Origin of the sequence: Parvularcula sp. IMCC14364 (genome assembly GCF_030758415.1) — a bacterium.
Taxonomy (GTDB): domain Bacteria; phylum Pseudomonadota; class Alphaproteobacteria; order Caulobacterales; family Parvularculaceae; genus Aquisalinus.
This window is the reverse complement of the sequence record NZ_CP132334.1, coordinates 2,730,565-2,786,161: the sequence shown is the minus strand read 5'-3', so window position 1 is coordinate 2,786,161 and position 55,597 is coordinate 2,730,565. Positions and strand designations below refer to the sequence as shown.

The 55,597-nt window shown below is 53.6% G+C and carries 58 protein-coding genes (2 of these 58 running past the window's edge); 28 read left to right on the top strand and 30 right to left on the bottom strand.

Translation table 11 applies throughout. From position 1 onward, the window contains the following. Positions 1–223 carry the 3' end of a TIGR02281 family clan AA aspartic protease gene (locus RAL90_RS12985; protein WP_306251302.1) on the top strand. Its footprint begins 311 nt before the window's first position, so only the last 223 of its 534 coding nucleotides appear in the window; its start codon lies beyond the left edge, outside the window; the stop codon is at positions 221–223. Between the two features lie 23 nt (positions 224–246). Here RAL90_RS12985 and RAL90_RS12980 read toward each other — a convergent pair whose 3' ends face one another. Together RAL90_RS12980 and RAL90_RS12975 are read right to left on the bottom strand one after the other, a co-directional pair. Then, positions 247–1,491: a UbiH/UbiF/VisC/COQ6 family ubiquinone biosynthesis hydroxylase gene (locus RAL90_RS12980; protein ID WP_306251301.1), complete on the bottom strand. Its 1,245-nt coding sequence runs from the start codon at positions 1,489–1,491 to the stop codon at positions 247–249. Between the two features lie 98 nt (positions 1,492–1,589). After that, complete coding sequence (locus RAL90_RS12975; RefSeq protein ID WP_306251299.1) at positions 1,590–2,309, bottom strand: TorF family putative porin; 720 nt, start codon at positions 2,307–2,309, stop codon at positions 1,590–1,592. Between the two features lie 338 nt (positions 2,310–2,647). On the opposite strand from RAL90_RS12975, the gene amt reads away from it, so the two are divergent. From amt to RAL90_RS12940, 7 genes are all read left to right on the top strand, one after another. Further along, positions 2,648–4,000, top strand: coding sequence for an ammonium transporter (gene amt / locus RAL90_RS12970; protein ID WP_306251297.1), 1,353 nt, complete (start codon positions 2,648–2,650; stop codon positions 3,998–4,000). A gap of 105 nt (positions 4,001–4,105) precedes the next feature. Beyond that, positions 4,106–4,396, top strand: a complete 291-nt coding sequence (locus tag RAL90_RS12965) for a 4a-hydroxytetrahydrobiopterin dehydratase (RefSeq protein WP_306251295.1) — start codon at positions 4,106–4,108, stop codon at positions 4,394–4,396. Between the two features lie 103 nt (positions 4,397–4,499). Continuing rightward, positions 4,500–5,198, top strand: a complete 699-nt coding sequence (locus RAL90_RS12960) for a response regulator transcription factor (protein WP_306251292.1) — start codon at positions 4,500–4,502, stop codon at positions 5,196–5,198. A 42-nt stretch (positions 5,199–5,240) separates the two neighbouring features. After that, positions 5,241–7,004: an ATP-binding protein gene (locus RAL90_RS12955; protein WP_306251291.1), complete on the top strand. Its 1,764-nt coding sequence runs from the start codon at positions 5,241–5,243 to the stop codon at positions 7,002–7,004. Next, complete coding sequence (locus RAL90_RS12950; protein WP_306251289.1) at positions 7,004–7,537, top strand: HPr kinase/phosphorylase; 534 nt, start codon at positions 7,004–7,006, stop codon at positions 7,535–7,537. The genes RAL90_RS12955 and RAL90_RS12950 overlap by 1 nt, the downstream gene beginning before the upstream one ends. Continuing rightward, positions 7,534–7,953: a PTS sugar transporter subunit IIA gene (locus RAL90_RS12945; protein ID WP_306251287.1), complete on the top strand. Its 420-nt coding sequence runs from the start codon at positions 7,534–7,536 to the stop codon at positions 7,951–7,953. The genes RAL90_RS12950 and RAL90_RS12945 overlap by 4 nt, the downstream gene beginning before the upstream one ends. Before the next feature lie 10 nt (positions 7,954–7,963). Continuing rightward, complete coding sequence (locus RAL90_RS12940) at positions 7,964–8,242, top strand: HPr family phosphocarrier protein (RefSeq protein WP_306251285.1); 279 nt, start codon at positions 7,964–7,966, stop codon at positions 8,240–8,242. Here the strand turns inward: RAL90_RS12940 and RAL90_RS12935 are convergent. Then, entirely contained in the window at positions 8,160–9,953 is a 1,794-nt protein-coding gene (locus RAL90_RS12935) for a hypothetical protein (protein ID WP_306251283.1), read from the bottom strand. The genes RAL90_RS12940 and RAL90_RS12935 overlap by 83 nt on opposite strands. A 143-nt stretch (positions 9,954–10,096) precedes the next feature. Here RAL90_RS12935 and RAL90_RS12930 point away from each other — a divergent pair, with 143 nt between their 5' ends. The 3 genes from RAL90_RS12930 to lepB all read left to right on the top strand — a co-directional run bounded on the left by RAL90_RS12930 (position 10,097) and on the right by lepB (position 12,798). Next, positions 10,097–10,978 carry a uracil-DNA glycosylase gene (locus tag RAL90_RS12930; RefSeq protein WP_306251281.1) on the top strand — a complete coding sequence of 294 codons (882 nt, stop codon included), beginning with the start codon at positions 10,097–10,099 and terminating at the stop codon, positions 10,976–10,978. A 76-nt stretch (positions 10,979–11,054) separates the two neighbouring features. Next, positions 11,055–11,711: a hypothetical protein gene (locus RAL90_RS12925; RefSeq protein ID WP_306251279.1), complete on the top strand. Its 657-nt coding sequence runs from the start codon at positions 11,055–11,057 to the stop codon at positions 11,709–11,711. Between the two features lie 355 nt (positions 11,712–12,066). Beyond that, positions 12,067–12,798, top strand: a complete 732-nt coding sequence (lepB, locus tag RAL90_RS12920) for a signal peptidase I (RefSeq protein ID WP_306251277.1) — start codon at positions 12,067–12,069, stop codon at positions 12,796–12,798. Between the two features lie 318 nt (positions 12,799–13,116). Here lepB and RAL90_RS12915 read toward each other — a convergent pair whose 3' ends face one another. The 6 genes from RAL90_RS12915 to RAL90_RS12890 form a co-directional block, all read right to left on the bottom strand. Next, positions 13,117–13,473, bottom strand: coding sequence for a heavy-metal-associated domain-containing protein (locus tag RAL90_RS12915; RefSeq protein WP_306251274.1), 357 nt, complete (start codon positions 13,471–13,473; stop codon positions 13,117–13,119). 19 nt (positions 13,474–13,492) lie between these two features. Then, positions 13,493–14,158 (bottom strand): hypothetical protein, encoded by a 666-nt coding sequence (locus RAL90_RS12910; RefSeq protein ID WP_306251272.1) that lies wholly within the window; start codon positions 14,156–14,158, stop codon positions 13,493–13,495. 43 nt (positions 14,159–14,201) lie between these two features. After that, positions 14,202–14,540, bottom strand: coding sequence for a hypothetical protein (locus tag RAL90_RS12905; protein ID WP_306251270.1), 339 nt, complete (start codon positions 14,538–14,540; stop codon positions 14,202–14,204). 75 nt (positions 14,541–14,615) lie between these two features. Further along, positions 14,616–14,963, bottom strand: coding sequence for a heavy-metal-associated domain-containing protein (locus RAL90_RS12900; protein ID WP_306251268.1), 348 nt, complete (start codon positions 14,961–14,963; stop codon positions 14,616–14,618). Between the two features lie 74 nt (positions 14,964–15,037). Continuing rightward, positions 15,038–15,256: a helix-turn-helix transcriptional regulator gene (locus RAL90_RS12895; RefSeq protein WP_372340383.1), complete on the bottom strand. Its 219-nt coding sequence runs from the start codon at positions 15,254–15,256 to the stop codon at positions 15,038–15,040. A gap of 10 nt (positions 15,257–15,266) precedes the next feature. Further along, positions 15,267–15,665, bottom strand: coding sequence for a hypothetical protein (locus RAL90_RS12890; RefSeq protein ID WP_306251267.1), 399 nt, complete (start codon positions 15,663–15,665; stop codon positions 15,267–15,269). Positions 15,666–15,921: 256 nt separating this feature from the next. Between RAL90_RS12890 and RAL90_RS12885 the strand changes: the two genes are divergently transcribed. The 6 genes from RAL90_RS12885 (at position 15,922) to queD (ending at position 21,907) form a co-directional block, all read left to right on the top strand. Next, positions 15,922–16,947, top strand: a complete 1,026-nt coding sequence (locus tag RAL90_RS12885; protein ID WP_306251265.1) for a ribonucleotide-diphosphate reductase subunit beta — start codon at positions 15,922–15,924, stop codon at positions 16,945–16,947. A gap of 254 nt (positions 16,948–17,201) precedes the next feature. Further along, a complete protein-coding gene (locus RAL90_RS12880; RefSeq protein ID WP_306251263.1) occupies positions 17,202–19,070 on the top strand; it encodes an ABC transporter ATP-binding protein in 1,869 nt (622 codons plus the stop codon). Between the two features lie 184 nt (positions 19,071–19,254). Continuing rightward, the gene (locus RAL90_RS12875; RefSeq protein ID WP_306251261.1) at positions 19,255–20,049 is read left to right on the top strand and encodes a ZIP family metal transporter; all 795 of its coding nucleotides are present in this window, start codon (positions 19,255–19,257) and stop codon (positions 20,047–20,049) included. A gap of 67 nt (positions 20,050–20,116) precedes the next feature. After that, the gene (gene queC, locus RAL90_RS12870; RefSeq protein ID WP_306251259.1) at positions 20,117–20,821 is read left to right on the top strand and encodes a 7-cyano-7-deazaguanine synthase QueC; all 705 of its coding nucleotides are present in this window, start codon (positions 20,117–20,119) and stop codon (positions 20,819–20,821) included. Next, positions 20,818–21,471 carry a 7-carboxy-7-deazaguanine synthase gene (gene queE, locus RAL90_RS12865; RefSeq protein WP_306251257.1) on the top strand — a complete coding sequence of 218 codons (654 nt, stop codon included), beginning with the start codon at positions 20,818–20,820 and terminating at the stop codon, positions 21,469–21,471. The genes queC and queE overlap by 4 nt, the downstream gene beginning before the upstream one ends. A 64-nt stretch (positions 21,472–21,535) precedes the next feature. Further along, complete coding sequence (gene queD / locus RAL90_RS12860) at positions 21,536–21,907, top strand: 6-carboxytetrahydropterin synthase QueD (protein ID WP_306251255.1); 372 nt, start codon at positions 21,536–21,538, stop codon at positions 21,905–21,907. Positions 21,908–22,230: 323 nt separating this feature from the next. Here queD and atpF read toward each other — a convergent pair whose 3' ends face one another. The 5 genes from atpF to RAL90_RS12835 all read right to left on the bottom strand — a co-directional run bounded on the left by atpF (position 22,231) and on the right by RAL90_RS12835 (position 24,853). Beyond that, positions 22,231–22,773, bottom strand: a complete 543-nt coding sequence (gene atpF, locus RAL90_RS12855) for a F0F1 ATP synthase subunit B (RefSeq protein ID WP_306251253.1) — start codon at positions 22,771–22,773, stop codon at positions 22,231–22,233. 8 nt (positions 22,774–22,781) lie between these two features. Continuing rightward, entirely contained in the window at positions 22,782–23,324 is a 543-nt protein-coding gene (locus RAL90_RS12850; protein ID WP_306251251.1) for a hypothetical protein, read from the bottom strand. Between the two features lie 22 nt (positions 23,325–23,346). Next, entirely contained in the window at positions 23,347–23,571 is a 225-nt protein-coding gene (locus RAL90_RS12845) for a F0F1 ATP synthase subunit C (RefSeq protein ID WP_306251249.1), read from the bottom strand. 89 nt (positions 23,572–23,660) lie between these two features. Further along, entirely contained in the window at positions 23,661–24,470 is an 810-nt protein-coding gene (locus RAL90_RS12840) for a F0F1 ATP synthase subunit A (RefSeq protein ID WP_306251247.1), read from the bottom strand. Positions 24,471–24,511: 41 nt separating this feature from the next. Continuing rightward, the gene (locus tag RAL90_RS12835; protein WP_306251245.1) at positions 24,512–24,853 is read right to left on the bottom strand and encodes an AtpZ/AtpI family protein; all 342 of its coding nucleotides are present in this window, start codon (positions 24,851–24,853) and stop codon (positions 24,512–24,514) included. A 371-nt stretch (positions 24,854–25,224) separates the two neighbouring features. On the opposite strand from RAL90_RS12835, the gene RAL90_RS12830 reads away from it, so the two are divergent. Then, positions 25,225–26,289: an aldo/keto reductase gene (locus tag RAL90_RS12830; protein WP_306251243.1), complete on the top strand. Its 1,065-nt coding sequence runs from the start codon at positions 25,225–25,227 to the stop codon at positions 26,287–26,289. A gap of 37 nt (positions 26,290–26,326) precedes the next feature. On the opposite strand, the gene smc is transcribed toward RAL90_RS12830, so the two are convergent. The 3 genes from smc to RAL90_RS12815 form a co-directional block, all read right to left on the bottom strand. Further along, the gene (gene smc, locus RAL90_RS12825) at positions 26,327–29,797 is read right to left on the bottom strand and encodes a chromosome segregation protein SMC (protein WP_306251241.1); all 3,471 of its coding nucleotides are present in this window, start codon (positions 29,795–29,797) and stop codon (positions 26,327–26,329) included. A 174-nt stretch (positions 29,798–29,971) separates the two neighbouring features. Further along, positions 29,972–30,691 carry a DsbA family protein gene (locus tag RAL90_RS12820; protein WP_306251239.1) on the bottom strand — a complete coding sequence of 240 codons (720 nt, stop codon included), beginning with the start codon at positions 30,689–30,691 and terminating at the stop codon, positions 29,972–29,974. Between the two features lie 100 nt (positions 30,692–30,791). Then, a complete protein-coding gene (locus RAL90_RS12815; protein WP_306251237.1) occupies positions 30,792–32,390 on the bottom strand; it encodes a tetratricopeptide repeat-containing sulfotransferase family protein in 1,599 nt (532 codons plus the stop codon). Between the two features lie 142 nt (positions 32,391–32,532). On the opposite strand from RAL90_RS12815, the gene RAL90_RS12810 reads away from it, so the two are divergent. Continuing rightward, positions 32,533–35,049, top strand: coding sequence for a TonB-dependent receptor (locus RAL90_RS12810; protein WP_306251236.1), 2,517 nt, complete (start codon positions 32,533–32,535; stop codon positions 35,047–35,049). A gap of 91 nt (positions 35,050–35,140) precedes the next feature. On the opposite strand, the gene RAL90_RS12805 is transcribed toward RAL90_RS12810, so the two are convergent. Then, complete coding sequence (locus tag RAL90_RS12805) at positions 35,141–35,605, bottom strand: DUF721 domain-containing protein (RefSeq protein WP_306251234.1); 465 nt, start codon at positions 35,603–35,605, stop codon at positions 35,141–35,143. Between the two features lie 63 nt (positions 35,606–35,668). Between RAL90_RS12805 and mutY the strand changes: the two genes are divergently transcribed. Further along, a complete protein-coding gene (gene mutY / locus RAL90_RS12800; RefSeq protein WP_306251232.1) occupies positions 35,669–36,748 on the top strand; it encodes an A/G-specific adenine glycosylase in 1,080 nt (359 codons plus the stop codon). 167 nt (positions 36,749–36,915) lie between these two features. On the opposite strand, the gene RAL90_RS12795 is transcribed toward mutY, so the two are convergent. The 6 genes from RAL90_RS12795 to RAL90_RS12770 form a co-directional block, all read right to left on the bottom strand. Further along, the gene (locus tag RAL90_RS12795; protein ID WP_306251230.1) at positions 36,916–37,746 is read right to left on the bottom strand and encodes a hypothetical protein; all 831 of its coding nucleotides are present in this window, start codon (positions 37,744–37,746) and stop codon (positions 36,916–36,918) included. Between the two features lie 84 nt (positions 37,747–37,830). Beyond that, a complete protein-coding gene (locus RAL90_RS12790; protein WP_306251228.1) occupies positions 37,831–38,253 on the bottom strand; it encodes a glyoxalase/bleomycin resistance/extradiol dioxygenase family protein in 423 nt (140 codons plus the stop codon). 123 nt (positions 38,254–38,376) lie between these two features. Then, complete coding sequence (locus RAL90_RS12785) at positions 38,377–39,900, bottom strand: acyl-CoA carboxylase subunit beta (protein WP_306251226.1); 1,524 nt, start codon at positions 39,898–39,900, stop codon at positions 38,377–38,379. A 31-nt stretch (positions 39,901–39,931) separates the two neighbouring features. Next, positions 39,932–41,107 carry a site-specific DNA-methyltransferase gene (locus RAL90_RS12780; RefSeq protein ID WP_306251224.1) on the bottom strand — a complete coding sequence of 392 codons (1,176 nt, stop codon included), beginning with the start codon at positions 41,105–41,107 and terminating at the stop codon, positions 39,932–39,934. Positions 41,108–41,257: 150 nt separating this feature from the next. Beyond that, positions 41,258–41,941, bottom strand: a complete 684-nt coding sequence (locus RAL90_RS12775) for a hypothetical protein (protein ID WP_306251222.1) — start codon at positions 41,939–41,941, stop codon at positions 41,258–41,260. 98 nt (positions 41,942–42,039) lie between these two features. Continuing rightward, the gene (locus tag RAL90_RS12770) at positions 42,040–42,663 is read right to left on the bottom strand and encodes a ribonuclease HII (RefSeq protein ID WP_306251220.1); all 624 of its coding nucleotides are present in this window, start codon (positions 42,661–42,663) and stop codon (positions 42,040–42,042) included. Positions 42,664–42,797: 134 nt separating this feature from the next. On the opposite strand from RAL90_RS12770, the gene RAL90_RS12765 reads away from it, so the two are divergent. Next, positions 42,798–43,166, top strand: coding sequence for a hypothetical protein (locus tag RAL90_RS12765; protein WP_306251218.1), 369 nt, complete (start codon positions 42,798–42,800; stop codon positions 43,164–43,166). A 149-nt stretch (positions 43,167–43,315) separates the two neighbouring features. Then, complete coding sequence (locus tag RAL90_RS12760) at positions 43,316–44,107, top strand: helix-turn-helix domain-containing protein (protein WP_306251216.1); 792 nt, start codon at positions 43,316–43,318, stop codon at positions 44,105–44,107. A gap of 41 nt (positions 44,108–44,148) precedes the next feature. Here RAL90_RS12760 and RAL90_RS12755 read toward each other — a convergent pair whose 3' ends face one another. Both RAL90_RS12755 and RAL90_RS12750 read right to left on the bottom strand, forming a co-directional pair. After that, on the bottom strand, positions 44,149–44,859 hold the full coding sequence (locus RAL90_RS12755; RefSeq protein ID WP_306251214.1) for a radical SAM protein: 711 nt from the start codon (positions 44,857–44,859) through the stop codon (positions 44,149–44,151). A gap of 24 nt (positions 44,860–44,883) precedes the next feature. Further along, positions 44,884–45,255: a hypothetical protein gene (locus RAL90_RS12750; protein ID WP_306251212.1), complete on the bottom strand. Its 372-nt coding sequence runs from the start codon at positions 45,253–45,255 to the stop codon at positions 44,884–44,886. A gap of 190 nt (positions 45,256–45,445) precedes the next feature. Here RAL90_RS12750 and RAL90_RS12745 point away from each other — a divergent pair, with 190 nt between their 5' ends. Next, positions 45,446–46,141 carry a TIGR04283 family arsenosugar biosynthesis glycosyltransferase gene (locus RAL90_RS12745; protein ID WP_306251210.1) on the top strand — a complete coding sequence of 232 codons (696 nt, stop codon included), beginning with the start codon at positions 45,446–45,448 and terminating at the stop codon, positions 46,139–46,141. A 5-nt stretch (positions 46,142–46,146) separates the two neighbouring features. Then, a complete protein-coding gene (locus RAL90_RS12740; protein WP_306251209.1) occupies positions 46,147–46,791 on the top strand; it encodes a TIGR04282 family arsenosugar biosynthesis glycosyltransferase in 645 nt (214 codons plus the stop codon). 28 nt (positions 46,792–46,819) lie between these two features. Here the strand turns inward: RAL90_RS12740 and msrB are convergent, their stop codons facing one another. Both msrB and ubiA read right to left on the bottom strand, forming a co-directional pair. Next, entirely contained in the window at positions 46,820–47,317 is a 498-nt protein-coding gene (gene msrB / locus RAL90_RS12735; protein WP_306251207.1) for a peptide-methionine (R)-S-oxide reductase MsrB, read from the bottom strand. A gap of 171 nt (positions 47,318–47,488) precedes the next feature. Beyond that, entirely contained in the window at positions 47,489–48,430 is a 942-nt protein-coding gene (gene ubiA / locus RAL90_RS12730; RefSeq protein ID WP_306251206.1) for a 4-hydroxybenzoate octaprenyltransferase, read from the bottom strand. 95 nt (positions 48,431–48,525) lie between these two features. Between ubiA and RAL90_RS12725 the strand changes: the two genes are divergently transcribed. From RAL90_RS12725 to RAL90_RS12710, 4 genes are all read left to right on the top strand, one after another. After that, positions 48,526–49,314 carry a 16S rRNA (uracil(1498)-N(3))-methyltransferase gene (locus RAL90_RS12725; RefSeq protein ID WP_306251204.1) on the top strand — a complete coding sequence of 263 codons (789 nt, stop codon included), beginning with the start codon at positions 48,526–48,528 and terminating at the stop codon, positions 49,312–49,314. 74 nt (positions 49,315–49,388) lie between these two features. Then, positions 49,389–50,765, top strand: coding sequence for a glutamate--cysteine ligase (locus tag RAL90_RS12720; protein ID WP_306251202.1), 1,377 nt, complete (start codon positions 49,389–49,391; stop codon positions 50,763–50,765). Between the two features lie 6 nt (positions 50,766–50,771). Further along, positions 50,772–51,398: a DNA-3-methyladenine glycosylase gene (locus RAL90_RS12715; protein ID WP_306251200.1), complete on the top strand. Its 627-nt coding sequence runs from the start codon at positions 50,772–50,774 to the stop codon at positions 51,396–51,398. Between the two features lie 253 nt (positions 51,399–51,651). Continuing rightward, complete coding sequence (locus RAL90_RS12710) at positions 51,652–52,212, top strand: HNH endonuclease (RefSeq protein WP_372340479.1); 561 nt, start codon at positions 51,652–51,654, stop codon at positions 52,210–52,212. On the opposite strand, the gene RAL90_RS12705 is transcribed toward RAL90_RS12710, so the two are convergent. Further along, a complete protein-coding gene (locus tag RAL90_RS12705; protein WP_306251196.1) occupies positions 52,185–54,767 on the bottom strand; it encodes an AMP-binding protein in 2,583 nt (860 codons plus the stop codon). The genes RAL90_RS12710 and RAL90_RS12705 overlap by 28 nt on opposite strands. Beyond that, positions 54,764–55,597, bottom strand: partial view of an acyltransferase gene (locus tag RAL90_RS12700; protein ID WP_306251194.1) — the 3' portion only. The gene runs 162 nt beyond the window's last position; 834 of the gene's 996 nt are visible here — the last part of the coding sequence; its start codon lies off the right edge, out of view — the gene reads right to left on this strand; its stop codon occupies positions 54,764–54,766. The genes RAL90_RS12705 and RAL90_RS12700 overlap by 4 nt, the downstream gene beginning before the upstream one ends.

The window sequence follows — 55,597 nt, the reverse complement described above, 5'->3', positions numbered from 1 at the left end:
TCGGGATTTTGTTCATTCGATCAGTACAGCTAACGGCACGACAAAGGCTGCAAAAATGATGGTTGATGAGGTTGAGATTGGCCCCCTGATTGTTCGGAATACAGAAGTCTTTATCCTCCCGGATGAAAGTCTGTCTATCAGCCTTCTGGGTATGAATGTTCTTTCGGAACTCGGCTCAATCACATTCGACCAGAGCGAACTGGTCATCAAGCGGGCCTTATAAAGGGCTGAGCCTGGGAATTCTAATCAGGGTCGCATCAGGCTCGGCAGATCACCAAGATCGCCACCAGCCTGTCGCATGAATATCTTCCGCAAAGGATCTATTCTGTTTACCAGCCCCATCCCGGCGCTGCGGGCTGAGCGCAGGAGATCATTGTCAATCGACATGATCCGGTTGAGTGCATCCGTGCCAAAGGCAAGAGACGCAGAATCAAAGCGTCGCCAGCGATCATATTTTGCCAATGGTGTACCATGACCAATATCGAGGCCAGCCTGCCGGGTCTCCAACAGCACATCCCGCAAGGCGGCAATATCTTTCACGCCCAGATTATACCCTTGGCCTGCGATCGGGTGAATGCCATGGGCAGCGTCTCCGATCAGCGCGAGGCGATCAGCATGGAAACGGGAGGCGATATGGAAACCAAGCGGATAAGACCAGCGTGGTCCGGCCAGTGAAAGCTCGCCAAGATAGGAGCCAAAGCGTTTGGTAATCTCGGCAAGGAAAGGCGTGTCACTGAGGGCCATATAACTGTCAGCGCTTTTGGCGTTTTCCGTCCAGACAAGCGAGGAGCGGTTGTCCGTCATCGGCAGAATGGCAAACGGACCAGCTGGCAGGAACACTTCCTGGGCAATACCCAAATGGTCCTTTTCATGTGCCACAGTGCAGACAATGCCGCTTTGTGGATAATGCCAGCGGGCAGTTTTGATTTTTGCCTGTTCGCGCAAGGGAGAGCGGCGACCATCAGCGCCGATGACCAGTCTTGTGCGGTGCGTATCACCGTTTGTGAGACTGACTTCCGCATGGCCGGCGGCGGCCTTCATGCTCTTGCACAGGCCAGGGGCGATCAAGGTTATGTTCTCATGTTGAGCGATCGCATCAAAAAAGACACGCCGCATCAATCGGTTTTCTACTATCCAGCCAAGCGGGGTTGCTGCGTCACCTTCGCCAAGTTCGCGACTGTCGAAATGCAGGAAGCCTGGCGCCACCTCGCCTTTGCGGAAGCGTCCGGCAGGGCGACCATCTGTCACCAGAATATCGTTAATAGCGCCTGCCTGCGGCGCCATCCGTTCCCAAAGCCCAAGTTTCTTCAGCAATCTTGCTGACGCATAGGCGATGGCGGTAGTGCGTCCGTCAAAATTGTCGCCAGTCATATTGGCTGGGTCATCAGCATCTATCAACGTAACGGAAAAGCCCGCATCCGCGAGTGCCAGGGCTGCGAGACTTCCGGTCAGGCCGCCGCCAACGATAATCGTATCTGAGTGTAATTCCATAGCCTACACATAAGCCTGCGCCCGCATCAGGTCGAGAGAGTGGCACACAAAAAACCCCGGCTCTTGCGGAGCCGGGGCAGACTGTGGAGGAGAAACCACTAGTTGGAGGCTGAGAATCCAACACCGAACCAGAAGCCTGAAGATTCCAGTTGGGTCAGATCGCCATTATTGAACAGGTCGTTGGAGTCGTCGATGAATGTGTCTTCACTGTTGGCGCCGAAGCTGACGCTGACATATGCATCTGCATTATCTGCAACGCTTGTGCTCAGGGCCGCGGATGCAATGAAATAAGTGAAGTCATCGCCATCGGCATCAATGAACCCGAGTGTGCCACCCAGATCAAGGCTGACATTTTCTGCAACAGGGTAAGAGTGACTGGCAGCCCCTTCCAGGGTCGTCGCTTCGAGATCCAGATCGTAATAAAGATAGAGCGATGGGTCCAGCGGTGCAGCAATCGCCAAGCCTGCATAGAGTTCAGTTGTGTCAGATTCGCCATCAGAATCTGTGTAAATGTATCGGGTGAACCCTACATCGCCTAACAGGGACTCTGAAATATCGAACGAGTAACCAGCATAAATGTCGACTTCGTTGTCAAAAAATTCCCGGCTGTCGAGAGGCGTGGAAAACCAGACGCCGGTATAAAACCCGCCTTTGCCAATTTCCACGTAAGGTTGGATTGCCTCGTCAGCGAGTTGAAAGCCGCGGAAAACATACGCAGAGACAAAGTCCACGCCACCAGAGATGGAAATTTCCTCGGCCGCTGCTGGCAGAGTAGAGGCGGCGAGTGTGGCCAGAACGGCCAGTGATTTTTTAAGCATGATAAAACTCCTCAGAAGGTAATTAAAGTGGCATTAAACGCCATTATGATTCTCCCTATTGAAATAATATATTGCTTATTGTGCGGATGCAGCAAAGTCTAATCTGCAGTTTCCGCATGGGCTTTTCGATTCATGTGTCAGTTTTGCAACAAAATGTCACTGTGGCACAAAATACAGTCATTAAATGGCTGCGAGTACGTATATTTGGCGCGATACCTCTGTTGATATTGCGATGCACAAAATTCTTGCCTGTGATTTTGAATGTAGTTAGGCTCTTCAACTTTCGCGGTGCCTGGGTGCTGCGCAGGATCAGCATAATGGATAAGGGGCGCAAACCCATGAAAACACACAACAAAATCATCAGCCTTGCTGTTGCGGCATTTGTTTTAATGTCGGGGTCAGCTGTTCTGGCGCAAGATGCGGTGGTCGATGTAGCCCCAGCATCCGATACATCTGCCTATGTATTCAACTCACTTTTGTTCCTGATAAGTGGCATGGTGGTGATGTTCATGGCTGCAGGCTTCTGCATGCTGGAGGTGGGGCTGGTTCGCTCAAAAAATGCAGCGACAATCTGCCTGAAAAATATCGCTCTTTATTCCATAGCGGGCATCATGGTCTGGGTAACCGGCTACAACATTATCTATGGCGGGCCAGGCAATCATTTGCTGACGCCATTTACTGAATGGTTCTTCTGGACAGAGGGCAGCCTGGAAGAGCAGGTTGCGGCTGGATACTCCGCGCATTCTGACTGGTATTTCCAGATGGTGTTTGTGGCTACCGCAGCCTCTATCGTCTCCGGCACATTGGCGGAGCGCATCAAGTTGTGGCCGTTTCTGATCTTTGTCATCTTCCTGACCGGTTTCATCTATCCGATCCAGGCATCCTGGGAGTGGGGAGAAGGCTTCCTGGATGCTACTTTCAATTTCTCGGATTTTGCCGGATCCACATTGGTGCATTCAACTGGCGGCTGGGCGGCCCTTGCGGGCGCCATTGTTTTGGGGCCGCGTACCGGCAAGTTCCTTGGTAACAGGATAGATCCGATGCCGGGTTCTTCTCTGCCCCTAGCGACGCTTGGAACGTTCATCCTGTGGCTGGGCTGGTTTGGTTTTAATGGCGGGTCTCAGTTGGCAGCGGGGAGCATTGAAGACATCAATGCAGTCGGCAAAATCTTTGTAAATACGAACACAGCTGCGGCTGCGGGTGTCGTATCGGCCATGTTGTTGTCGAATATCCTGTATAAGAAAGTGGACCTGACAATCGCCCTGAACGGCGCGATCGGTGGTCTCGTTTCCATTACAGCAGAGCCCTTGATGCCAGCGATCTGGCAGGCCCTGATTATCGGGTCTGTCGGCGGGGTTATTGTCACCCTGTCTATTCCGTTGCTGTACCGTTTCAAAATTGATGATGTTGTTGGCGCAATCCCGGCGCACCTGTTCTGCGGCATATGGGGCACACTGGTCGTTGTCTGGTCCAACAACACAGCAACAGCTGGAGACGGCGCTCCCACTTTCCTCGGGCAGCTTGTGGGCGTCCTGCTGGTCGGTGTTTTTGTGTTTTCGATCTCATTCCTGATCTGGTTCATCCTGAAAAACACTGTTGGCATACGTGTTTCACCGGAAGAAGAGCTGAACGGGCTTGATGCAGTTGAACTGGGGCAGGAAGCCTATCCGGAGTTTACTGCCGGGCGGTAGCGCCGCTATTTGTTCTGAACGTGAGGGGTGCGGTTGACATGCCTTCATAGTATATGACGGGCAGGGCCATCATGGCTCTGCCCGTTTCTTATGGAGGATATAAAAATGGCCACAAAATTGACTGACAAGGAAAAGCACGAGTTTCTTGGCGGCCACACCGGCTGGTCCCTGGTCGAAGGGCGTGAGGCCGTTTTTCGCCGCTTTCAGTTTTCTGACTTCAATGAGGCTTTTGGCTTCATGGCCAGAGTTGCCCTTCTGGCCGATAAAATGGATCACCACCCGGAATGGTTCAATGTCTACAACAAGGTCGAGGTCACCTTGACCACGCACGACGTAGACGGACTTTCAGAAAATGATGTGCAGATGGCAGATTTCATGGACAAGATAGCAGAGTAAGTATTGTGGTTTGCCTCAAAACTGCCGCAAGCCTGCCCTCAGGCGGTCTTTTCAGCCTGCTTGAAACAAGGCTAGGATAACAAGAAACCTGAAGGGGAAAGCAATGGCCACAATAGCCCTTGTCGATGACGACCAGAACATTCTCACCTCCGTCTCCATGGCGCTGGAAGCTGATGGCCATGACGTGACAACCTATGAGGACGGCGCGCAGGCGCTGGAAGCGATCAACCTCAAGGCGCCTGATCTTGTTGTGTCAGATATCAAGATGCCGCGCATGGATGGCATGGAGCTGTTGCGTCGGTTACGTCAGGATTCCAGCCTGCCGCTGATTTTTCTGACTTCCAAGGATGAGGAAATTGACGAAGTGCTCGGCCTGACGCTCGGGGCAGATGATTATGTGAAAAAACCGTTTTCCCAGCGTCTGCTGCTGGAGCGCGTCAAGGCGGTTTTACGCCGGGCTGACGCTGGTCCGTCCGGCAGTTCACCTGATGAAGACAAGCAGGTTATAAAGCGCGGCAGCCTCACGCTGGATCCGCTGCGTCATGCCTGTTCCTGGAAAGGGGACAACGTGACCCTGACCGTAACAGAATTTCTGATCCTTCAGTCTCTCGCTTCCCGGCCAGGTTTCGTGAAAAGTCGCGATGCTTTGATGGATGCAGCCTATGACGACCAGATTTATGTAGATGACCGAACCATAGACAGCCATATCAAGCGCATCCGAAAGAAATTCCGTGTGCACGACAAGGAATTTGACCAGATCGAGACGCTTTACGGTGTTGGCTATAAATACAAGGAAGGTTGAGTCGTCAGCAAATGCTGAGGGCTCATATCTTGGGAGAGGCTTTTGCAGGAAAAGCCTGAAGTGGCAGAGCGACGCAAATATGCGACGCAGCGTAACCCCGGCAATCTTGTTGGGGGGCTGACCTTCTCACGCCTGACACTCACGATCGTTGTTGCCAATCTCATTGGGCTGACAATTCTATTGCTCGGCTCTCTGGGCATGACTCAATATCACGACGGGCTGATCGCCGCAAAGCTGGAAGGGGTCCGCGCCCAGGCCCAGGTTATTGCTGATATTATGGCGCAGGTCGCGGCAGATGATAATGTCTGCGATCAACCGGCAGACTTTGCTGCGGAAAGCGTTTCATCCTGCCGTGTTGCCCTGCGAGAAGATTATGTGAATGAGGTGTTTAATCGCCTCTGGGACGGGTTTGAAGGCCGGGTGCGAGTCTTCAATGCGCCGCGCAGCTATGACCGCTTGCCTATTCCCAATGCCCGCGAGTTATTGCTCGAAGATGTTGTTCTGCGCAAGGATGAGTTCGACATCAGTACACTGCCTGATATTGAGGAGGAAGGTTTCAGTTTTGAAAGAATGATGCTCTCAGTCCGGCAGGATATCGTAGACATGTGGCCTACAGCAGGCTTTCGACGGGATGCACTCAACCGTACACTGGAGCAGGAACTGACGGAGGCCTTTCTCGCGTCACCCGATGGAAGTGGCAGTGTTGCTTCTGTGCGGTTCAACGAAGAAGGGGAGCTTGTGGCATCTGTGTCGGTGCCTGTTCGCCGGGTGCAGGCTGTGTATGGTGTGGTAACGGCAGAAATAGGCGGCATTCAGGATCTTGTGGATGAAGCGCGCGGCGCCATTCTGCCATTTTTCGTCCTGGCGCTGGCGGCAGCTTTTCTATCCTCGCTGTTGCTGACAGCGACTATTGCACAGCCGATCAGGCAACTGGCGATTGCTGCAGACAAGGTGCGCGAAGGCATCGCGGTGGCGGGCCGTGTCCGCATCCCTGATTTCCCCAACCGGCGTGATGAGATCGGAGAATTGTCATCCTCCTTGCGCGCCATGACAAGGGCGATCTATGCCCGGATTGAGGCTATTGAAAGCTTTGCGGCCGATGTATCGCACGAGTTGAAAAATCCACTCACATCCATTCGTAGTGCGACAGAAACACTTGGCATTGCGAGAACCCCGGAAGCGCAGGAAAAACTGATTGGCGTTATTCAGAAGGATGTGATCCGAATGGACCGTCTGATTACAGATATTTCCAATGCTTCCCGCCTGGACGCCGAACTCGCCAGAGAAACGCGAGAGGTTGTAGATATCGAAAAGCTGCTGCGTGATATTATTGATATGTATGCGGCGACCCGAAAGGAAGGGCGTGCGGCAGTAACTTTCCAGCCTCCCCATACTGCGGGACAGCTGTTTGTCCTCGGCTCGCCAACTGCACTGGGGCAAGTGTTCCGTAATTTGATCGACAATGCGATTTCGTTCAGTCCCGCTGACGAGCCTGTGACGGTCAGTTTTACCACCATGGGCTCTGAGAAGGACCGCGATCGACAGGTATGTGTTTCAGTTGCTGACAGAGGGCCTGGTATTCCGCCGGAAAATCTGGAGAGTATCTTCAAAAGATTTTATACGGAGCGACCGGCGGGGACGGATTTTGGTAATAATTCAGGTCTTGGCCTTGCCATATCAAGACAGATCGTAGAGTCCCATGGGGGACAGGCATGGGCAGAGAACCGACATGATGAGAACGGTCAGCAATCCGGCGCGTTGTTCCAGGTGACTCTGCCGTTGCAGGCCTTACAGGAGCGGCGTTGATGGCGTCGGGTTTCGAACTGGGCGAGCTGGTTCAAGGTACCGGTGTGGCAGTTGCTGTAGATCCCGATGGTCCTTTAGCAGGGGTTCTGCTGCGCGGACCATCAGGTGCTGGCAAGTCTGATCTGGCTGCAAGACTGATCGAGAGGTGTCCCTGGCGACGCAGCAGTCTGATCGCAGATGATCTGGTCATTATCGGCAGCACGGGCAGCAGTCTTGTGATGCGTCACTCTGGCCGTCTGACGGGAAAAATGGAACTGCGCGGGATTGGTATTGTTGGCGTTCGGTTTGTTGACCAGGCTGCGTTGCGACTTGTTGCCGACATGCGGGACGATATTTCACGGCTGCCTGAGATGGCCAGTGAGCGCCTTATCGCAAGCGCCACCATCGAAACGCCGGTTGCAGCGTTCAACCCTTTCGAGCAATCGGCCTGCCTCAAGGTCAGACATGCGTTACGTGTATTTTTATCTAGACATTTTGAATCACAAAGGCAGGATGGTTGTTCGATTCAGGCAACGGGACAGCGGAAATTATGATCGGCCTAGTGGTTGTGACGCACGGAAATCTGGCAGATGAATTTCTGAAAGCGGCTGTGCATGTGGTTGGTCAACAGCCGAATATGGTAGCCGTTTGTATCGGTGAAGATGATGACATGGAGCGTCGCCGGGAAGATATTCTGCAGGCTGCAACTTCTGTTGGAGAAAGCGGCGATGGAACGATCATCCTGACGGACATGTTTGGCGGGACACCCTCCAACCTTGCGATTTCAGTCATGGACAAGGTTGGCGCCGAAGTTATTGCCGGTGTGAATCTGCCTATGTTGATTAAACTTGCGCCAGAACAGTTCCGCACAGAGAATAATGTAAAAGAAGCTGTGACAGCGGCGCATGAAGCAGGTCGAAAATACATCAATGTAGCCTCATGGGTATTGTCCGGAGATCAAGCCAGCTGAGGCTGACATCATGACAGCCATTCTGGTCAGGGACGTCGAAATTACCAATATACGCGGGCTTCATGCGCGCGCCTCATCCAAATTCTGTGCTATTGCAGGCTCATTTGATGCCCTTGTTCGTGTGCGACGCGATGGTGTTGAGGTCGGAGGGTGTTCAATCATGGGGCTGATGATGCTGGGGGCCGGAAAGGGCACCACTATTCAGATCACAGCTGAGGGACCCCAGGCCGCCGAAGCACTGGATACGCTTGTTCGGCTGGTTGATGAGCGCTTCGGGGAAGGGGAGTAATCTCTGGCCCCTTGCCATTATAATCGGTCATGGCTTCGTTTGCGTTACTGTTGCGGGTTTGTGCAACAGGGCGAATACCAACCCGGCGCAGGGTTTCGTGAATGATGAATTCCTTGCTTTCCGGTACACGGAAATAGGAAGTGTGGATAAGTTCACGCCAGCTCAGTTGTTCGGTCAGTTCGTCAATGAGATTATGATCTGTATGGATGGTATCATCTGCCAGCACATTCTGCACATTGAGGAGGGATTCCTTTGCATGGTCGGCTGCAAACTCACATAAGGCGAGGCTCGCTTTCTCTGACATTGGCACCGCATGGCTGTCATCCCAGCCTTGGGGCACCCTGCCGACTCCGGCCACATCTTCGCCCTTCGTAGTGTTGCCAAGAGCTTGCCGTTTCACCTGATTGCCAAATGCGGCATTGAGGCGTCGAGCCAGGAAATTACCGAAAAACAGACGGTTGATAATGTCAGTCAGTGGGAAGACAGCGATAACTATGAGTAACTTTGAGAGCACGCTGATGACATCTATCAGGAAAGACAGGGCAAATGTTGGTTGTCCGCGATCGTCATAGGCGGTCGCGTTCACGAAGTCGGGGAGGAAAGTGAGGCTGGGGGCAATGTTGATATTGTACCAGAGCATGATTTCAAAGGCGAGTGGTTCTGCTATTGAGGACCACAAGGTCCAGTGCACATCCGCTGCGATACTTTCCTCCGCATACCATTGCAACCACGCCTGAACTTGCGGGTCGCTCATGAAGGTCCAGCCAGGCAAATAGTCGCGCGCGATCTCGAGGGCACCCAGCAATTCATCTGCCACAACAGCGCTACCCAGGAAAAAGACAACGATCAGCACCACAACCAGTCGTAGAAAGCCCCGACTTTGTGTCGGCTGCATCAGGGTGAGGTTAAGGTCATAGACTCGTCTCAGCCCGTTGATCGCTTCATCGCGTTTGTCAAAAAGGGCAGTCCAGACGAGACTGAACTGATCATGAAATTCCTGTGCGACCTGCTTGCTGTGCAGGGCTCTGATGCGTCTTTGCGATCGCAGCAGCATGTACCAGGTAAGCCCGATAAAGAGCATAGAGGACGAGATCGTAGCCAGCGCAACTGTTCGATCATTACGCGCAGCTTCGATCTGTGCCTCCATCTGTTGCACCTGCACGGCGTATTCATCCATGCCTTTGCGTTGCTGCACCATTTCTGCAGCTTCTCCCATCTGGCCGGCATCCGTCATGGAGACGCCAAATATGACGATGGTGATGAAGGAAGAGATCACGAGAAAGGTGAGAAAGATGGAATAGAGCAGGGCCAGCTGTCCGGAGAAATCCAGGCGTTCCCACAGCCAGCGTTGTGGCTTCATGCGAATAAATGGTGTGCCGACCGTGATGACGCCCTTGATATGGTCAAAATCACGCTTTGTAGAGGTCGCCAGCTTCAGTGCGGTAGATATGACGGATCCGCCATGGCTGTGACCAATCAGGGTCACATCCTCTTCCCGCTCGTCATATTCTGTCAGTTCCCAGAGCAGCTTTTCTGCAGCATCCCGCCGTGAAAGTTCGTCATTCTTGCCGTCCCAGACAAAGGGCACAATCTTTCCGCCACCTGCCTGCGCCAGCAGGTCGCGCGAGAAGTCAGACTCAGGTTGCCACCATTTCGGATCATCAGGATCTGCGATGTTATCGCCGGTGCCGTGGACGGTGATAAACTTCATCTGTCAGAAACCCCCAAATACCCAAACAGGCTTCATTAAATGCCATCGCCGCCAATGTGTCAAAGCCGCAGATATCGCTTTCGCCAAACTATGCGGCAGTTCGTCTTGACCGTAGTCGAATCTGGCGTCAGGGTTTCGCGATCATGACAGAAGCACATCCTGACGAAGCCCTGCGCGCGACCCTGCGATGGTATGCCGATATGGGGCTGGATGACGTGATTGGCGCATCACCATCCGATTTTTCCACCTGGCAGAACCGGGGCCCTGTCAGTGCCCCCCAAATGCAACGCAAGGCACCTGCGCCACCTTCCACCATGACGAACATGTCAGCGACACAAAGGCCGAGCAACAACGCTAGGCAGACGCCTGCGCCTGTTTCCGGGCTGGATGCACCCCTGCCAACAGACGAAGCGGTTGCCCGCGCGCAGGCGCTGGCCGGTGGTTGTGAGTCACTAGCCGCGCTGCGCTCTGCCATACAAGGGTTTGATGGCTGCCCGTTAAAGCCGGGAGCGCGAAATACTGTCATTGATGATGGTATAGAAGGTGCTCCCCTGATGGTTCTGGGTGAAGCGCCCGGGCGGGATGAGGACAGGATCGGCAAGCCGTTTGTCGGGCGTGCCGGGCAGTTGCTGGACAGGATGCTTGCCGCCATTGGTCATTCCCGGTTTGAGGATGAAATGGAAGCCGCCTATATTTCCAATTCCATTTTCTGGCGCCCACCGGGCAATCGCACCCCCACTCGGGCTGAAGTGGCTATCTGCCTGCCCTTTGTCCTTCGCCTTATCGAACTGGCACAACCGAAAGTTTTGATCCTGGTAGGCAACACCCCGACGCAGGCCCTTTTTGATAGTGTGCCCGGCATAACCCGGGCACGCGGGCTGTGGCGTGCGCATGAAACTTCAGCCGGTCAGGTAATTCCTGCGTTGCCCATGTTTCATCCAGCCTTTCTATTGCGGCAGCCCTTACAGAAGCGCCTCGCCTGGGCAGACCTGATTGAAGTGCGTAAAAAGTTGAAAGACGCATAAGTGTTATGCTGGGGTATTCATTGCTCCTTGCCTTTCAGCAGGAGTAATCTCTTCTCTAAGGAAACAGGAGGCAGATATGTTCGTTGGTCATTACGGGCCGGCCCTTGCCGGAAAGGCTGTCGCGAAGTCGGTTAAACTCTGGCACCTGTTTTTGGCTGTACAGATTGTGGATGTTTTCTGGGCTATCTTCATCATGGTGGGGATTGAACAGGCGCGTATCGTGCCGGGTTTTCTTGAGGCAAGTCACCTAGACCTTTATCACATGCCCTATACCCACAGTCTTGTGGCAACGCTCGTCTGGATGCTGGCAGGCTTTCTTTTCTATCGTTTCGTGCGACCCGGCGCAGGCCTCCTCGGTGCCGTGATAATCGCACTTGCTATTGGCTCCCATTGGCTAACGGATCTTGTCGTGCATACACGAGACCTGCCCCTTTTAATTGATGGTCCGAAAGTCGGATTTGGTTTGTGGGAAAGTTTGCTCTGGTCGCAGGTCGTGGAGGTTGGATTGCTGCTTCTCGGATTGTGGCTTTACCTGCGTGCAACAAGCCCGAAATCGCTGCTCGGTCGCTTTTCACCCTGGTTGCTGTTTGGCTTTCTGTTACTGCTGCAAGCTTATAATCACCTCGCCCCGCCGCCGATGGACATTCTGGCAATGGCCCCAATGGCCCTGCTTTCCTACCTTTTGCTCGCAGGGGCCGCCGCCCTGACTGATGCCACGCGAGACAACGGCTAAGGGCTTCTTCAATCACATGAACCTGTGACCTGCGTCACATGGGCAGACTTGAATGGTTGCTACTAGCAATTATATCAGGGCTGTAAGTTGATTGCATAAGTATTGTCGTTTCAAGGAGGCACTAATGAACGCACACGAAACATTTATCTAAATATATTTTCTGATAAAGATTGATCAGAATAATCAAGACTTATTCATCACTCATCTTGTGATGCAGCCAGCAATGACGGCGCTACTCTCTCTCCCCTTTTACATGCGCCGGGTTGCTGGCTTTTTATATTGGCCCTACCAAATTTTCAGTAGCGGGCGACCCATTTTCGCGGCATGTTCGTCGGGGTATTCAAGGGATCGTTCTGTGCTCAAACTCTGGAAAAAATATCGCGGGGATGTTCAGTTTTTCGTTGTATTTCTGATCTGCTTTGGGCTGTTCCGCTCTGTCGCTTTTGCGTCATACCACATCCCATCTGAAAGCATGGTACCAACACTGGAAGTTGGTGATCGTATCATTGTCAGCAAATGGCCTTACGGTTATTCCAAGCACTCCGTGTGGTTTCCGTTTTTTTCAAAATTGCCTGATACCAACATCCGCCTGCTCGGCAATTTACCAGAACGGGGCGATGTGGCAGTTTTCAAGCACACGCAGGATGACATTGTGATGATCAAGCGTGTCATAGGTTTGCCAGGCGACGAAATTTCCGTCATTGATGGTGTCTTGCATGTGAATGGCGGAGCTGTTGAACGCAATCCTGTGCGCGCTTATGCGTATCGGGAGCATAAAGGCAGTGTTGTGCGTGTCCGGCAGTATGCTGAGATATTGCCTGAGGGGATGCGCCATACAATCATTGAACGCAGCGACACATGGCGCGGCGATTCTGCAGGGCCATATTTCGTGCCAGAGGGGCATGTTTTCATGATGGGCGACAACCGCGACAATTCAGCGGATAGTCGCTTCATGTCCGGTCTTGGTTTCGTGCCAGTGGAACACCTGATCGGACGAGCAGAAATGATTTTTGCCTCAACGCATGGATGCACAAAGGAAGAGGGACTTGAATGTGCCCCGAGGCGCTTCGTCTCGCCGATTCACTAGGGGCCAATCTTTTTCAGGATTATTATCATGGCGTCAGCGTGCTGTGCAAAAGCAGCAACATTCAAGGTTTGACTTGTTCGGCCCGGCCACGTTTTTGTCGTTATGACAATGCGGCTTGCACCAAGGCGTACTCGCATCCAGGATTTTACCTTTGTACCGGCTCCAGCAGATGTGTCTTGGGAATGACCAAAAGAGCAAGCACGCCCTCAATCGCAATAATCACGATATAACGAGGCGCGTTTTGAGTCGGCGCTGACAGAACTGCATCGCCATTATAATCTGGCGATGCAGTAATTAAGTCAGTATAGAGAATTAGTATCAGGCTCTTGTGATCTGCGTTAGATCATAGCCCGCCCAGTAGATCGCTTTTTCGACCGCTTCGTCAGAAAGGGACATGCCATCCTTGACGGTGATGGTGACAAACTGTGCTTCCAGACTGATCTGAACACTTTCGACAGCGTCCTCGCGCATCAGGACCTTGGTCAAAGACTGCGCACAGAAATCGCACACCATGCCGTCAACGGTTGCCTGAATGATACGACCTTCCTTGTCAGGTTCTGCACTGACAATTTCGGCAGCCGGGCGGCTTTCCACCTCTTCAGACAATGCGGGCGAGGCTGCTACCAAAGCGGTTGCAGCTATAGTAGAAAGTACAAAAGTAAAAAGATTTCTCATCTTAAATGCTCCTTATGCATTAAAAGCGATAGACAAAATTGAAAAGTGGCTCATTGTTTGAAGAATAGCCTGCTTCCAGAAGGGTGCTGCCTTTGAAAATACGCACTAATGGCGTGATGGTGAAGGCATCTTCGCCCTGATCGGCGTCACGGTTCTGCGTCCATCGACCCTCGACCATGAGCCAAGTATGTAGTGCCCCGAAATCTGCCACATAGGGCGCGACACCAAGGCGGGCTTTCTGGGCAGTCATGGTTTTGCCTTCCCGGGCATAGACATTCATGTCTGCTGACGTGAACCAGCGCCGCGTTTCCCAGTCAGCTGCAAAGCGCACAAAGCCAGCAGCTTTTGTGATGTTCTGGTTCTGGTTCTGGTTGAAGTCGCCGTCAGCAACGCCAAGCCCCAGTTTGAGATAGGTATTGGCTTGCGAAGATGGTGCATTCCAGCGCTTGAGCAGGCGGTTGTATTGTCCGCCGACGAAGATGTGATCCCCATAGCCCTGGTTCTCGATCTTCAGACCGATAGAGGTTCTCGGGTCTGTCGTATAATGCAGATGTAGCCAGTTGGCGTCGGCCTCATTCATCTGCATGAAGGTCCAACCTTGCGGGTAGGACACCGGGCGCGCCCCGGCAGGGGCGGCCTGAAACGCCATCAACCCGGCAAGGGCGACAGCACATAATTTTTTCATGAAGTTAGTTCCTTGTTCCTGTTACTGAGTATCTGAAGTCAGGTCAGGAAAAAGGTCGCGGTGGTGGATCTGCAAGCAGGTGGAGGGCGCTAATAAAATTATCAAGCTGCCCGGAAAACTTTGCACTGAAAAAAGTATGTCTGAAAGAGTTATCTGACTGGTGGGGCAGGAGCGACAGGTTGCTGCCAGATGCCTTGCACAAGCAGGCACTGCCGCAGCAATTATCACCGCAATCTTCCTCATGATCGCCTGAGTCAGGCATATCTGCGACCATCGTCGCTTCCGTCATATCACCGCAGCTGAAGAATGCATGAATGTCTGCTGCTGAGACATTCATGCTCAGCATCCATAGCAGACTGGTGAAGATCAGGATTACTTTCATCGGTATTTGATTAGCACTCCCTCACAGAGTGACGCAAATTTTTTCAATTATCTGCCTTGATGGAGAGTTTTGCCATCAGGCGCGTGTAATTTCGGAGATGTCGTAACCGGCCCAAAAGATTGCCTTTTCAACAACTTCGTCAGAAAGGCTCATGCCTTCTTTGACGGTGATGGTGACGACTTTCGCCTCGACACTGACCTCAACAGTTTCCACGGCTTCTTCGCGCAGGATAACCTTGGAGATAGAGTCGGCGCAATTCTCGCAATGCATACCATCCACAGTCGCCTGAATGATACGGCCCTCTTTGTCTGGCTCAGCACTGACGATCTCTGCAGCAGGACGACTTTCGGCTTCCTCTGCCAGAGCAGGTCCGACGAACAAGAGGCCAATAGAGGCGATAATGAGTGCGAAGAGTTGTTTCATCTGTTTCATTCCTGCGGGTAGCGTCAATTTCATATGAGTTTCATAGCAGGGGAAGTCTCAAACCACAAACCGGCTCATGCGTCCCGCTTATACTGGAACACCTCGGTCAGAGGAACGCCAAACACCTCTGCAATTTTGAAAGCCACCTCCAGACTGGGAGAATATTTTCCCTTCTCGATAGAGGCGACGGTCTGCCGGGTCATACCGATCCGTTCGGCCAAATCCCCTTGCGTCATTTCGTCAGCTTCGAAGCGAAGCCGACGAATCTGATTGCTGATTGGTAGGTTTGCCAAGAACGTGCCCTCACGCACTCAGGCGATATAAAGTGACCTGCCACAAGGCCTTGACCAGTTCTGAAGTGAGCATACCGATAAAGGCAAGATTAGCGATCAGCCACTCACCATTGATCATCGCCAGTGCCATGATCACCAGTACAAAGCCGCCAAGCACGAAACCACCGGCTTCTCCGCCTTTGCGTTCGATGTTCCGGTCACGCTCATCTATAGTATCGGCTGACTTGGGATTGATGATGGCCACAATGATGTGAAAGACTGTTGTGAGCATGATGAACAGAATGATCATCGGCAGCATCAGGCCGGGCGTTGCGAGGCCCTCTGCCTGCATAAGATAACCGCCATAAATAAAGCCGACTGCCAATGTGACCAGAGTCAGAACCCAAGCGCTTTTTTCCTGAAAGGGCATACTGCAAAATCTCCATGATGTTTGTTATCTCTAACATAATGTATAAAATATTTTACATTAAGTCAAGGTTCTTAAACATGCATTTTGCTTCTGCCGGGGTGCTGAGGTGTTTCCGCTCGCGAAACCATCCACATATTGCGGCATTACTGCTGTCTCAGCATAATATATGGTATGTGGAAACGCTTTGCTGGCTTTTTCACGCCTGCGAATCACACACTATTGGCTGTCAAAGCACATGAGTTGAGAGAGGACCGACATGCCAGACGCATCCGCTATCCAGTTGCCGGGATTGATGACACCATCCCATTCTTACAAGCCGTTTCGCTACCCGTGGGCTTATGATTTCTGGAAGCGCCAGCAACAGGTGCACTGGATGCCGGAGGAAGTACCTCTCGGTGAAGATTGCAAGGACTGGGCAACAACCCTGACCGATGCGGAGCGCAATCTTCTGACACAGATTTTCCGCTTCTTCACCCAGAGCGATGTGGAAGTGAACGACAATTACATGGAGCGGTATGCCCGTGTCTTCAAACCGACCGAAATCAAGATGATGTTGTCGGCGTTCTCCAATATCGAAACAATCCATATTGCGGCGTATGCGCTGCTTCTGGAGACAATCGGTATGCCGGAAAGTGAGTTTTCAGCTTTCATGGAATATGAGGCCATGGCTGATAAACATAATTACATGCAGCAATTCGGTGTGGAAACAGAAGCGGACATCGCCCGCACTGTGGCCATGTTTGGTGGCTTTACGGAAGGCCTGCAGCTTTTTGCTTCTTTCGCCATGCTGATGAATTTTCCACGCCAGAACAAGATGAAAGGTATGGGGCAGATCGTTACCTGGTCCATCCGTGATGAAAGCCTGCATTGTGAGGGCATGATTCAGCTCTATCACGCTTTCGCTAAGGAGACCGGATGTGTCACCAAGGCGGTGGCGGATGATATTGTGGATTGTTGCAAAACCGTGGTCGGCCTTGAGGACAAGTTCATTGATCTTGCCTTCGAGATGGGCCCTGTGGATGGTATGACGCCTGATGATATCAAGCAGTATATCCGCTATATTGCCGACTGGCGTCTCGGCCAGCTCGACCTGCCGAAAGTCTATGGTATTGAAAAGCATCCGCTGCCTTGGCTGACCGAAATTCTCAATGGTGTGGAGCACGCGAATTTCTTTGAAGCGCGGGCCACGGAATATTCCAAAGGTGCCACAAAAGGTGACTGGCACGGCGCGGAAGGCGTTTGGTCACAATTTGATCAGTGGAAAGAGAAAAAAACCGGCTGACAGGCGCGCCAGGGGAGTTGGCAGAGGTAAAGTATTCGGTTTGACAAGACTTTCTCTGCTGGCTCTCAGGAAAAAAGCACACTGTACAATTCCTGATCTTCATCATCAAAACATGACCGGGCATCATGCCGGGATGGATGTGATGATCCTGAGCTGTGCCTGACGCCCTGTTAAAGAGGCAGGACAGATCAGCGCGCCTTAGCACTTCCCTTTTTGTCACAACTTCGTCATGCTTCAGGGCTGGAGGTTGCGTTATGACTGAAACTGCTGCGCTGGCATCTGTGCCGTCGGAAACCGTACTGGATATCAAGAACCTGACGGTGGATTTCGAGACACCTGACGGGATCGTAGAGGCCGTAAAAGGCGTGACTTTTGCCGTCCAGGCAGGCGAGTGTATCGGCATTGTCGGTGAATCCGGTTCAGGCAAAAGCCAGACCTGTCTTGCGGCGCTCCGGCTTGTGGCCGGTAACGGTAAAGTCGGTGGCCAGGCGCTCTATCGCGGCGAAGACCTGCTTGCCATGCGGGAGTCCAGGCTGCGTGATATTCGCGGCGATGGTATCTCAATGATTTTCCAGGATCCACTGACTTCCCTGACGCCGCATATGCGTATTGGTGACCAGATGGCTGAGGTTCTGAGCATTCACAAGAACATCAGAGGGGAGGCTGCCTTTGCTCAATGCCGGGACTTGCTGGAACTGGTACGCATTCCCGAAGGCGCACGCCGGCTGAAGCAATATCCGCACGAATTATCCGGTGGCATGCGCCAGCGCGTCATGATTGCGATGGCCTTGCTGGGTGACCCTGACCTTCTCATTGCCGATGAACCGACAACAGCGCTGGATGTGACAGTACAAGCGCAGATACTGGATATTCTGCATGATCTGAAAGAAGAGCGGAACATGGCCCTCGCCATGATTACGCATGATATGGGCGTCGTGGCGCGCATGTGTGATCGCGTGCTGGTCATGCGTCATGGGGCTTTTGTCGAGCAGGGCACAGCGGAAGATATCTTCTATCGTCCGCAAGAAGATTATACGAAGATGCTGCTGGATGCGATGCCGCGTCTTGATCAGCCGGATCGCCATGGGCGCCCTGCTATCGAGGCGCTCAAGGGCGAGGGTGACACCATTCTCACGGTTGATGAGATCAAGGTCTATTATCCGGTAAAGACGGGGGCAGGCTTGCTGCCGAAAACCAAGCCTTTACGCGCGGTTGATGGCGTCAGCTTCACCCTGCGCAAAGGAGAAACACTTGGCATTGTGGGGGAGTCCGGTTGCGGCAAGTCAACGCTGGCGCGGGCGATTTTGCAATTTGCGCCAATCCGCAAGAAGCCTTCTGATCAGCCAGTGATCTGGATGGGGCAGGATCTGACCTCCGCAAGCAAAAGCGCGATCAGGCGTTTGCGCAAGGATTTCCAGATTGTCTTTCAGGACCCTATGGCAGCACTCAACCCACGCCTCACCATTGGCGCATCGGTGGCGGAAGCCTTGCAGACGCACCGTCCACAAATGCCAGCTGCTGAAAAAGAAAAACGGGTTGCTGAAATGCTGGAACGGGTCGGCCTGCCTGCCAGTATGATCAACCGCTATCCCCATGAGCTGTCTGGTGGTCAGAACCAGCGGGTGGGCATCGCCAGAGCAATGATCCTCGGGCCGGAGATGGTCATTTGCGATGAAGCTGTGAGTGCGCTGGATGTATCAATTCAGGCCGAGATTATTGATCTGCTGATCGACTTGCAGAAAGACTTTGGCATGTCCCTTCTGTTCATCTCCCATGATCTTTCCGTCGTCAGGGAAATTTCTCACCGGGTGATGGTGCTCTATCTTGGGCGCATTGTTGAGCTGGCTGACCGTGATGCGATTTATGAAGACGCACGCCACCCTTACACCCGTGCGCTTATTTCTGCCGTGCCGACACCTGACCCGAAGGTGGAAAAAGCGAAGCCGCGAATCAAGCTTGAGGGTGACCTGCCATCACCTATGGATACGCGGGCATCTTTGCGCTTTCTCAAGTCGAAAGTTGTTGATGACCCGGATGCGGAGCAATATCGACCCAAGCTGATCGAAGTGGCGCCTGGACACCTTGTGGCAGAGCATGATCCTGAGGATGCCCGTCAGAGCTGAGTTGCCTGTCGAGATATCATTAAATTTTCTCACGAATGGATAAATTCGTACCGTTATAATATAACCTTGCTTGCAGCTTAACTTTTTTGGGCTAAGGTGAAGGCGTGCGCCCTGTTGGCGTGACAGGCCGGAGTGCGCACCGGCTAGTATGTGTTCATGTGCGCGACAGGGGCAGAAGACGGGGATGATCGGGGCCATCGAAATGGAAACGGCTACAGCTGCATTGCTGGCGAGTTCTCTTGCAGCACTGGTTGCCACGACTGGCTTACTTGTTGTTGTATTCAAGGCAGACTTTGCTGAGCGCTTCAGTCCTTATCTGGCGTCTCTGGCAGCCGGCTTTCTTGTTGCGACAGCCGCTTTTCTGTTCCCGGAGGCCATTGCAAAAATCGATTTTGCACCAGTCTATGTGCTTCTCGGATATGTTATGCTGTTCGGGCTGAATAATCTGTTTGATAATGAAAATTCAAGCGGTCGGCTTTGGCTGCCATTTATTGCCATTGGTCTTCACTCATTCATCGATGGCGTGGAATACGGCGTCCTGTTCGGTTTTGACATATTCGCCGCTCTCATCGCTTCCTCTGGCCTCATCCTACATGAGTTCGCTGAGGCCGTGGTATTATACATGTTGATGCGTCGGGCCGGTCTTGGCAAATGGACAGCGTTTTTCCTCGCCTTTCTCGGGGCAGCGGTGACAACTCCGGCAGGTACTATCGTTGCAAATTCTTTCCTGGAGGATCTGGATGCGGCATATTTCGGAATTGTCACATCCATCGCCGTAGGGGCCTTGCTGTATGTGGGGACAACCCACCTTACTGATCACATCAAGGATGCATCCAACCGTAAGCTGAGCATGGTTCTTTATCTTGTCGGGCTGATGGTGGCTGGTGCTCTGTCTCTGACGCATTTTCACGGAAGTGAGCATGATGATCATGACCATCACCACCATACCGCGCTTGAGCGGCAGTGGCAGACCTCCTGAATGAGCGCGTAATATCTATCTGCTGTGAGGCTGGTAAATCGTCTCGTGAGCGAATAAACAGCTATCCATGAAGCTGGATCAGGCCAAAACACTCGTACTCTTTTCAGGCGGTCAGGACTCTGCGACCTGTCTTGCATGGTCATTGGCACGCTATAAATATGTCGAAACAATCGGTTTTGATTATGGTCAGCGCCATGATGTTGAACTGGTCGCACGTCAGCGGGTACGCGGCGCGATTCAGGAGCAGTTTCCAGCGTGGCGCGACCGGCTGGGCCCGGATCACTTGCTAGACCTGTCATTTCTGAGTGCGATTGGTGAAACAGGCATGACCGCTGACATTGAGATCATGACGACGGAAGCAGGATTGCCCAATACATTTGTACCCGGGCGGAACCTTGCGTTCCTCACTGCTGCTGCTGCCCTGGCTTATCGCCGCGACCTTGGCGTGCTGGTCGGTGGTATGTGCCAGACGGACTATTCCGGGTACCCCGACTGCCGCGATGACACATTACAGGCTCAGATGCACGCGCTCAATCTTGGTATGGAGACTGATCTCAGTCTGCAGACGCCGCTCATGTACCTGACCAAGGCTGAGAGCTGGCATCTTGCAGAAGAACTGGGTGGCCAAAAGTTGATTGAAATAATGCTTGAGGAGACTCATACCTGCTATCTGGGTGATCGCTCCGTCCGGTATGAATACGGATATGGGTGTGGCACATGTCCTGCCTGTTCCCTGCGCGAAAAGGGCTGGTTGCAATACCGCGCAGCATGAGCAGAATTTATTCAGTAAAGGAAATGTATTTCACCCTCCAGGGCGAAGGCGCGCAGACTGGGCGCGCCGCTGTTTTCCTGCGCTTTGCAGGCTGCAATCTCTGGTCGGGACTCGAGCGGGACAGGGCAGGGGCGATCTGTAGTTTCTGCGACACAGATTTTGTTGGTACAGACGGGGAAGGCGGTGGCAAGTTCCAAACGCCACAGGCGCTCGCTGAGGCTGTGCTCAGTTGCTGGCGACAGCAGGTAAGGAGCGCGGGCACTGCAAAGCCCTACGTGATCTGCACTGGTGGAGAGCCCTTACTGCAGCTTGATACTGCCCTGATTACGTCACTTCACCAGGCTGGTTTTGAGATCGGGGTGGAAACGAACGGCACGCTCAAGGCACCAGACGGCATTGACTGGATCTGCGTCAGTCCGAAAGCGACCGCGCGGTTGGAACAACTGACCGGCGATGAACTCAAACTCGTCTATCCTCAGGCGACAGCACAGCCCGAAAAATTCAGTGATCTGGCCTTCCGGCATTTTTTTCTGCAACCTCTGGACGGGCCGGATATTTCCCGGCATACGTCTGCGGCTATAGACTATTGCAGGGCGCACCCACAGTGGCGCCTCTCCCTGCAGACACATAAATTAACCGGCATTCCCTGACCTGCCAGACCGTTGAAGCGGCACGTATATTCCGGGAGGCCGCAGGAGCAGAAAGTCCGGACACATGCGTATCGTCAAGTCCGTCAATTTTGATGCAGCCCATTTTCTCACCCTGGAAACAGATGAGAGACCATATGCGCGTATGCATGGACATTCATTTCGCCTTGATGTCGAAATCACTGGTGAGCCAGCAGACGATACTGGTTGGGTCGTGGATTTTGCTGATGTTGATGACGCTCTGCAGAAGTTACGCGAGGAGCTGGATCATCGGCTCCTGAATGAAGTGGCGGGGCTGGAATTGCCAACGCTGGAAAACATCTGCCGCTGGGTAGCCAGAAAGCTGCAGCCGGATTTCCCGGGGCTGGCCCGTGTTTCCGTCTCACGCCCGTCCAATGGTGAGGCCTGTCATTTTGATCTGACTGACAGCCTGAGGTAAATCAGGCAGCCTGTCTGGGGTGTGGCGTATTATTTTCCGAAACTGCCCTGTTTTGACCTGTAAGCTCCTGAACGCAGGGGCGGTGATTGACCAGCATGCCTTTCGACAGAAACGGGCGCGACCAGACACCTGCCAGTTCGCCACGGCCCAGCTGTGAGGGGGAATGATATGAGAAACGGCCTTTCAGCAAATTCAGTACCTCCGCAATTTTGCGAGGCTAGCTGACAGGTCCTTTACGGAAGGTTGCCGGCGGATTACCGGCTGGACATGAAAAAGCCTCGGGTTGGTCCCGAGGCTCTGCAAGTATCATGCCGAAAGCTCTCTTAGTTCAGGCGGGTGCGCACATCGTCAATGGCCTTGTCAATAAGGCCGCCTTGTGCGCCACCATCGACACTTTCGCGCACGATCCGCTCGGCTGCGGCCAGTGCAAGATCGGCCGTCTTGTTGCGCACTTCTGCGATTGCTTGGGCTTCGGCGCGGGCGATTTTGTCCTCAGCAGTTTTGGCTCTGCGTTCGAGCTGTTCTTCCAGCTTGGCCTGTGTCTCCTCGCCCATACGCTTCGCATCGCGCTTGGCCTGATCAATGATAGCTTTGGCTTCATCTTCAGCTTCGCGCTGGCGTCGCTGATACTTGGCGAGAAGTTCCTGCGCTTCTTCGCGCATGGTACGGGCCTGATCCAGTTCATCAGCGATTTTCTGCCCGCGCCCGTCAAGAGCGCCGCCAACGCGTTTGAAAACGCCAAGGCGCCAGAACATCAGCATGACGATGATGAAAGGCAGCAGTACCCAAGTAGAGGTGTCTTCCAGCAAGGACTTGTTGCCGTATTCCTCTTTCGGACTCTCTGCAGCAATTTCAGCGATCAGCATGGGCGCCCTCATGAGTTGACCGCAGCGATAGCGGCAGAAACTTTGTCCGCTGGCGGCGTTTCGTTAATCAGCACTTCGACCAGCGCCTGCGTTGTCTCAACCGCTGCTTCCTGAACCTTGGCGGCAGCTTCAGCCTGCATATTACTGATGCTGGCTTCGGCTGCTGCGAGGCGTGCATTCAGCTTCTCTTCGGTCTCTGCCTGCATGGCAGCGATTTCTTCATCAAGCTGGTTGCGCGTTTCCGTTGCGATGCTGGCAGCCTTGGCTTTGGCATCAGCAAGGGACTGATAGTAAGCAGCCTCGGCCTCTTCGGCCTGTGCCTTGAATTCAGCTGCCTTGTCGTAATCATCAGCCAGTCTGTTGCGGCGCTCCTCGATTATGCCACCCAGTTTGGGCAGAAAAATCGAGCTCATTGCCCAGAACATCACACCAAAGAATACCGCCAGCCAGAACAACTGACTGGCATAGGTATCCATATTGAATTGCGGCAGAGTGCCTGAGCTTTCGGCTGTTTCAGCCGCAGCGACTGCGATTGTTGACAGGATCAGCATGAAATATCCTTAAAGGCCGGGTCTAGCTGAAGAGGATGATCATGGCGATAACGAAGCCCAGAATCCCTGTGAATTCTGTCAGCGCGAAAGCCAGGAACATTGTGCCCTGATTAGCAGATGCGGCAGACGGGTTGCGGAATGCACCAGCCAGGAAGTTACCAAAGATGAGGCCAAGGCCAACACCAGCACCTGCCAGTGGAAGCGCCGCAATACCGGCACCGATCATTTTTGCTGCTTCTACGTCCATTGTTATTCTCCGTATTCTCTCAAGTTAATTTACGTGAGCCGTTCTCCCGGTTGTCGCGGCTGGCTCTCCATCCGCGCGGGAATTCAAAATCAGTGATCCGGGTGCAGGGCATCTGCCAGATACATGCAGGAAAGGATGGCAAAGATATAGGCCTGCAGGAAAGCGACCAGTATCTCCAGAAGGAAAATAGCCACATTACCGAGCAACGGGAAAATCGCCAATCCGGTGATAATGCCGCCAACACCGGCAAGGCTGACAACAAACCCGGCAAACAGTTTCAGGATCAGGTGCCCTGCAAACATGTTTGCGAACAGCCGGATGGCCAGTGACAGTGGTCGTGACAGGAAGGAAACAATTTCGATCGGTACGATCAGGAACAGCATTGGCAGCGGCACACCGGACGGGGCGAACAGTTTCAGGAACCCAAGGCCGTTCTGGGCGAAGCCGGTGATGATAACGATGCTGATTGTCAGAAGAGCCAGTGCCAGCGTGACAATAATGTGGCTGGTCGGCGTAAAGGTGTGCAGCGCGTGCGGCAGGCCCGGGATCGTTGGCCACAGGCCCAGCATGTTACACATCAGGATGAACAGGAACAATGTGAAGATGTACGGAAAAAACTTCATGCCATCATTGCCGGTCACACCGCGAAGCATATCAGATACAAACTGATACAGCATTTCGCCAGCGGCCTGCATCCGTCCCGGTACAAGCTGTGGTGAGCGCGTCGCGTAGAACATGAACAGACACGCGACGATCACGGAAATCATCATCCACAGGGAAGAATTGGTAAAAGCGAGATCAAGACCCTCCGCCCCGAAAGGGAAGATCGGCACGATTTCAAACTGGTCGAGTGGTCCCGCAAAAGCGACAAATGGTTTTATCATAAAGTCAGCTGTCATTTCAGTTCCGGTTGTGCTGCCAGGCTATTGATCGCTGGCGTTTATTCCTCTTTGCGGTCCGCATCAAGGCTTTCCGCTGTTTCAGTCCTGTCTATTCCCAGTGCCAGCCAGACGTTGCGAACGCCTGTAGCAAAACCCAGAAAAATACCGATCAGCAGAAACAGTGGCATGGTGCCAAAGAGCTGATCTGCGCCGTATCCCAGTGCGCCAGCGACAAGCATTGCCGCCAGTAATTCCGACGCGATTTTCATCCCGCGCCCGAGCGCCGTAGCCTGATCTTCATTCAGGTGCGCCCGTACCTGCTCTTCCGGTGATAAGGGCCGCGCTTTTTTCAGCCGCTCGCCAAACTCATCAATGGAAGGCAACTCATCCTTGTCAGGCATTCTTGCCTCGTGAAGTTGCGAAAATGATCACTTCCCGCAGATATGAAAAAGTGGAGGACTTGCCTCCACGTCAAAATCGGGCGGAACATAGCGACGGTGTGAAGCAAGGTCAAGCGTTGTGTCGTTATTGTAAGCTATTGAAATAAATAATCTTTTTGCGGTTTTGTGTAAATTTTTTCTCCAGCATGTGTTGCGCTGCACCATAAGACACATTGTCTGAATCAGGGGCGCGAGCCTGATTGTCGACCCCTGTCGGTTTTCTGGCGCATATTGACCGGGGAACAAGTCCAGTTTTCCGTAACTGCTAGATTTTCATTCTGAGGCTGTTACATCATTTTCGAAGACAACAGCCATTCCATGAAAGTGTTGATATGAAATTTTCCCGCCTTGGCAGTTCGGGTCTGGATGTATCCCGCGTATGTCTCGGGTCGATGACCTGGGGCGTGCAGAACACGCAATCTGATGCGGATGCGCAAATTGACTATGCGCTAGAGCAAGGTGTCAATTTTATTGATACAGCGGAAATGTACGCGGTGCCGCCAAGCGCTGACACGTATGGTACAACCGAGGCGATTATCGGCAACTGGCTGTCGCGTCATCCTGACAGGCGCAAGGATATTGTGCTGGCGACAAAGATTGCAGGGCCCGGCTTTCCCTGGGTTCGCGATGGGGACGCTCTTTCTGGCGCCGCTGTTATTGAGGCGGTGGATGATTCCCTGAAGCGACTTCAAACGGATTATATTGATCTTTATCAGTTGCACTGGCCTGGCCGTGTCACACCGCATTTTGGCAAGCACTGGCCCAATAACCAGTCTTTTGCACAAGTCGACATTGCTGCGGAAGAAGCCAATATGCTGGATGTGCTTCAGGGACTTGATGCTTGTGTTAAAGCTGGAAAGGTCCGCCATTGTGGTCTGTCAGATGACACAACATGGGGCATCGCCACATATCTGAAACTGGCTGAACGACATGACCTGCCGCGGATGGTGTCCATACAGAACGAGTTTAACCTGCTGATGACCAAGGACTGGCCCTATCTGGTCGAACACTGCGCAATGGAAAATATTGCCTATCTGCCATGGTCACCGCTGGCCACAGGTATCCTTACCGGGAAATATCGCAACGGGGCACTGCCAAAAGGTTCCCGCCTTGATATTATGGGTGGGCCTAATCAGCGACATCGTCTTTTCCGGGACAGAGAGGCCTCTCACAAGGCTGTTGAGGCATATTGTCAAGTGGCTGATAAACATGGCGTTACACCGGCGCAGCTCGCCCTCATCTGGTGCGATAATGTCAGTGGAGTGACATCCAGCATTATCGGTGCCACCAGCATGGTCCAGTTGAAAGAGGATATTGCTGCGTTTGACATGCCGCTTACTGATGGTCTCAGGGAAGACATTGATGCGGTCTTCCAGAAGTTCCCACAACCTTTTTAAGAAGGATGTGAAGCGGCGTTGAAGCCTTGCCGAGCATTTATTCTGCAGCAACCAGGTGTTCTGCAGCCGTCAGATCAACAGAAACGAGTTGCGAGATGCCGCGCTCGATCATCGTCACACCATAAAGCCGGTCCATGCGGGACATGGTCAGGGCGTGGTGCGTGATGGTGATGAACTTGGTCTCGGTCTCACGCGACATTTCATCCAGCATCTGGCAGAAGCGGTCCACATTGGCATCGTCAAGTGGCGCATCAACTTCATCGAGCACACAGACAGGTGCCGGGTTGGACATGAACACAGCGAAGATGAGGGCTGTGGCTGTCATCGCCTGTTCGCCACCAGACATGAGTGACATGGAGGTCAGCTTCTTGCCAGGTGGTGAAGCAAAGATTTCAAGCCCGGCTTCCAGCGGGTCTTCTGAGTCAATCAGACGTAATTCAGCTGATCCGCCCCCGAACAGTTTGGTGAACAGGCGCTGAAAATTCTGGTTGACTGTCTCAAACGCATCAAGCAGGCGCTGGCGCCCTTCGCGGTTCAGATTGCCAATGGCACTACGCAGTTTGCGAATGGCCGCTTCACAGTCCTCACGCTCCTCGACAATTTCTGTCAGGCGCGTGTCAATCTCTTCCATTTCAGTGTCCGCGCGCAAGTTGACGCCGCCAAGATTTTCCCGCTCGCGTTTGTAGCGCTCAAGTTTGCGGTCCACTTCCTCGCGCGTCGGCAAGTCCTTGCCTTCCTTGTGCTCTGTAATCTGCAAGAGTTCTTCCGGCGCTGCATCACAATTCTCGCGTGCAAGAGCCACTGCTTCTTCAACGCGCGTGCGCGCTGCTTCAAGCTGTGCCTGAAGGCGGGCGCGTTCTTCGCGAGCAGCACTGGTTTCAGCCTCACTTGCGCGAACGGCCTTATCTGCTTCGGCTGCTGCGGTTTGAGCTGAAGCCAGTTCATCGGCAGCATGACGACGGCGGGATTCTGCGACTTCCAATTGCTCGAACAGACTTTTTCGCTTTTCTTCGATAAGTGTTGGTGCATCCCGTCTGGCGGCAAGGGCATTGGCGGTTTCTTCAAGCCGCCCCTGCAGCTCAGAAATTCGCGCGTTGGCAGTTTCATTCCGTGTGCCCCAGACGCCGCGCTCCCGGGCAATTTCTGCAAGACGGTCAGCGCGCATCTTTGCTTCGCGGGACAGGTCGTTGAAAGCGGCTCTTGTCTCGCTGGCCTGCGCGCGGGACGTTGTGAGTTGTTCGCGCGCCGCGCTGACTGTCTCGCGCAAAGCAGTTAAATCGGGCAGATTCGCTAATGCCGTTTCAGCGCTAGCCAGCTCACTGACCGCTTCTGCCCGATCTGCCTCTAGGCGTTCAATTGTTTCGCAGACGGCACGGAGCATGGCGCTGGTACGCTCATATGTCTTCTCCGCGTCGGATAACGCTCTGTCCGCATCGGCTTTTTGCTGGCGGGCTGTTTTCAGTTCCTGCCGGGCCGTTTCGCGCTCTGCCTGTGCGGCTTTGCGATTACTGACACTTTCCTCAAACTCCCTCTCGGCCTTTTGCGCCGACTGTTCAGCAGTGTGAATATCAGACTTGAGAGCAGATAGCCGATTGCGTTGCTCAAGCCTTATGGCGGCGGCGGTCTTGGCCTCAGCACGCTGGACATAGCCATCCCAGCGCCACAGGTCGCCCTCCCGGGAGACGAGACGTTGTCCGGGTAAAAGATCTGCTTGCAGACGGTCCCCTTCCTCACGTTCGACCACGCCGATTGATGCAAGGCGCCGCGCCAGGGCTGGTGGGGCAGTGACGAAGTTCGACAGGTGATCGCTGCCAGATGGCATTTGTCCTGTAATCAAGGCTTCCCCACCAACAGAGGACCAGAAGGTTGCGGCTTCCTGTGTCAGTGCTGCGTCAAGATCATCTCCAAGGGCGGCAGCTAGCGCTGTCTCATATCCCGTTTCAACATCAATTTCTTCAATCAGGGCGGCATGATCTGTATCATCGCCCGTATCGAGGAAGCGCGCGATGGTTTCTGCTTCTGCCTGTAATTCCGTCAGTATTTTGGCAGATTTCTGCATGGGCGCGCGGGCCAATTCCTCGCGCTCTCCGGCACGCTGCAAAGCTTCTTCGCTGCGGGCGGCATGTGCTTCGGTTGTGGACAGTTTTTCTGTCGCTTCAGCCGCTGTGTTGTTCAGGATAGAGAGTTTCTGACTTTGCTCTGTGCTTGGTTCAAGGCCCTCTTTTTCCTCGAGTCGACGATTATGCTCGCGGTTCAGTTTTTCAACACGGCCCTGCGTTGCGGCAACCGCATTACCCAATGACCGGCGCTCCGCTTCCAGTTCGGCGGCATCCTGATTGTTGCGGTCATAGGTTTTCTCAGCTTCGTTCTGGCGCTCTGCAGCATCTGCCATGGCTGATTCTGCCTGTGTCAGCCGGTCCGTCTCTGCTGCCATGCGGGCCTTGAGTTGCTCTTCTTCTGAAGCAAGCTGCTCCAGCGCTTGTGTGGCGTCAGTACCCAGATCATTCTCGCGGGTGATGTCCCGTTCAAGCTGCTCTTTTTCACTACTCAGGCGTTCGCTTTCACCTTGTGCACGCGCCAGTTCAGCATCAAGGCCCTCCATTGCCACGGTCAGGCGATGCAGCGCTGCACCGGTTTCAGCCTCTTTCTGTCGCAAAGGCTCCAGTACCTCATGAGCGGTTACCTGTGCAGCAGAAGCGGTCGCAGAAACGCGCACAGCTTCTTCAACAAGCGTATTCACTTCAGCCAGGTTGCCATCAACTTCTGTCAGGGCGCTGGTGGCATCCTGCCAGCGCAGGTAAGCTACATAGGCTTCCGTACGGCGAATATCACCGGAGAGATTACGATAGCGCGTTGCCTGCCGGGCTTGTCGCGCCAGTGTCGAGCGTTGTGTTTCCAGTTCACCGGTCACATCGTTCAGACGGTCGAGATTGGTCTCGGCGGCCCGCAACCGCAACTCCGCTTCATGACGACGTGTGTACAGCCCGGTAATGCCAGCCGCCTCTTCAAGCAATTTGCGCCGGTTCTGCGGCTTGGCGTTGATCAACTCGGAAATCTGCCCCTGGCGGACCAGTGCGGGAGAATTGGCGCCAGTTGAGGCATCAGCGAACAGCAGCTGGATGTCGCGTGCTCGCACTTCCTTACCGTTGATCTTGTAGATCGACTGGGAGCCTTCTTCCTTGCGCAGGATACGGCGTGAGACTTCCAGCGTCTCATGCTCATTATATTCAGCCGGCAGGTCGCGCTTGTCATTCATCACTGTCAGGATGACTTCAGCCCAGTTACGGGCCGGCCTGTCGGTCGTGCCTGCAAAGATAACGTCTTCCATGCCGCCGCCCCGCAGGGCCTTGGCAGATGTTGCCCCCATGACCCAGCGCAGCGCTTCCAGAAGGTTGGACTTGCCGCACCCGTTTGGCCCCACAATACCAGTCAGGCCGGGCCTGATCTCGAAATCAGTTGGTTCAACAAAGGACTTGAACCCCACAAGGCGCAATTTTTCAAACTTCATGCGACGACTTTCCAGTGAGCATCAATGCTCACCCCAAAATATCTTACCCCGGCTGGCGGCCGGGATAAATCCCACCATAAGAGAAGAAACTGCCGCGATTCCTGTCAGCAAGAAAAGGGGCGGGCTCATCAAGCCCACCCTTCTGTGGAAAACACTTCTGATAGTGCGAAAAGTCTAGTTGCTCGCGGCCGTGACTGCTGCGTCGAGCATCTCGAAATACTCATCCACAGAACGATAGCGATCCATTTTTTCACCATTCAGAACGAAGCTTGGCGTAGAGTTTACCCCTGCATCCATGCCGGCCTGTCTTGAGGCCTGTACTTTCTCGGTGATTTCAGGGCGACTGACGCAACTGCGGAAGGCGCTTTCATTCAGTCCGGCCTGCGCGGCATATTTCAGAATCTCTGCGTCACGGTTGCTGCTCATCCAGGTATTCTGGTTTTTGAACAAAGTGGACAGCATAGCAAAATAACCATCTGCTCCGCGCCCTTCTGCGGCACAGCGTGACAGGGCGAATACAAGATAATCAAGGCGTTGCAACGGGAATTCGCGGAACGTGAAGTGCACCTTGCCGGTGTCGATATATTCTTCTTTCACTCGCGGAAACATCGTGGCGTGGAATGTTGCGCAATGCGGGCAGGTGAGGGAGGCATATTCCACCATTTTGACCGGCGCGTTCGGGTCTCCCATGCTCATCTCAGCCAGAGCGAGGGAATCGCCTGTGGCGGCTGGCGCGCTGTCACCGGGGGCCGGGTTCGATGTGACAGGCTGTGTCTGGGCGCTTGTCTGTGTGTCGGATATTTCTGCCGCATCAGCGCCGCTGTTCGATTTACCGCAAGCAGAAAGAGCAAGCGCGCAAGCCGCGCCGATGAAAAACAGTCTGGAGGTAAGCATGATAGGCTCCTGTCCTTGGAATAACTCTCCCGCAAAATTGCTGATCACGGGCCGAAAGACAAGAGGTAGTGCGTCCTCGGCGGGCAGACTATCCGAGGTTTCATGAAGTCTCCAGGAGTCCTGCCCCTTCCAGTATCTCAAGTGCCGGCTGCATATAGTCCCGGTAACGCTGCCAGCGACCCACCGAACTGGCGTATAGAGGTTGCCGAACCTGCGCAGAACTGGCGGTTGCGACCGGTGCTGCGTTTTCATGGAAGGAAATACAGGCCGGATCCCAGTCCAGAGAGCAGAAGTTGATCAGCCGCCGGGCTTCGGTTTCAATATCCGCCACGATATTTTCGTAGCTCACCTCGGTAAAATGGGTCGCCGGGAGCTGCTCCCGCCAGTGACGTATCAGTTTATCGAAGGCGACATAGTATTGTGCAGTGTCTGCCAGATCGAACGAATAGTTGTAGTAGGAAAAGCCGGTTGCAAACATTTGCCGGTAATTGCTGAGGACACTATCTGCCGGGTGTCGCCGCAAGCAGATGATTCTGGCGCTCGGCAGGGCCTGGTGAATGAGCGCCGCACAGAGAAAATTCAGCGGCATCTTGTCAATAACGAAACGCGTATCCGGGATGATCTTTCGGGCCGCCGCTATATAGTCTTTGCCCACAAGGCTCAGGTCCGCTGTGCCGGCGGCTTCCAGCGTTTCTGTATCCAGCACATAGCGAGACTTTGTGCCGGTCGCTCGTTTCAGTGACAGGGAGAAATCAGTCAGTTCCCCGGCAGAGGCTATTTCCGGGTGACTGGAAAGAATACGATCAACCAGAGTTGTGCCGGTGCGCGGCAAGCCGACGATGAATATCGGACTGGCATCATCATGGCCCCGATGTCTGACAGTTGCGGTGTTTTTGGCTGCAGTAAACAACGCGGCGTCCCGCGCGGTGTTATAGGCGATTTGTCGCTTTTTGCCTGCCTTGGCGCGGGTTAGCCAGGTCATAGCCTGCGCGGGGTTGCCAATGTCTTCATAAGCCTTTGCCAGAGCATGGCCCAGTTTCAGCGCTGCATCAGCGTCATCACTGGCACTCTCAAACATCGCTTCAAGTGCCGGAATGTCATTCTGCTCACTGGTTTGTTTCGTGATCTGCGCCGCGGCCGCCAATGCGCGGGCATCGTCAGGTGTTAATTCAAGACAGCGTCTATATGCCGTATTTGCTTCCTCCATTTTGCCTGCAAACTGGAGGGCGGCCCCGAGATTGTAAAAATACGTGCTGGTTTCCGGCGCTTTGCGCGTTGCTGCTTCATAAAAGGTGACTGCTTTTTCGTGAAGCCCGGCACGACTGAAAACAACCCCGAGCGTATCAAGCGTGAAAGCATCCTCTGGCTCAAGACTGGCAGCTTTCGCTGCTGTATCTATCGCCGCATCCCGGCGGTTAAGGGCAATCAGACTGCGCGCTTTCTGGGCAAAAGCGCTGGCAGAGGGGCTGGCCTGGTTCTGTGCCCTGTCGAACAGCTCACAGGCCTTGGTGTGATTGTCATGATCTGCCGCAAGTATCCCAAGGAGGTAGAAGGCCCGGTATGCGTTCGGGTCCTCTTTCAGCACCCCCATGCATAGCGTGTGCGCTTCTTTATAGCGTTGTCGCGCGAGCATGATTTCAGCTTCATCAAGCCGAGAAGTGTGTGTGGCGTTTTTAAGGGGGTTGGAAAATTCCGACATATTATGGATGGTTATGCTAAATGTGTGTCAATTTTGCATCGCAATATACGAATCAGGCCGCGTTTCAGTAGCGTTAACTTGCGCTTAACATGATCGGCGCTTTACCGTCACATAAAGTTAACATTAAAAAGAGGGTAAACACATGGCAAAATCTCTGCTTCTTGGCTCGGCTAGTATCGCTGTTATGGCGACAACAGCCCTGTCTGTCACCGCTTACGCACAGGATACGGGCGCATCTGCGCGTGACGATGATACGATCATTGTTACAGCGACAAGGCGTGACGAGACGATACAGGATGTGCCGATCAATATTGCTGCTGTTGGCGCTGAACAGATCCAGGAACAGGGTTTTGATGAACTGGATGATTTCCTCGCCTATGTACCCGGCATCAACATTGTTGACCGTGGTGGCCGTCAGGGTAACCCGATCATCGTACGGGGTATCAATGCAGACCCGCTGGGCTCTGGCGACGGCAATAATAACGGTGGCGGTACCGTTGCGACATATGTCGGTGAAATCCCACTATTTATCGATCTGAAACTGAACGACCTTGAGCGTGTAGAAGTATTGCTCGGACCGCAGGGCACACTTTACGGCGCGGGTACCTTGGGTGGCGCGATCCGCTACATCCCGAAAAAACCTGACTTTGATATAGATAGCCTGTCTGTTCGCGCAGAAGCCTATCAGTATTCAGAAGCAGATGACCTTAGCACAGACTTTGGTTTTACATTTAATAAGACGTTTTCAGATACATTTGCGATTCGTGGCTCGCTGGATATGCGCGATGATTCCGGTTTTATCGACCAGCCATTTCTAGTTCAGCAAATTGGTGTTTCCGACCCGGATCCTGACTTCACAGATCCTGCAGCAGTTTCTGCTAATCTTCGCCGTGCTAATGATGTAGACAGCGAAGAAACACTTTCTGGTCGGATTGCCGCGCGTTGGCTACCAACTGATTGGTTGGATGGCACGCTGACTTATTACTACCAGAAAGCTGATATTGGCGGGCGTACAATTAACAGTTTCCGCTCAACTGTACCTGCGGGTCGTTATGAGTCCGGGACGCGCGTGCCAGAGCCTAATGAAATCACTAACGAGCTTCTCGCTTTGGAAGTTGTTGCTGATCTCGGGTTTGCAGAACTGACGTCTGCGACAGGCTTCAGCAAGTTTGAGGATGATGGTCAACGCGATCAGACCGATCTTTTGATTACCTTGGAATACTCTTATGAGCTTTTCCCCTCTTTCACCTCGTTTACACGTGAAGTAGGTGAGGAAGAGCGTTTCAACCAGGAAATTCGTCTGGTTTCTACTACTGATAGCCGGTTCAACTGGATTGTTGGTGGATTTTATAATGACTTCGAATCGGTAGGGTCTTCTTCAGAGTTCACCCCCGGCTATGATACTTATGCGATCAATACGTTAGGTTTCGGATTTTTGGTAGATCGCCCTGATGATCTTGAGTACTTCTCTCAAGGCGTAACAGAGCTTGAAGAAACGGCTTTCTTCGGTGAGATAGGTTATGACATTACCGACCGCTGGACGGTGACGGTAGGTGGGCGCTATTACGACTACGAGTTGGTAACATTTGACCGGGTCGATTTCCCTCTTTTTGATGCGGGCTTCACTGCGCGCAGCTTGAGTGAAATTGAGAGTCAGCTTCCAGGCGACCCATTTGCATCTTCCGGCGGCCAGTCAGATAGCGGTACACTGTACAAGTTCAATACGTCTTATGACGTTAATGATGATGTGCTTGTCTATGCCACTGTCAGCGAGGGGTATCGTATTGGTAACTCCAACGGTGTTGGTACGTGTCCTGATTTCGACCCCAACACACCGAATAACCAGGGAGCTTGCGCGCTCTTGCCCGGACAGGAGTTTTTCCCAGGCGGTCCAGGCAATGTTTCCAATCGCGATGAAACGCAATACGGGCCGGACCAGACAACCAATTATGAGTTAGGTATAAAGTCGACACTCGCTGATGGTGCCCTGACCCTAAACGGCGCAGTATATTTCATCGAGTGGACTGACCCACAGGTCAGTTCCGCTACCGTTAATGCAAACATCCCCATCATTGTGAATGCTGAAGGGGCAGAATCAAAAGGGTTCGAACTCTCTGCTGACTGGAGGCCAACAGATCAACTTAATCTTCGTGGTAGCTATAGCCATGTTGAAACCGAGTTGACCGATCCAGTGCCTGATCTTGTACGAACAATCACACCTCCTGGCTTTGGTACAGCTTTTGAAGATGGTCAGTCTGGTGACAGATTGCCGGGTGCCCCTGAAGACCAGTTCTCCGTTTTCGCATCTTATGATCAGTCTCTTGAAAACGGAAACGATCTTACATGGAACTTCGGCTACGCTTACCAAAGTGATGTTCTCAGTCGTGCAAACAGCCGCGGAAATGGTTACGTCCTGGACGGGTTTGGCATTGCTAATGCTTCCATTGTTTATGACGCTGGAAATTGGTCAGCTACATTATTCGCCAATAACCTTTTTGATGAGTATGCTGAGACAGGTGTAACAGGCAATGATCTGTTTAATCAGACTGTAAGCGATTTTGATGGTGGAGATGTTAATGTTCGTACATTCCGCATCAATGTTGCTCCGCCTCGTGCAATTGGTATTCGTCTTAATTGGGATATTGTAGGCGGCGAATAAGCTTCAAATCCCATCTAATTTTGAAAAAGGCCCGGATATGTTCCGGGCCTTTTTGCTTCATGGATGCTCGATGCTGGTAAGAGAGCCTGTGCTATTCTTTCAGAAGCGCTTTCATGCGGTTGAGAGCGGTTTCAAGATCACCAGCATCAGGATTTTCATCTGCGCGATTCCGTGCTGGTGCAGCTACTTCCGAATATGCAGATCTCTGGGCGAGACCAGCTTTGCCGGTTTGACGGATGGTCACTCGAGCAATGGCATTGGGGCCGAGATAGGCATTGACCTTCTGTTGCAGGATACTGAGCTTGTAATTGAGCTGCATTCCGGCGGCGCCATTGGCGACGGCTACTTCCAGCGATTTTGCGCGCCCATGCGTTTTGGTCTGCAGCGGGCGGCAAAGACGGGCGAGGTCAGGCCCGACAATCTCCTCCCAGTTGGCTGCAAGGCGCGGATCCATGGCACCTGACTTTTTGGCGAGCTGCGCCAGCAGGCGCGACATTTCCCGGCTCAGATGCGGTGCGCCGGAGCGCGGCGGTTTGGTCTTGATCGGCCCTTGCAAAACGGCGTGTCCTCTTTAAGCCTGATCATACTCGCACTTGCTGATCGAAATATCAAAATTTCCATGGCTTCTGTTCAAAATTCAAAAGGTATTGCAGCGCCTCTTGGCATCTCAAAGCCGTTGTTGCGCTGGTATGACCGTCACGCCCGAGAATTGCCGTGGCGGATCTCTCCCGCGGATCGCAAGAAAGGCATGCAGCCTGACCCGTATCGTGTGTGGCTATCGGAGATCATGCTGCAGCAGACGACGGTGGCAACTGTCACCCCACGCTATCAGCGCTTTCTCGACCTGTGGCCAACCCTGTCAGACCTTGCATCAGCACGTCAGGAGGAAGTGCTCGCAGAGTGGGCGGGGCTTGGCTATTATGCCAGAGCGCACAATCTGCATAAATGTGCGCAAGTCTTGCAGCAGGATCATGACGGTCTGTTCCCCGAGACAGCGCAAGGCCTGCTTGCCCTGCCAGGGATCGGTCCGTACACGGCGGCTGCTATAGCGGCGATCTCGTTTGACGAACCTGCGCCGGTGATGGATGGCAATATCGAGCGGGTAATGGCAAGGCTTTATGCGGTTGAGACACCTCTGCCTGATGCCAAGCCAGTATTGCGAGCATATGCTGCGCAAGAAACGCCTGTCAAGCGACCAGGCGATCATGCGCAGGCGTTGATGGATGTCGGCGCAACGATCTGCACACCGCGCAAACCAGTTTGTTCACTCTGTCCTTTAAGCCAGTTCTGCGGTGCGCAATCGCGCGGTATTGCTGCTGATCTGCCCCGAAAAAAGAAGAAAGCAGATAAGCCGACGAGACATGGAACCGCGTTTGTGATTCGTCGCAAGTCGGACAATCATGTCCTGCTTGTGCGGCGCGCGCCCAAAGGTCTGTTGGGAGGGATGCTGGCCCCGCCCACGACGGACTGGCGGACTGAAAAATCGATTGATCCATCGCCGCCCTTCAGGGCGAACTGGCAGAGCCAGAATAAAGTAGTGCGACATACCTTCACGCATTTTCATTTGGTATTGGAAGTGCAGGAAACGATTGTGGCAACACACGCAAAGCTCGACCTTGAAGGGGAATGGGTGGCGGACCCCTTGACGGCAGGATTGCCAACAGTTTTCCGTAAAATCTTCCTGCCTTCAGGCGGTTGACCGGGGTGTCCGAGGAAGCTTCTAACCTTTAATATGGGTTTTTATAGCTTTATCAATTTCGCGTAATTCTTTTCCGGATAATGACTGGTTGAGCGGTCGAAGGTTCGTGTGCGGCTTGTATGGAACCTGAAACAGGTCTGGTCTGTCGTCACGTAAATACTGTGACGCTATTTCGGTATTATGCTCATTGTATGTATCGATGAACGCGTGCCTCTCTGTCGGAGACATAATATGATCCTTGCCCAGCTTTGCGTAGACGCCCTGTGAATATATCTCCAGAGCCCGCATAATGGTCGAGAATTCTGTTTTGGTAACTTCTCACCAGGCAAGATATCAAGGGCATAGCGGATTGCGATATTGCAAAGAGAGATATTTTTCTGCCGCAAAATCCTGAAATCTGAACTGTCTTTAATGCTCATTATGTTGAGCAACATATCTTCAAGGCCGTTTTGCCAGGTGCTCGGTTCAAAGGGAATGACAGTAATATTTTCGCGGCCAAAAATTTCTGCCATCAATGTCAGTTTGTCGAGATAGTCCAGTCGCTTCAATCGCGCCCGTATATAAGCATCCGCCGCACCTGTAGACCCGCCTGCTTTAACATCCTGCCGATAAAGTGCATTCATGAAATCATCTTGCCGTCGCAACAGGACGATCACTCTGATGTCGTAATCGGAGAAATCCTCTCTGAACTTGCGAAGTTTCTTCCGACAGCCCCAGAAGGCTTCAGACGAAAGACAGAGACTGTGCAAGTCAGGTGCTTCATCCATTGCCCGCCCGATCTTGCGCATGACCTTGCCGCGCGGAATCGGCTCTACCCATGCGAGAGGGTGCGTGCGATAATTATTGGCGATATAATGATGCCCGGGCGTCTTGTCCGATAGGGCGGGGTAAAGGATGCCATGCTTCGCCAGCACTTCGCGGTTACGATAGAGGAACCACTGGATGGTCGAGGTGCCGGTTTTCGGGGTGCCGACATGCAGATAAAGATTTTTACGCATCGCAGATGCACTAAAGTGATTTTTAACAGCGGTTGCAATATTCTTATCCAGTAGCAGTGTAAAACTCAGTTATCGAAGGCTGGTTCAACGCTGACTCTTGTTGCCTTCATAATTCAGCATCCACGGGGTGCCGAACCGATCTGTGAACATGGCGAACCTTTCCGCCCAGAAGGATTCTTCAGGGGGCATCTGTATTTCCAGTGCATCTTTTGAGAGAGTGGCAAAAATGCGGTCGAAATCTTCCAGCGACCGGGGTTCAATCTGTACCCGGAAGCCTTGTGGTTTGCTGTACATATCTGGTGGTGAGTCTGACGCCATGATTGTCATGCCACCAACCTGTGCTGTCAGGTGCATGATAAGGTCATCACCACCCGGCATGCGTTGCGAAGGATCAGGCGCATCACTGTTGCGCATGGTAAAGGCAATCTCGCCGCCCAGGGTTTCAATGTAGTGAGGAATAGCTGCCTCACAGTCACCATCGAAAAAAAGATATAGTGCGTGGTTCATGCAAACCTTCCTTGTATCAATTGGCCGGAATTATCGATAATACAGAAAAAATAAACAAGCTGTGTCAATGAAAAAACTTGTGAATGACCATTCTATAGGCCTGGATTTGACGCAATAGCTTGTTTACTTGCTGTCAAGCATCCGCTGGGCGTGATGAGCAAATTCACACAATAGCGGGCGAGTATCGCGCGGATCAATAATGTCTTCAATGGAATAGTGCTCAGCGGAACGGAAGGGTGAGCGCACTTTGTTTAGTCTGTCGCGTATAGTGTTTAGCGCGACTGCCGGGTCATCCGCTTTTTCCAACTCTGACTTGTAGGCAACTTCAATGCCGCCATCGAGGGGCAGGGAACCCCAGTCACCCGATGGCCAGGCAAACCGGTACTGGAATCGTGTATGGTCTGACATGGCAGAACCGGCAATGCCATAAGCTTTCCGGGTAATGACGGTCGCCCAGGGAATGGTCGTTTTGTAAATCGCATTCATGGCCTGTACGCCATACCGGATCAATGCGTTCTGTTCCGCCTCGAGGCCGATCATGAAGCCGGGATTGTCGACCAGATTGACGACCGGTAGCCGGAACAGCTCAGCCAGTTTGACAAAGCGTTCTACTTTCTCTGAAGTCTTGGCGGTCCATGAGCCGCCAAGATAAGTCGGGTCATTGGCAAGGACGGCGACAGGCCAGCCGTCCAGCCGGGCAAAAGCTGTAATGCTTGCGCGGCCCCAACGCCGGCCCATTTCAAATACGCTGTCCTTGTCAAAAATACTGCTCAGAATACGCCGCATATTATAAGCCTGCCGAGGGTCTCGGGGGACAGCGCTGATCAGGCTTTCGTCTTTACGTGTCGTGGGGTCATCAATCTGATGCCGCGTTGCGCGTTCATGGCGAGAGGCAGGAAGGTAAGACAGGAAACGCTGGCACAGTGCAAAAGCCTCTGCCTCGCTTTCCGCTTCCTCGTCCACAACACCATTGCGGGCGTGGATCTGCGAGCCGCCCAATTCTTCCTTGGTCAATTCTTCACCAAGAAATGCGGCCACTGCAGGTCCCGCGGAGAAAAGCTGTGACAGGCCACGCACCATGATCGAATAGTGGCTGGCTACAACCCGCGCTGCACCAAGACCGGCTGTGGGCCCAAGTGCGAGGGAAACAACAGGCACCGTTTCCAGGTTTTTGATGACATGTTCCCAGCCCGGCACATAGGGCACATAGGTGAAACCCATATCCTCGAGCATCTTCACTGAACCACCCCCGCCGGTGCCATCAATCATCCTGATTAATGGCAGGCGCAACTCATAGGCCATCTGTTCAGCCTGAACGAATTTTCTGTGTACGGCTGCGTCTGCAGCACCGCCCCGGACGGTGAAGTCATCTGCACTGGCGACAACTGGTTTTTGATTGATCAGTCCCCGACCAAAGATAAAGTTGGACGCTGCAAAGCCTGTCAGGTCACCGTTCTCATCATAGGTGCCACGCCCGGCAATTTTGCCAATTTCGCGAAAGCTGTCTCTGTCAAGCAGGTGAGCCAACCGTTGTCGTGCATCCAGTTTGCCGCGCTCGTGCTGGCGGGTGACTTTTTCATCACCACCCATCTGCTCGGCCAGCTTGGCGCGGGCCTGCAGTTCTTCAAGTTCTTTTTCCCAACTCATGGGGAGAGCCTATCCGGCCTTGTGCCCGGCTTCAATTCTCCAGGCCAGTTTTCAACCGTGTCTTGTCGCCGGATTTCAGATTACTGCGAATGCGATCACGCAAGTGATCAAGTGGTTTCAGTCCCTGGTCTGTTTCCACATGCCAATAGGTCCATCCGTTACATGCCTGCGCATTCTGGGCAAACGCGCCAATTTTGTGGATTGATCCTTGCGCGGGCCCGGCTTTCTTGCCTTTATTATCCAGTTCAATGGAGCCGTCGGCTTTCACCCGGGCGATTTTGGCGGAACGCTTAAGTTTTGAGGAATATAGTTTCTCACCGGGCCGTACCAGTCCGGTTTCAACCAATTGCCCGAAGGCCACCCGCGGCGCATTGCGCGGTGAGGGGGTTGGTTTCAGGTCTTCTGCATCCAGCACGCGCGTTTTGGCAAGGCGTTCCCTGGCTGCCGCAATATAGGCAGGGTCCCGCTCAATGCCAATGAAATGTCGGCCCAGTGTTTTTGCCACTGCGCCTGTTGTGCCGGTGCCAAAGAACGGGTCAAGAATAATATCGCCCGCGTTCGTCGTTGCATTGAGGATGCGATGCAGCAGAGCTTCCGGTTTTTGTGTCGGGTGAACTTTCTTGCCGTCCTCACCCTTCAGGCGCTCCTGTCCAGTACACAGAGGAAATTCCCAGTCAGAGCGCATCTGAAGGTCCTCATTGCCGGTCTTGAGGCCGGTGTAATTGAAAACCGGCTTCGACTTCTGGTCACGTGCTGCCCAGATCAATGTTTCATGTGCATTGGTAAATCGGGTACCCCGAAAATTAGGCATAGGATTCGTCTTGCGCCAGATAATGTCATTCAACATCCAGAAGCCAAGGTCCTGTAGAGCAGCTCCAAGTCGGAAGATATTATGATAGGAACCAATTACCCAGATTGCCCCATCCGGCTTCAGGACGCGCCGTGCTTCTTTCAGCCAGCCATTCGTAAACGCATCATAGGCGGCAAAACTGTCAAACTGGTCCCAGTCATCATCCACGCCATCTACACGCGAGTTATCGGGACGGGACAGGTCGCCGCCCAGTTGTAAATTATAGGGCGGATCAGCAAAGATCAGGTCAATGCTGTTGTCAGGCAGGGTTTGCAGCTGGGTGATGCAATCCCCTTCCAGAATACAGTCCAGCTGGCTTGTCGTCAGCTTTGCAATCTTTTTCTTTTGTCCTGCCATGCCGGTCTGTCCCTGAGGTTGTCGTCAGATCAGCATAGTGAGTCGCCGGGATTCTGCCGTCAAGAATTTATTGGTTAATATCGTAATTATTCCGTGCGTTAACCAATATTAACGGTTTGCGGGCGTGTTGTTGAATCAAAATGAAACAGGTTACTCAGCAGACAGGGCGTAATCGAAAAACTCAATCGTAAATTCCTCGTCGAATTTCTGGAACATCGCCTCTCCGCTTGCTTTATTATAATAGCTTTGCAGCAGGGGTACTGGCATGTCGGGAAACTTCGCAAAGCGTTGTTCAACGATCAGTGTCTCAACTTTTGCGACCATGGCAGGTTTGAACGGTGCGCGTGCGCGCATTAAGATAAGGCTGATATGTCCCTGATCGGTGTCCAGATGAAGGGTCATCTCAAGGGCATCCTTCATGGCTCTGGGCATCTCGCCATCTTCATCGGCGATGTTTATGGCGTAAATCTCTGCGGTGTCAGTTTGCTCTAAAACGGCGCTCACGCTCAATTTATCACGGGCGTCTGCGTAGGTCAGTTCACCCGGCTTGCTGATTTCGTTCTGTAATTCTGTGATGCCGGTGAGCGTCTCTGAATCCAGTTCACTGATATCTCCTTCGAGCAGCGTCCATGTCCCGGTGTCGGCATTATATCGATAGACCAGAGCGCTTTCACCCGGGCTTGATGCACGCATGGAAAAAGACGGCTGAAAGTCGCTATAGGCTTCTGCATCTGCAATGGCTGCGTCAAGCGAAGCGGGCAGCTCTGCCGCTTTGAGAGGGATGGTCAGGCAGAAGCCGACGAGCAGAATGGCGGAATAAAACAGGGCGCGCATGGGATAACCTTGATTGCAGTTATTTTGAGAACGCTAGGAAAAGAGATGCGTTACTGACAGTTAATTCCCGGTCATGCGACCCGTCTGATCAGCCTAGCCTAACAGAGCGCTGCGTCACTGGCGCCAAGCCGGTTGCGGACCGGGGCAAATGAGCGCCGGTGATGGGGCGTGACGCCCAGACTGTCGAGGCCTTCACGATGCGCTTTTGCACCATACCCTTTATTGCTGTCCCAACCATAACCAGGGAACTCGCGGGATAACTCCAGCATCATCCGGTCGCGCGTCACTTTGGCAATGATTGACGCTGCCGCGATGGATTTTGATTTCGCATCACCCTTGACAACCATATAGGCCGGGCAGGGCAGTTTGGGTTTTACGGTGCCGTCCACAATGCAGGTTGCCGGGGCGACGGGCAAATGTGCGGCAGCGCGGGACATGGCCAGCATGGTTGCCTGCAGAACATTGAGGTCGTCAATTTCTTCGACAGAAGCAATGCCGACGCCAATGCGGGCGGTTTTCCACAGCGCATTGGCAAGATCTGCACGCCGTTTTGGGCTGAGTTTTTTTGAATCTTTCAGGCCGGCCGGTGTGCAATTCGGGTTGAGAATGACAGCCGCTGCCACCACAGGTCCTGCCCATGGGCCGCGTCCGGCCTCGTCTATGCCGGCGACAAGGCCTGGCAGCGAATCTTCAATCTCGAATGTTGGCAAGAGTACTGTCACGCCAGACCTTAAAAGTTAAAAAAGTATTAACAGCATATAGAGCGCTCGATTCTGAGGCAAAGGCAAACATCTGCCTGTCTTGCGCTCTGGTGTCGTTATCCCTAGCCTGCTGAAACCAGCAGTTGAAAGATGCCATGTTCAAGACAGTCAATCCTGTTCTCGCCGTGATCGACATGGCCGAGAGTATCCGTTTTTGGCAGCGGCTCGGGTTTCAGGTCACTTTTTTTGACAGGGACAGTGCAGAACTATCCGATTATGCAGGGGTTGCTCGGGAAAATATCGAGTTCCATCTGCAGACTTTCACACCTGAGCAACGGGGCAGTAACAAGGCAATATCCGTGCGCGTACAGATGGAAGATCTGGACTGTCTGAAAGTACTGTATGAGGAATGGCTGCCGCTTGAAATCATTTCTGCCCGGCTTGATGAGAAGCCCTGGGGGACAGTAGAATTCGGGTTTTATGCGCCTTGTGGTACAGCTTTTTTCTTCTATGTGGACAGATGATGCACCATGAGTGGCACTGTCTTGCGAATGAAGTCCGGCGTCGCGACAAAAATCCGGCAAAAGGTGAGGCGGGTGATCAGTTACCTCGCAGGTAAGTGCATAGGCGCGCTTTCCGGACTATAAAGATTACCTGAGAGGTAGGTATTTTCATGACATTGCAATTCGGTGATATTCTGAAGGAATGGCGTGGCATCAGGCGCATCAGTCAGCTTGACCTCAGTCTTGAGGCTGACACGTCCTCCCGACATGTCAGTTTTCTGGAATCGGGTCGTTCCAGACCCAGTCGGGGTATGATTCTGAAGTTGGCGGAAGCGTTGCAGATGCCCCGCGCTGCGGTAAACAATGCGTTGCTGGCGGCGGGCTATGCGCCTGTTTTTCCTGACCTGCCGCAGGACCATGAAGCGCTCGCCCCGGTTCATGCGGCAATTAACACGATGTTGCAGAGCCACATGCCCTATCCGGGGGTTGTGGTTGACCGGCATTGGGACCTTATCAACGCCAATATGGCGGCGATGCAGATGTTTGCTGCAGCCGGCCTCACGGGCGTCAACAATATGGTCGAGATGCTGATCGTTGATGACCCGGAAAATTCCATCATTGTTAACTGGCCGGAACTGGCATCCCTCACCCTGGCGCGTCTGAAAACCGAAAACCTGCATTGTGGTGGTAATCCACGATTGCAGAAAATGATTGCCGACCTTGCCGGTCATTCCCGCTTTGAAGGGGAAGATCTGTCGGCGGTTGATCTTTATGCGCCTGTTATCCCGATGGTTCTGCGCATTGGTGACATGCAACTGACCCTGTTTTCCACCATTGCACAGTTTGGTACGGTGCAGGACATCACGCTCAGTGATTTCAGCATTGAGCTGATCTTTCCGGTTGATGATGCAACGCGGCGCTGGTTTGAGAGCCAGGCTGAAAACGCCGACACACCGTCCTGAGAATATATGGGGCTGGTACACCCCGGTTGCAGCCGGGTAAATCATCCGAACAGGTCTTCCTGCCCGGAAATTTTTGAGGGTACACGGAACTGACGGGTATCCAGCGGCAGGCGGTCGCGACCTGTGTTCAGGTCCAGGCGCTCGGTCACCTTGCGAAAGCGCTGCATCATCAGCTTGGCATAGGTGCCTTTGACTTCAGCCCCGCGCGCCCAGTGTGGATCATAGTCTCGTCCCCCATTCATGTCGCGGATGTGCCGCATCACGCGCCGGGCGCGGTCCGGGGCAAACGCCTCAAGCCATTCCTGCCACAATTGTGAGATTTCATACGGTAATCGCAAAATGGTATAGGTGGCGTAGCTGGCACCAATTTCAGCCGCTTTTTCAATGATTGTCTCCATTTCCGGATCATTCAAACCAGGGATCATCGGGCCGGTCATGATGCCGGTGGTAATCCCTTCCCCCACCAGCCGGCGCAGGGCTTCAAAGCGCCGTGCGGGCGTAGAGGCACGTGGCTCCATGGCGCGCGCAAGTTTGCGATCCTCGGTCGTAATCGAGATCATGCATCTGGTCAGGTTCTTCTGCCCCATAGGCCCCAGAATATCGAGATCACGAATGATCAGGTCTGATTTTGTCAGAACCGACACGGGATGATTGAACAGCGACAGTGTCTGCAGGATATGCCGCATGACAAGAAACTGTCGCTCAATAGGTTGATAGGCATCGGTGTTGGTGCCAATCGCAATCGCACGCACCCTGTAATTGGGGTTGGACAGTTCCTACTCCAGCAGCTTGGCCGCGTCCGGCTTGGCAAACAGCTTTGTCTCAAAATCAAGACCGGGCGACAGGCCCATATAGGCGTGGGTGGGCCGCGCAAAACAATAGACGCAGCCATGCTCGCAGCCTCGATAAGGGTTTATGGAGCGATCAAAGCCCACATAAGGCGACTTGTTGAATGTGACGATCTTGCGCGGCGTCTCAAGTGTCACGCTGGTCTTGACCGGTTCCGGCATATCTTCATGCCAGCCATCATCAACTTCCTCGCGCTTCTCACTTTCGTAACGCCCGCTATCGTTAGACCGCGCACCACGATCCTTTTCCCGGGTAGGCAGTTTGGCAGGACGGAAGGAAAGGGTCGTGGCGCGGGTCATGATAGTAATATACATATTCTATAGAACAAAACAAGAACAAAGTTAATATCTATGTCATTTTTCGTACTGTGGCGCAGCAAGGCCGGCGTGGGGGCTCGCACGCATTGGTGAACAAGCGTCATTGGCGGCGATGTTGTGGTTGCAACCGGTTTCCGCCAAGACGGTTAGCAATTCGGGAATGAAGGTCTTCATGATCACTGTTGTCATGCCAACGCTTAACTCTGGTGAAATGCTGGAACGCTCTCTGCCGACGTTGCTGAGTGCAACGCTGCAGGGCATGATCTCACGCGTAATCATTACAGATGGTGGTTCAACGGATCAGACGGAAGCGATTGCGTCTGCAACAGGGGCGGAGTTTGTTTCGGGTGAGGCTGGCAGGGGCGTGCAGCTTGCGGCCGGCGCTGAGGCGGCGCGGGCTTTTCAAAAAGCGCATGACTGGCTGCTTTTCCTGCATGCCGATACGGTGTTGCAGGAAGGTTGGGAGAAGGAAGTTGCAAGTTTCATGATGGCGGCGCCGCACGATATGGCGGCCTATTTCAGTTTCCGGTTTGATGAGAATGTCTGGCAGGCACGGATTGTGGAAGCGGGTGTCTGGTGCCGCTGCCGCGTATTGTCCCTGCCTTATGGCGATCAGGGCCTGCTGATCTCCCGTGCATTTTACGACACGCTTGGCGGGCATGGGGCGATGCCGTTATTCGAGGATGTGGATATTGTCCGGCGCATCAGGAAAGCGGGCAGACTGCGACAGCTGCGTGCCGTTGCGACGACTTCTGCGGCCCGGTACAAGCAGAATGGATATTTTCCACGCGTCTGGAAAAACCTGAATTGCCTGATGTCCTATTATCGCGGTGTGCCGCCTGAGAAAATACTGGAGAATTATCAGTGAGGGGAATGTTGAATAACGGCCAGCCCTGGCAGCAACGGCTGGTCATGATGGTGAAGGCCCCCAAGGCGGGACGCGCCAAGACCCGGCTTGCGCGGGATATTGGCAAGGCACGGGCCGCCGGTTTTTATCGTCATGCAACCTCGGCACTGGTGACCCGTCTGGGGACTGACCGTCGCTGGGAAATGGTGCTGGCGGTGGATCCGGTGAGCGCGCTCTATCAGGACTGGACGTCAGTCTGGCCCGCGCATATCGCCCGGGTGGCGCAGGGCGGCGGCGATCTGGGTGACAGGATGGGTCGCCTGTTTCAGGATATGCCACCTGGCCCCATCGTGATTATTGGCTCTGACTCACCCCATGTCAGCACGGACCTGATCACTGAGGCTTTCGCCCGGTTGCGTGGTAATGATGTTGTGATCGGCCCGGCACCGGATGGCGGTTACTGGCTGATCGGGTTGCGCCGCGCAAGGCATGCACCCGCACTTTTCGAAAATGTCCGCTGGTCCACGCAGTACACCCTGGAAGACACGCTCGCGACATTGCCGGACAGTTTCCGTGTCGCAACGCTGCCGGTTCTCGCCGACATTGATGAAGGTGAAGACCTGCAGGCGAACCCGGATGTATTGATCCGGTCACAGGCGGTGCGGGCGTGAATGCACGCACCTGCCTGCTTTAGGATACTTAGCCTGCGGCCGGGATGAACGTCAAAGCCACGCCGTTATTGCAATAGCGCTTGCCTGTTGCGTCAAGCGGGCCATCATCGAAGCGGTGACCCTGATGGCCGCCACATCGGGCACAGTGATATTCAAGACGCGGCACAATGATCTTGTAGTCCGTCTTGAAGCCAAGCGTGTTCGGGATATAATCAAAAAACGATGGCCAGCCGGTGCCGCTGTCATATTTCGTGTCTGATTTGAACAGTTCCAGGCCACAGCCGGCGCAGGCAAAAATGCCGTCCCTTTTTTCATCATCCAGCGGCGAAGAGCCGGGACGTTCAGTATCTTCCTTGCGCAGGACGCGGTACTGGGCGTCGGTCAGGCGTTCTTTCCATTCCTCGTCGGAAAGCTGCCATTTGTCATAATCAGGGATCAGGGCGCGATCAGGTTCGCCTTCTTTGGCATTCGCGCCGCCAGCGGCAGCGCCGCCCAGAAGTCCGCCTAAAAATCCACGTCTGCTCATTTTGCTCATTATCTCCTCCAAGGATGTCTGAAGATAGATAGAAGACTTCTGTCGCAAGGGAAATGCCCCCTGACGCAGGTGTGAGAGAAGGTGATGGGATGATTTTTTTGAAACGCTGGGGGCCTGTGTGATTATACATATCACGCGGCAGTTTCTGGTTCTCCGTAACGCTCAAAACTGCCCGAACCCGAGGGCGAGCAGGATCATCAGGCCGGTTTCACGATTGGCTTTGAATAGCGCGAGACAGGTGGCGGGTTTGTCCTGATCGAGTGTCCAGGTCTGCCAGATCAGATGAACTGCGGGGAAGAGCAGGGCGATATAGAACCATGGCCCGAGGCGAGCCAGCAATCCTGCCAGTGCAGTGAAAAAGATCATGCCTGTATAGAAAACCAGCAGCCACTCCCGGGTTTTATTCTGTAACCGGCGGGCGGTGGACCTGACCCCGATCAGGGCATCATCCTCCCGGTCCTGATGCGCATAAATAGTGTCATAGCCAAGGGTCCAGAAGATGCCGGCAATATAGAGATCGACGGCTGCCCAGTTCAATTCACCGGTCACAGCGACCCAGCCGACTAGGACACCCCAGTTGAATGTCAGGCCAAGCCAGGCCTGAGGCCACCAGGTAATGCGCTTCATGAACGGATAGGCCGCAACCAGCGCCAGCGCCAAAAAGCCGGTGATGATAGCGGTGCGGTTGAACTGCATCAGTACCAGAAGGCCGATCAGGCACAGGCTGACAAGGAATATCCAGGCCTGTTGCAAGGTAATCTGCCCTGAGGGCAAAGGGCGACTGGCTGTGCGGCTGACTTTGGCGTCAATGTCCCGGTCCACGATGTCATTGTAAACGCAGCCAGCGCCCCGCATTACAAAAGCGCCAATCGCAAACAGCCCGCCGAAAAAGAGGTATGTCCAGAAATCCTTGTTCATGGCACCGCCAGCAAGAGCTGCCAGACTGAGGCCCCACCAGCAGGGAATCAGCAGCAGCCATGTGCCGATGGGCCGATCTGCCCGCATCAGGCGCAGATATGGCTGGCTGGCTGGCGGCATCCTTTCCACAAAACTGCGGCGAGGGGCGTCTGGCGTCGCTGATGATGCAGGACTCTGGTCAACCAAGGTCAAAACTCCTTACATATAGGCCCTGACTCTGGACCTGTTATGATAACGCCATCAAGTCAAGCGCTTGCCCCTCAAGGAAGGAACCTGCGACCATGCTGCGCCTTTTTGTCTCGTCAGAACTCGCACCGGGCATATCGGTTCCTGTCTCCCCGGAGCAGGCACATTATCTTGGCCGTGTGATGCGGCGTGATATCGGGGCGGAGCTGCTGCTTTTCAATGGCCGGGATGGCGAGTGGCGCGGTGAAATTGCTGCGATCAGCAAAAATGCGGGCGTCGTCAGCCTTAAGGAGCAAACGCGAGTGCAGGCGGCAACGCCGGACCTCTGGCTTCTCTTTGCCCCGGTCAAACGGGTGCCGCTGGATCAGATCGCCCAGAAAACGACGGAGCTGGGCGCGTCGCTTCTGCAGCCCGTAAAGACGGCACGAACGATTGTGACCCGCGTCCGGGAGGACCGGTTATACGCGAATGCTGTAGAGGCTGCAGAGCAGAGCGAGCGGCTGGACGTGCCGGAAGTGCGCCCATTTGCGCAACTGGAAAAACTTGTGACCGGATGGCCTGACAACGCGCCGGAGCGACGCCTTGTTTTTTGTGATGAGGCCGGTGATGACGCCCAAGAGCGCTGGGGTGGCCCGGAGGGGCGGGCCTTGCCAATGGTCGAGGCGCTGCAGGCATATCGTGACAAATCGTGTCGCTGGGCCATCCTGACCGGCCCGGAAGGTGGGTTTACCCCGGCAGAGCGCGACATGCTGCGCCAACAGGAATTTGTCACGCCGGTAACGCTCGGACCGCGCATCATGCGTGCCGACACGGCAGCTTTTGCGGCTGTGACCCTGTGGCAGGCAGTATTGGGGGATCTCGGGCAGCCGTTCACTAAAGCGTGAAAAACAGTCAGACGCTTTGCACCATCTTCAATAAGGGCTAGAGGGGCGCAACTTGTTATTTGAAAGTCAGCCCTATGACACAGCTAGATGCCGCGGCCCGCAAGGATGCTGCTCCCGTTGAGAGCAAGGATGACCTGACCGGCTATCTCGCTTCTGGCTGCAAGCCAAAAGCTGACTGGCGAATTGGCACAGAACACGAAAAATTCGGCTTTTGCAGAAAGAGTCTGACGCCGCTGCCTTATGATGGCGAACGCTCGGTCAGGGCGATTTTGCAGGGCCTTTCCGATGAATTTGGCTGGGCACCTGTTTATGAAGGGGATCATCTGGTTGCGCTCAAAAAGGACGGCGCATCTGTGACGCTTGAGCCGGGGGGGCAATTCGAGCTTTCCGGTGCGCCGCTGGAGCATCTGCACCAGACCTGCAACGAAGTGCACAGTCATCTGGATCAGATCCGTGCTGTGACTGACACCGTGGAAGTCGGCTTTCTGGGGGTTGGGCATACGCCGAACTGGACCCGTGCGGAAATGCCGCATATGCCCAAAGGCCGTTATGGCATCATGCGTAATTACATGCCGGAAGTGGGCAATCTTGGCTTGGACATGATGCACCGCACGGCGACAGTGCAGGTCAATCTCGATTTTGCTGATGAAGCCGATATGGTCAAAAAATTCAGGACCTCACTGGCGCTGCAGCCATTGGCAACGGCGCTGTTTGCCAACTCGCCCATGGTTGAGGGCAAGGATACAGGTTTTGTCTCATGGCGTGCCAATATCTGGACCGACACGGACCCGAACCGTACCGGGCTTCTGGATTTCGTTTTTGAAGATGGTTTCGATTTTGAACGCTATACAGAGTACATGCTCGACGTGCCGATGTATTTCCTGTTCAGGAATGGTGATTATGTGGATGCGACTGGCAAGTCATTCAGAGCGTTCATGGATGGCAAACTGGACCTTGCGCCAGGTGAAAGACCGTCTCTGGAAGACTGGACAGACCATCTGTCCACGGCGTTTCCGGAAGTCCGCCTGAAAACGTTTCTGGAGATGCGCGGTGCTGACTCAGGCTCCTGGTCGCGTATCTGTGCACTGCCAGCCTTCTGGGTTGGGCTTCTGTATAACAGCTCATGCCTTGATGCCGCATGGGATGTGGCAAAGAACTGGACGCCTGAACAGCGCCACGCCCTTCGCACCGATGCAGCCCATTACGGGTTGAAAGCCAGAATCGGCAAGCACAGTCTGCAGGATATTGCAAAAGAAGTGCTTGCTGTTTCGCGCGAAGGTCTTCGTGACCGTGCGCAGCTTGATACGGGCGGGAGCGATGAGACCGGATTCCTGCAACCGTTGCAGGAAATCGCTGACAGTGGCCTGACGATGGCAGAGCGGATGCTTGCTGACTTTGAAGGTCCTCTGGGCAGGGATATGCACAAGCTGTATGAGAAATATGCTTTCTGAGTTATCATGACACAAACCGTTCGCGAGGTTTGTGACGCACTGGCCGCCCGCAGTGATTCGCTGGCGATGGCGGCGCGGGCGATCAATTTCGAGCCTTATATCAGGCAACGCCCTGCAGGTTATGCCGGGCTCTTTCGGATCATTGTCGAACAACAGGTTTCAGTGCCGAGCGCACAGGCAATTCTGGCCCGCTGCGAGGCGCGGATCCCCGAAATCAGTGTGCAGAAAGTCATCTCCATGAGTGAAGATGACCTGCGGGCCTGTGGTCTGTCACGACCCAAGGTCAGATATGTGAAAGGGGCCGCACAAGCTGTCCTTGATCAGTCACTGCGCTTTGAGCAGTTGCCTGAGCTGGAAGATGAAGCGGCTGTCGCGCACCTGTGTGCTGTTAAAGGTGTTGGCCCCTGGACGGCAGCGATCTACCTGCTGTTCTGCGAAGGGCGGTTGGATATCTGGCCGCGCAATGATGTGGCATTGCTTGCCGCGTATGCCGCGGCGAGTGGATTTGCCTCAAAGCCTGCACAGAAAGATTTTGACCTCATGGCCTCTACACAATGGGCACCATGGCGCGGCATGGCAGCCCATATATTATGGACCTATTATGCCAAACTGCGCGGGCGAAAACCGATCTGACAGTTCCCCTGAGACGTGTATTCTCGCGGAAGTGGCAGAAAAGTCGCAAACTGTCAGAAAACTGTCATGGGGAATCAGCTATGTTGCCAATGTTATTAAATGGGGCTAAATGTTCAGCGTGAAGATGGAGATTGTGCGTTCAAGCATCTAATCAAAATCAGGTTGAGTACAGGCAGAAACTGCCTGCGGACTAGTGAAGTCCGCCGTCGCCCCGGTTTTTCCCACAGGGTATTACAGGAGCGGTAGAATGCATATGAGTCACCAGTCCCCCGATAGTTGTCCTGCACTGGTTCTCAATGCCGATTTCCGGCCCCTCAGTTATTTTCCACTTTCCTTATGGTCCTGGCAGGACTCACTGAAGGCGGTTTTTCTGGATCGTGTGGATGTTGTCGCTGAATATGACAACACGGTACGCAGCCCGACTTTCGAGATGAAGCTGCCTTCCGTAATCGCCCTGAAGACCTACGTGACCCATGCGCGCAAGCCTGCTTTCACACGGTTTAATGTCTTCCTGCGAGACTCATTTTCCTGCCAGTATTGCGGTGATGCCAACCGGGACATCCTGACATTCGATCATGTGATCCCCCGCTCGAGGGGGGGTAAAACGACGTGGCAGAATATTGTTGCAGCCTGTTCGCCCTGCAATCTGCGCAAGGGTGGCAGAATGCCCCAGGATGCCAAGATGCATCCGTTCCAGAAGCCATATCGCCCGAACATGTATGAACTGAATGAAAAAGGCCGGGCTTTCCCGCCAAACTACCTGCATGAAAGCTGGCACGATTATCTCTATTGGGACACAGAACTCGAGCCGTGATATTTGCCTGAAGGCAGACCTTCAGTGCGTAGTTTTCTGATCTGTCCTGGCAGGCGCTGGCGTGCCGTCTCCGCTGCGATGCCCACTAGTAATGACAGGATAACGGCCGCCATACCGGATAATAGCGTATAGGAAACCGGCATCGTATGTGTCAGCAGGTGCACCGGCAGGTTACGCAGCAGGTAAATATAAAAACTTGCACCACCCACAAGCATGATTATGGGTTTCAGTTGTCCTGATACGGATAGCCGTGGAAACCATAATAGTAGCGTGAAGGCGCCGGCGACGATCCAGCCCTGCGCATTGGTTGGTCCCATGAACAAGGGGAATGTGATGAGCCCTGTAACCATCAGCAGCATTTTTCGATTGGGATTATCTGCTCTTGCTGCTGCCCAGCCAAAAGCGAAGACATAGATCAAAAGATGTGGCAGGCGTTGTGTGGCAAAAAGCTCCGCGTTCACGACCATGATGAGAATCGGCAATAAAAGGCTGATACCAAGTGCCGTCAGGGCTGATTCAAAGGGATGAGTGCGTACAAGTTTTCGTAACTGCGGAATGGCAAAGACTGCACAGAGGCAAAGGACGATCTGGGCATAAACTTCCACGAACCAGTAAGGGGTCAGGAATGTAGATCCTTGCCCGTATGTGCCAAAGAAATTACTCGAAAGCGTGAGGGATGGCAGATGAAAATCCTGTCGCCATATAAGATATAGCAGCAATATACAGAAATAGGGCAGGATAATACGCCTGAAGACTGTACCCAGAACGGATATGCTCCGGCCCTGGAGCAAGTGTTCCAGTTGGAAGCGCGCCGTATTGAAGCCTGCCAGCATCAACAGGGTCATTGCGCCACCGGCAAATGAGACAAGGCCCGCATGGTGTGCAACTACCATGAGAATCGCCGCGGCCTTCAAGGCAATATCCGTATCTATCGTATTGGTTGTCTGCTGAGCTCTCTTCATCAACTGCAGATCACCAACAGATATCGTCTCCCACCCCTTCGGCAGATAACCGAGATGTTCTTCAATGGCGACGGATGCCTGAACATAGGAAAGTGAATCGCCCTGCAGACTCGTGAAGCTGGCATTGCGGGGTACTTTGGCAAGCCGAAGGGTCGCGGCAAACTCACCTGCCAGATCAATGTGCGGTTTATCGTTGTCTTCGTTCTCTGTCCGTATTTTTTTGCCTGTGGCCATGATCTGTCGATAATCAGTCTTGCCATTTTCCAGAACAGGAAAATCTGCCGCAGCCCAGACGATAATATCATTCCTTTTGAGGGTGTACCGGCGGCGCAGGTGCTTTTCAATTTCATCTGTAGAATGAGGACCACGGACACACACACAGATGAGTTCATCATCGCCAGAGACGGCACATTGCGGCCCCATTCTTGTCAGGCTGGCTTCAATATCATCAAGGTTGAATCGCAAGCCATACAGTTTGCAGAAGCGACTTTTCCGGCCGGTTATCCTGTAAAGTCCCAGACGGTTGCGCACCGCAAGGTCACCTGTTTCAAGTTCTGTCAGCTCGGCGGCGCGGGCGAGATCATCTGGCTGATCCGCGTAGCCCATCATCACATTTGCCCCTGAATAGATCAGCTCGCCTTCACGATCGTGTCGTGTAATAATTTTGCCAGTTGCATCGCGCAACGTGAAGCTGCCGCCGGGAATTGGCTGTCCGATACTGTGCGGGTTTTTGCTGGCAAGTTCCGGCGGGAGCCAGCCCATGCGGGCTGTTGCTTCTGTCTGTCCGTACATGACGTGGAAACGATAGCCACGTTTTGCCGCAAGCCTTGCATGGTAGCGTACTTTTTCCGGCGGCAATTTCCCGCCTGCTTGTGTGAGGGTGCGCAGGGAAGGCAGGTCCATATCGGCAAAACCGACGCGATCAAGCAATTCATATGTATAGGGCACCCCGGCAAGGCTGGTGCATTGTTGCTCCCTGAACTGCTCCCACAGGCACTGGCTGGATACGGAGCGGTCTGTCAGTGAAACAGAAGCGCCTGCCTGAAGGTGTGAGTTTATAATCGACAGGCCATAGGAATAATTGACGGGCAGGGTGGTGATTGCCCTGTCGAGGCTGCTGATATCAAGATAGTCTGCGATTGATGCAGCATTGGATTGCAGGTTCTCCCCGGAAAGCCGAACCAGTTTTGGCGTGCCGGTTGTGCCGGAGGTGGTCAGCAGTACCCGGAGATCCGGGTGAAGGTGGTGGTGTCTGTCACTTTCCTGTTGCAGGGACCAGCCATGTTCATCTTCGCGGTAAACAAGGTTTGGCTGGAAAACAGTTTCTATGCGATCGTCCTTTTCAGCTGCACCATGGGGCATCAGGATGACCGGATGTGCTGCCTGCAGGCAGGCGAGATAAGCAACAAGAGGCTGGATCTGGTTGCGTGTTTCGATGAGGACCAGCCTCCGGTGAGGCCCCAGTTGCCGCGCAAACTCAGTCACCGCTTCTGCAAGGTCCGCATATCGCCAGACCCGGCCATCCTCTTCAATAAAGGCCGTTGCCTTGTCGAAATAGTGAAGCCGGTGCACGAAGGAGGGGGCGCGCGTCATGCCGGCACCTTCTTTCCATGGCTTTGTTGCTGATGTTCAACGAGGCGATGGCGTAACTTTTCTAAAGGTATATCAAGAAGTCTGTACACAAGCAGGCTGGTTATGGCGCTGAATAAAAGGGCGGCTGTCTTCCAGCCATTGCCAAGCGGTGCTGCCAGAAAACTTTGTGTGAGCAGGAGGACAGGCCAGTGTATAAGGTACAAGGCATAAGAGATGTTGCCGAGATGGCGGTCAAGCTGCGCGCTTTTCTGTTGTACGCTGAAAGCTATGAAGGGGATAAGTGTACTGGCCCATAGCATCCCGAACCAGTCTTCCGGGAAGGGTGTCGCGGCATCCTTGAGCAAAAAGACCTGCGTCAGGGGAATGAATGCTGCAATCAGACCAATAGCAACAAAGGCGATGGCTGACCTCATCGCTGTATGGATCGATGGCAGGTACTTTGATCGTGCAAGGAATATACCGGCAGCAAATGCAGGCAGATAGGACAGGACTGTCCAGATGCCGAATTCCAGTTGCAGATACCAGCCCCACAGGAAGGCCGCAAACAGGATGCCCTGGAGTTTCATCTGCCCGCTGGCGTGCTGGTCCGCCCAGCTGAAAAGGCCCAGTAGCAGCGGAAGCAGAAGATAGAATTGCATCTCGATATCGAGAGACCAGGAGACGCCCAGCGGGTCATGCCCGGTACTGGCTATTCCCAGCAGCATAAAGCTGCTGGCGTGAATATCATGTATGTTGATATTTGACAGTGAGAATACGGTAACAGTCAATATGAGGCAGGCGGCATAAAGTGGCCAGATGCGCAAGGCTCGTGAGAGGTAAAATATACGCAG

Coding starts and splice junctions, on each gene's coding strand:
- queE (WP_306251257.1), top strand. CDS start 20,818: ATGAGCAGAATTTATTCAGTAAAGGAAATGTATTTCACCCTCCAGGGC.
- RAL90_RS12980 (WP_306251301.1), bottom strand. CDS start 1,491: ATGGAATTACACTCAGATACGATTATCGTTGGCGGCGGCCTGACCGGA.
- RAL90_RS12795 (WP_306251230.1), bottom strand. CDS start 37,746: ATGCGTAAAAATCTTTATCTGCATGTCGGCACCCCGAAAACCGGCACC.
- RAL90_RS12950 (WP_306251289.1), top strand. CDS start 7,004: ATGGCGTCGGGTTTCGAACTGGGCGAGCTGGTTCAAGGTACCGGTGTG.
- RAL90_RS12775 (WP_306251222.1), bottom strand. CDS start 41,941: ATGCGCGCCCTGTTTTATTCCGCCATTCTGCTCGTCGGCTTCTGCCTG.
- RAL90_RS12925 (WP_306251279.1), top strand. CDS start 11,055: ATGTTCGTTGGTCATTACGGGCCGGCCCTTGCCGGAAAGGCTGTCGCG.
- RAL90_RS12940 (WP_306251285.1), top strand. CDS start 7,964: ATGACAGCCATTCTGGTCAGGGACGTCGAAATTACCAATATACGCGGG.
- atpF (WP_306251253.1), bottom strand. CDS start 22,773: ATGCTGATCGCTGAAATTGCTGCAGAGAGTCCGAAAGAGGAATACGGC.
- RAL90_RS12830 (WP_306251243.1), top strand. CDS start 25,225: ATGAAATTTTCCCGCCTTGGCAGTTCGGGTCTGGATGTATCCCGCGTA.
- amt (WP_306251297.1), top strand. CDS start 2,648: ATGAAAACACACAACAAAATCATCAGCCTTGCTGTTGCGGCATTTGTT.
- RAL90_RS12760 (WP_306251216.1), top strand. CDS start 43,316: ATGACATTGCAATTCGGTGATATTCTGAAGGAATGGCGTGGCATCAGG.
- RAL90_RS12705 (WP_306251196.1), bottom strand. CDS start 54,767: ATGACGCGCGCCCCCTCCTTCGTGCACCGGCTTCACTATTTCGACAAG.
- RAL90_RS12820 (WP_306251239.1), bottom strand. CDS start 30,691: ATGCTTACCTCCAGACTGTTTTTCATCGGCGCGGCTTGCGCGCTTGCT.
- RAL90_RS12900 (WP_306251268.1), bottom strand. CDS start 14,963: ATGAAACAACTCTTCGCACTCATTATCGCCTCTATTGGCCTCTTGTTC.
- RAL90_RS12885 (WP_306251265.1), top strand. CDS start 15,922: ATGCCAGACGCATCCGCTATCCAGTTGCCGGGATTGATGACACCATCC.
- RAL90_RS12935 (WP_306251283.1), bottom strand. CDS start 9,953: ATGAAGTTTATCACCGTCCACGGCACCGGCGATAACATCGCAGATCCT.
- smc (WP_306251241.1), bottom strand. CDS start 29,797: ATGAAGTTTGAAAAATTGCGCCTTGTGGGGTTCAAGTCCTTTGTTGAA.
- RAL90_RS12975 (WP_306251299.1), bottom strand. CDS start 2,309: ATGCTTAAAAAATCACTGGCCGTTCTGGCCACACTCGCCGCCTCTACT.
- RAL90_RS12850 (WP_306251251.1), bottom strand. CDS start 23,324: ATGCTGATCCTGTCAACAATCGCAGTCGCTGCGGCTGAAACAGCCGAA.
- RAL90_RS12750 (WP_306251212.1), bottom strand. CDS start 45,255: ATGACCCGCGCCACGACCCTTTCCTTCCGTCCTGCCAAACTGCCTACC.
- RAL90_RS12720 (WP_306251202.1), top strand. CDS start 49,389: ATGACACAGCTAGATGCCGCGGCCCGCAAGGATGCTGCTCCCGTTGAG.
- RAL90_RS12965 (WP_306251295.1), top strand. CDS start 4,106: ATGGCCACAAAATTGACTGACAAGGAAAAGCACGAGTTTCTTGGCGGC.
- RAL90_RS12815 (WP_306251237.1), bottom strand. CDS start 32,390: ATGTCGGAATTTTCCAACCCCCTTAAAAACGCCACACACACTTCTCGG.
- queC (WP_306251259.1), top strand. CDS start 20,117: ATGAAGCTGGATCAGGCCAAAACACTCGTACTCTTTTCAGGCGGTCAG.
- RAL90_RS12945 (WP_306251287.1), top strand. CDS start 7,534: ATGATCGGCCTAGTGGTTGTGACGCACGGAAATCTGGCAGATGAATTT.
- RAL90_RS12890 (WP_306251267.1), bottom strand. CDS start 15,665: ATGCCCTTTCAGGAAAAAAGCGCTTGGGTTCTGACTCTGGTCACATTG.
- RAL90_RS12790 (WP_306251228.1), bottom strand. CDS start 38,253: ATGAACCACGCACTATATCTTTTTTTCGATGGTGACTGTGAGGCAGCT.
- RAL90_RS12835 (WP_306251245.1), bottom strand. CDS start 24,853: ATGCCTGACAAGGATGAGTTGCCTTCCATTGATGAGTTTGGCGAGCGG.
- RAL90_RS12780 (WP_306251224.1), bottom strand. CDS start 41,107: ATGGCAGGACAAAAGAAAAAGATTGCAAAGCTGACGACAAGCCAGCTG.
- RAL90_RS12740 (WP_306251209.1), top strand. CDS start 46,147: ATGTTGAATAACGGCCAGCCCTGGCAGCAACGGCTGGTCATGATGGTG.
- RAL90_RS12715 (WP_306251200.1), top strand. CDS start 50,772: ATGACACAAACCGTTCGCGAGGTTTGTGACGCACTGGCCGCCCGCAGT.
- queD (WP_306251255.1), top strand. CDS start 21,536: ATGCGTATCGTCAAGTCCGTCAATTTTGATGCAGCCCATTTTCTCACC.
- RAL90_RS12915 (WP_306251274.1), bottom strand. CDS start 13,473: ATGAGAAATCTTTTTACTTTTGTACTTTCTACTATAGCTGCAACCGCT.
- RAL90_RS12710 (WP_372340479.1), top strand. CDS start 51,652: ATGAGTCACCAGTCCCCCGATAGTTGTCCTGCACTGGTTCTCAATGCC.
- RAL90_RS12840 (WP_306251247.1), bottom strand. CDS start 24,470: ATGACAGCTGACTTTATGATAAAACCATTTGTCGCTTTTGCGGGACCA.
- RAL90_RS12960 (WP_306251292.1), top strand. CDS start 4,500: ATGGCCACAATAGCCCTTGTCGATGACGACCAGAACATTCTCACCTCC.
- RAL90_RS12910 (WP_306251272.1), bottom strand. CDS start 14,158: ATGAAAAAATTATGTGCTGTCGCCCTTGCCGGGTTGATGGCGTTTCAG.
- RAL90_RS12880 (WP_306251263.1), top strand. CDS start 17,202: ATGACTGAAACTGCTGCGCTGGCATCTGTGCCGTCGGAAACCGTACTG.
- RAL90_RS12810 (WP_306251236.1), top strand. CDS start 32,533: ATGGCAAAATCTCTGCTTCTTGGCTCGGCTAGTATCGCTGTTATGGCG.
- RAL90_RS12930 (WP_306251281.1), top strand. CDS start 10,097: ATGACAGAAGCACATCCTGACGAAGCCCTGCGCGCGACCCTGCGATGG.
- RAL90_RS12905 (WP_306251270.1), bottom strand. CDS start 14,540: ATGAAAGTAATCCTGATCTTCACCAGTCTGCTATGGATGCTGAGCATG.
- RAL90_RS12725 (WP_306251204.1), top strand. CDS start 48,526: ATGCTGCGCCTTTTTGTCTCGTCAGAACTCGCACCGGGCATATCGGTT.
- RAL90_RS12745 (WP_306251210.1), top strand. CDS start 45,446: ATGATCACTGTTGTCATGCCAACGCTTAACTCTGGTGAAATGCTGGAA.
- RAL90_RS12785 (WP_306251226.1), bottom strand. CDS start 39,900: ATGAGTTGGGAAAAAGAACTTGAAGAACTGCAGGCCCGCGCCAAGCTG.
- RAL90_RS12875 (WP_306251261.1), top strand. CDS start 19,255: ATGATCGGGGCCATCGAAATGGAAACGGCTACAGCTGCATTGCTGGCG.
- msrB (WP_306251207.1), bottom strand. CDS start 47,317: ATGAGCAGACGTGGATTTTTAGGCGGACTTCTGGGCGGCGCTGCCGCT.
- RAL90_RS12845 (WP_306251249.1), bottom strand. CDS start 23,571: ATGGACGTAGAAGCAGCAAAAATGATCGGTGCCGGTATTGCGGCGCTT.
- RAL90_RS12765 (WP_306251218.1), top strand. CDS start 42,798: ATGTTCAAGACAGTCAATCCTGTTCTCGCCGTGATCGACATGGCCGAG.
- mutY (WP_306251232.1), top strand. CDS start 35,669: ATGGCTTCTGTTCAAAATTCAAAAGGTATTGCAGCGCCTCTTGGCATC.